Here is a 57,671-nt window from a genome sequence, read left to right as displayed (position 1 = left end):
TACTCTAGCCACCGACACGGAATGCAAGCGATTGCACCAGGAGGGGTCGGATGGCGTCTGAGGCCCGGGTCCAACTCGAGAACGTGATCCTGCCCTTCTGGCTGCGCCACGGCGTCGACGAGCGGCGGGGCGGCTTCCACACCTGCTTCGACAACCGCGGCCGTCGGCTCGTCTCCACCGACAAGTTCACCTGGTCGCAGGGGCGGTTCGTGTGGCTGCTCGCGCGAGCGGCCCGGCTGGCCACGGACGGACTGCTGGACGTCGACGCCGACCGCCTGGTGGCACTGGCCGAACGCGGTGCCCGGTTCCTCGCCGACCACGTGGTCCGACCCGACGGCACGTGCCACTTCGTGGTCACCGAGGACGGCACCCCCACCCCCGGTCCGGCCGGCGAGACGCACAGCGTCTACGCGGACTGCTTCGTGGTGATGGGACTGGCCGAACTGGCCCGCACGACCGGGTCGACGGCGTGGCTGGAGGTCGCCGATCCGCTGCTGTCCCGGGCGACCGCGGACATCCGGGCGAACCGCGCGGCGACGCCGCCGTACGCCGTCCCCGACGGGCATGTCGCCTTCGGCCCCCGGATGATCCTGCTCAACACCCGCCTGGAGCACGCGCGGGCCCTGCTCCACCTCGACCGGATGACCTCGGGCACGCTGGCCGACCTCGCCGCCGACCGCGACGCCATGCTCCGCCACCGCACGCCCGACGGCACCTTCCGGGAGATGATTCCCGACCTGCCCGACGACACCTCCCTCGTCGCCCGGCACCGGGTCCCTGGGCACGCCCTCGAAGGCGTCTGGGTCGCCCTGGAGGCGGGTGACCTTCTCGGCCAGAGGGACGAGGTCACCGACGCCGAGCTGCTGACCAGCATCGAGGCCCTCTGCGCATCGGCCTGGGACAGCCGGCACGGGGGGCTCTTCCGCTACGTCGACGCCGAGGGCGCCACGGAGCCGCGCGGCACCGGGGGTGACACGCCCTACGAGAGGCTGGTCCGTTCGACCTGGAGCACGAAGCTGTGGTGGGTGCACACCGAGGCGGCGTACACCACGGCGCTGGCCGCACGCCGCTACGGTGACCGCGACGCCGGGCGGTGGGCGGAGCTGATCTGGGACTACACCCTCAGGACGTTCCCCGGCCGGGACGAGGGCGAGGAGTGGGTCCAGATCCGCGACCGCGGCGGACGCCCGCTGGACCAGGTCGTGGCGTTGCCGGTCAAGGACCCCTTCCACATCGCCCGGAACCTCATGCAACTGGTCGAACTCGGTGCCGAGGTGCCCGTTGACAGCCACCGCTGACACCGACATCACCGTCCGCGACGCCCGGGTCCGCTTCCGGGAGATCGCCCTGGACCAGCCGTTCATGATCAGCGGCCGCGCCATCACCTGGTTCACCCTCGCCCTGGTCGACGTGGTCGCCACGAACCGCCGCGGCGAGGCCGCGACCGGCCGGGGCGCCTCGGTGCTCTCCGTCCCGTGGTCATGGCCGACATCGCGGCTGGACGTCAGAGAACGGGACGCCGCCCTGCGCCGCCTCACCGAGCGGTTCGCACACGCCGCGCTGGGCGGTGAGCCGGCCGACCCCGTCGGCACGTGGCTCCGGCTGCACGGGACGGTGGCCGACACCGGTGCCGCCGTCGAGGACGCCCCGATACCCCGGCTGGCGGCGCTGCTGTGCCTCGGCGCGGTCGACAACGCCCTGCACGACGCGTGGGCACGGGCGGCGGGCCGCCCCGCGCACACCATGTACACCAGCGACCACCTCGCCCACGACCTCGGCGCGTGCGTGGATCCGGCGTTGGCCGGCCGGTACCCGGGTGAGTTCCTGACCGCACCGCGCCGGCGGCTGCCGGTCCAGCACGTGGTCGGCACCTCCGACCCGCTGCGGCCCGGCGACGCTGGCGGCGGGCGGTCGCTCGATGAGTGGCTGCGCCGGGACGGCGTACGCCATGTGAAGATCAAGGTGGCGGGTCGCGATCCCGACGCCGACGCGCGGCGGATCGCGGACGTGCATCGGGTGGCATCGGCCCGGACGGCCGACGTGATGCTGTCGGTGGATCCCAACGAGGGCTACCCCGGGCCGGCGGCACTCGGAGCGATGCTGGACGCCCTGGCGGCGACGGCACCCGACGCCTTCCAGGCCGTGGCCTTCGTCGAGCAGCCCTGGCCCCGGGACAGCAGCCCGGATCCGGCCGCCGTGCGGGAGCAGAGCCGGCGCCGGCCCGTACTGATGGACGAGAGCCTGCACGACCCGGCGCAACTTCGCCACGTGCGGAGCGACGGCTGGTCGGGAGTCGTGGTGAAGGCCGGCAAGGGCCAGACGCCCGCTCTGCTCACGTACGCCTTCGCCCGCGCTCGCGGGCTCTTCGTGACGATGCAGGACCTCACGGCGGTGGACGCGGCCCTCGCCCACTCGGCCCGCCTGGCGAGCGTGTTCGACCTCTCCGCCCCGCATCTGGAGTACAACAGCCGCCAGTACGCGCCGACCGGCAACCGCGACCTCGCCGGCCGGCAGCCGGCCCTGGTCACCGTCGACGACGGCGTGATCGTCCTCGACGAACCAGCGCCCGGCATCTACTGACGCCGCACCGACCGCGATCCGAGGAGGACGAAATGACCCGCGTCGCCCTGCTGCCGCCGGACGAGAGACCCAACACCCGTGGCTACGCGGTCGCCATCGGGGCGTGCGCCGGGTTGGACGTCGTCACCCCGCCTCCCGCCGCCATGCCGTCGTTCCGGCAGCCGGCGGACACCGCAGCCCTGGCGCGGTGGCTGCGGAAGATCGCCACGGAGGTCGACCACGTCGTCGTCTCCCTGGAGTTGCTCGTCCACGGCGGGCTGATCCCGTCGCGCAACACCGACGACCGGATCGGGCAGGTGCTGCCCCGCCTCGACGTGCTACGCGAGATCGACGTGCCGGTCACCGCCTTCGGCGTGGTGACCCGACTGCCGTCGTACGACAACGCCGCCCGCTCCCGCCAGGAACCGGCCTACTGGGCCACGCACGGGGCGCGGCTCGGCGCGTTGTCGACCGTCTGGGATGCGCACGACCTGGGCGAGGCAACGGCCGAGGCGGTCGCCGCCGCTCGTGGGCAGGTGCCGGACGCCTACGTGACCGACCTGGTGCGCCGGCGCGCGCGCAACCACGCCGTGCTGCTCGCCGCGCTGGAGATGGCCTCCGACGGGATCCTGGACACCCTCGTGATCTCGTCCGACGACACCGCGCCGCGGGGACTGCCGGCGGCGGAGCGGCGACAGTTGCAGCGCTGGATCGATCGGCTCGGCGTCGACGTCCTCACCTACCCCGGCGCCGACGAGGTGCCCAGCGTGCTCGTGGCGCGCGTGGCTGCTCAGGTCCGGGGAATCGCCCCGAAGATCGCCGTCGACTGCCCGGACGCGGACGGCCTGGACCGGATCGCCCCGTACGAGGACCGACCCGTGCGGCTCGGCCTCGCCAACCAGGTTCGTGCCCTCGGAGCCGTGGAGGTCGCGGACGCCGACGATGCCGACCTGGTGGTCGTCGTGCACCCGCCCGCGCCGGAGCCCGGCGACTGGGTGCTCGACCCACCCGACGCGTCCGCCGACACCGGCTGGACGGCCGTGGCGGACGCGGTCGCGGCCCACGTCGCCGCGGGGCGCCGGGTGGCCGTGGCGGACATCCGCTTCGCCAACGGCAGCGACCCCCAGTTGCTCGCCGGACTCGACGACCGGGGCCTGCTGGGCCGGCTCGTGTCCTACGGCGGCTGGAACACCGCGGGCAACACCATCGGCACCACCCTCGCGGCCGGCGTCACGCCGGCGCTGTCGGACGCCCCTCGGTCGCAGGACGCCCGCGACCGGTTCCTGGCCCGCAAGATCATCGAGGACGGGCACTACCTGCCGGTCGTGCGGCGACGCCTGCAACAGGAGGCGGCGCGGCGGGGACTGACCGACCCACCGCTCGACGAGCTGCCCGACGTGCACGCGCGGATCACGCGGGATCTGCACCGGTGGGCGACCGGCACCCGGACGCTGTCCGGCTGGACCGTGACGAACGCCCGGCTGCCCTGGTCGTACACCTTCACCGTCGACTTCGACCTGACGCCCCCGGGCGGGGCGGCAACCTGAACGGTTGCCGCCCCGCCGGCGGTGCCGCCGCCGTCACATGCCGGCGCACTGCCCCAGGCTGTCGCCGGTGACGCTGTTGGGCTCGCCCCGGTCGGTCGGTTCGCTGTCGTTCCCGGTGCAGGTCAGTGATCCCGCGATCCGGTTGCCCGACAGCACCACCCAGCCGCCGGTGCCGGCCACGCTCACCGCGCCGCGGACCTGGGCCCGGCGGAGCCACACGGCGCGCGCGTGGTCGGCCTCCACCCCGCCCTGCAGCTGTGAATCCTCCACGAGTACGCCCGCGCCGGGGCGTACGACGATGTCGCCGCGGACGTCGGCGTTCCGGACGCAGGTCGTCCCGGCCGCGACCGCGAGGTCGCCGTGGTGCGTTCCGGTGACCGTCCGGTCGCAGGCGGGCGCCACGGGCTCCGGCACCCACCGGTACAGGGTGCTGCCCCGGTTGTAGTAGTAGGTGCCGTTGCGGTCGATGGCCAGGTTCTGCATCCCGCTCTGCAGGACCGTCATCTCCAGGGTCGCGGGGTCGATCTCGAAGAGGCGGCCGGTCGAGGTGCCGACGAGCTTCCCGTGGTGCCAGAAGAGCTCCCGGCCGGTCGCGTAGATCTTGCTGTCGTCCACGCCGAAGTAGGTCTTGCGGAGCACCACCGTGCGGGTGTCCGGGTCGAACTTGAACAGCGCGTTCGCGGTGAAGCCCCACAGGTTGCCGTCGTCGTCGAAGGTGAGGGCCGAGACGTTCTCCTCCCCCGGGACGGGCACGGTCTCGAACACCACCTTCCCGGTCGCCGGGTCGAAGACGAACAGCTTGCCCTCGCTGGTGGTCGGTTCGATGCCGATGCCGCCCCAGATGCCGGTGCCGCCGTAGACGAGGCCGTCCCGGTAGGCCAGGGCGAGCGGGGTCTGGTCCTTGACGACGTCGCGGAACACCCGCAGGTCGCCGGTCGACGGGTTGAACAGGGACAGCGCACCGCCGAGCTGCCCGTAGTCCGGCATCGAGCCGATGGCCACGACGTCACCGGCGCTGGCCCAGCCGAGTGGTCGATCCTGGTGACTGCCCAGCGAGACGACCCGGTCCCGGGCCGTCACCGGGTTCGTCGCCGGATCCCACGGCCGGGTGGTGTCGTAGGTGTAGATCCGCGCACCGGGGTAGGTGCCGAAGACGAGACGGTCGCCGTGGGCGACGAGCCCCTCGGTCTGTCCGACACCGTTGAGCGGCTCGGTCGCGCCACTGTCCACGTCCACCCGGGCGATCCCCGGCGGGGATCCGTACCCGCCGACGTAGATGTCGCCGCGCGGGCCGGTCGCCATCGACCGGATCAGGAACGGCGTCAGCTCCGCGTCGGCGCGCACCGCGGCCGTCCGCCCGGTGGCGGGGTTCCAGGCGTGGAAGATCGACTTGCTGGTCGCGGTCACCACGGACGTGCCGGGGAACCCGTCGGTGCCCAGCTCCATCAGGGCCCAGCCACGGGCCGCGGATCCCTGGAGGTTCATGGAGATCCGGCGCTGCTGCCGGGTGTCGAGGTCGTAGGCGATCACCGCACCCTCGATCGGCACGATCAGCGCCTCGCGCCGGCGAACGCCGCTGTCCTCGGTGCTCACCTCGGGAGACACCGCCAGACCCACGACCTGGGGTACGACGTCCACCCATGCCTGCTCGGTCAGCGAGTAGACGAGCAGGTCGGTCGAGGGCGTCGGCCGGGCGAAGAGCAGCCCGCCGGAGACGGTCACGTCGTAGAGGAAGGTGTCGGCGTCGTGCCCGGGTGGCAGCGGGATCTCCCGGATCTCGCCGGTGTGCGTGTCGAGGCGGGTGAGGCTGGCCCGCAGGGCGCCGCCACCGGCGTACACGTACCGACCGTCGGAGTCGATGCTGCGCACGTAGATGTTGCCCTCGACCTGTACCCCGTAGTCCTGCCACTGCCCCGTGGCGGGGTCGTAGGCGATCACCTTGCCGTCCGGATAGGTGCCCCACACCGGCCGGCCGCGGTCGTCGAGGGTCGCCGACCACAGGTGCGTCTGACCGAACGGCGCGGTGGCGACGAGTTCGAGGGTGAGGTCGTCCGGGTCGAACCGCCACACCTCCCCCTTGGTCTGGGTGCCGATGTAGATGTCGCGGTCGGCGGTCGTGACGAACGACCAGGACATGATCACGTTCGGCATCGTCCGGCTCATCAGGCGCGCACCGGTCACGATGTCCACCGCGCTGAACGTCGAGGGACTGCCGCCGCCGATGACCACCCCGATGTCCCGTCCGGCCGAGTCGGTGGTGTAGCCCGCCCCGGCGTTGGTGATGCCGGCGATCGGCTCACCCAGATCCTGCTCGACACCGGCGGGCGGCTGTGGACCGGGGCCGGTGGCGGCGAACGCGACCGAGTCGACGAGGCCGTCGACGGTACCGACCGAACTGGAGTAGACCAGCGGCTCCGCGCTGACCGCGTCGGCCGGCGCGGTGAACGTCGCCACCTGCCGGTCCCACGCCCCGGGCGCCGGGCGCAGCACCTGGTACGGCTGGGCGACCCTGGCGCCGGCGGAGTCGTAGAAGTAGACCGTCGGTTGCAGCACGCCGCTGGCGAGCTTGAGGTCCATCGAGAACGCGTACTTCACGCCCCCGGTCACCGGCACGCGCGTGGCTCGCAGCCCCGCGCCGGCGGTCGTGCTCGCGTCGCGCACCCGCAGGCTCCGGTCTCCGTCGCTGGCGTCGGTGTCGTCGAGGGAGTAGTACTTCTCGGAGCCGGGCCACACCGGGGCCCAGCCCGTGGGCAGGCCGTCCGGACCCACCTCCTCGAAGCTCGCGTTCGCCAGCAGGTTCCCGCTGGCGCCCGCGGTCACGCCGGTCGTACCGGCGCTCGCGGGTGGCGCCACGAGCGCGACCGGCGCCAGCACCACCGCGCTCAGCATCCACCGGGCCCAGGCCCGCCTCCGTCGGTTGTCGCTCACGACGACTCACCCTTCAGTCCGGCGCACTGCCCTGACACCTGCCCGGTCACCGCGTTGCGGACGCCGTCGTCGGTCGGCGTCCAGCCGTTCTCCGCGCAGGCGAGCGCGCCGTCGATGGTGGTGCCGGACAGCAGCACCCGTCCGCTGGTACGCGTGATCGACACCGCTCCGTCGACGCGGGACCGGGCGATGCTCACCACCCGGGCCTGGTCCGTGGTGACGCCACCGTGCACGTGGGAATCCTCGATCCGGACACTCGCCCCGGCGCCGACCTGGACCGGGCCGTTCACCACCGCGTCGGTGACGCAGGTCTTGCCCGCGGTGACCCGGAGTGGGCCGTCGTGCGTACCGGTGACCGTCGCGGCGCAGGCGCGCGGGTCGTCGGCGGGCTCCCACCGAAACACGTTGGTGTTGTTCGCGACATAGATCGTCTCGTCGCGGTCCATGCCGGCGATGCGGACGTCCTGCGCCAGGACCAGCCCGTGCTCCAGGGTCTGCGGGTCGAACCAGAACAGCTTCCCTCCCGCGTTGCCGTAGAAGCGGGCGTCCGCGGCGCGGTAGAACAGCTCGGTGCGGAAGCCCCACAGGTTGCCGTCGGCGAATCCGGAGTCGAAGGACCGGGTGACGGTACGGGTGCGCGGGTCGAACTCGAAGACGGTGCCGTCCCCGACCAGGCCCCACACCATGCCACCCGGGCCGACGGTGAGCGCCTGGACCACGGCGCCGCCGCCCACCACGGGGGCGCTCCAGACCTTCTCACCGGCCTCGACGTCCCAGACGAACAGTTCGGCCCGCTCCTGCGTCGGGGTGCTCGACAGCCCGCCGTGGATCGAGGTGCCGCCGACGACGAGCCCACCGACCGTGGTCAGCGCGGTCACGCTCTGGTCCGGTACGACGTCGCGGTGGAACTGGTACGCCCCGCTGCCCGGGTCGAAGACCACGAGACCGCCGCCCAGTTCCCCGTAGTCGGGGACGGTGCCGCCGACCACCAGGTCATCGGCCGACACGAGGGTCACCGGCCGGTCCTGCCCGAACTCGGCGCGGCCGAGCGAGAACAGGTGCCGGGGGTTGCTGCCCCAGTCCCAGGCGACGTCACCGCCGACCTCGCCCGCGTAGTACTCCGCGCCGGGGTAGCTGCCCACCACGATCCGGTTGCCGTGGGTGGTGATGCTGTCGGCCTGCTTCGGCCCCGACAACTGCTCGAGCTGGCCCGTCTCCCGGTTGACCCGGGCCATGACGCCGGCGCTCAGGTAGGCGCCGAAGTACGCGTTTCCGTCGGGGCCGGTGCCGACCGAATGGACCGTCGCCGGGGTGCTCTGGATGACGTTCGGCAGGATGTCGCCGGTACGGTTCTGCAGGTTGTACCGCCAGATCGTGCCGTCTCCGCGCATGCCCACCAGGGTCGTGCCCGGGAACTGCGGGGTGCCGAGTCGCATCGGCTCGAACGCACGGGTGGTGCCGAGCGCCGCGGCGAGGGGGCTGCCCTCCCAACCGATGGAGGTCGTCTGCCGGGTGGCGACGTCGTAACCCTGGACCTTGTCACCGGAGGCGTAGAAGAAGCGGCCGTCCACCGCACCACGGGTCATGTGTCCGAAGGCGATCGGCTGCCCGACCGTGTCGGTGCAGCACCAACGCCCGGCGGAGAGGTCGTAGACGAGGTGGTTGCGACCGTCCAGGGTCGGTGAGTACTGCACGAACACCAGGTCGCCGTGGCGGGTGACCCGGTTGATGAAGCTGGCCCTCGTCGCCACCGGCTCCGGCAGCGGGATCTCGGTCTTCCCGCCGGTCGCCGGGTCGAGGCTGAACAGGTGCGGGATTGCGCCCGTGCCGACCCAGAGCTTGCCGTCGACCTCGTCGAAGCCCCAGGCGTAGTCCCCGTCGGTCGTCATACCGCCGTAGTCGCGGAACTCCCCGGTGGCCGGGTCGTAGGAGTAGACCTTGGCGTCCGGGTAGGTGGTGCCGTAGAGGATGCCGTCCCTGATCAGCAGCGTCCGCAGCATCCCCTCACCGACCACCCCCGTGGCGATCCGGGTCACCTGGTCGGTTGCGGGGTCGTACCGCCACAGGGTGCCGTCGTTGGGCGCCCGGACGCTGAGGTAGACCAGCCCGGAGTCGTCCACCACGATGGAACTGGCGACGGTGTAGCCCGGAAAGGTCGTGGTGTGCAGCAGCTCGCCGGTGCGGGCGTCGATGGCGTTGAAGCTCACCGGGGTGCCGTCGCTGAAGCCGTAGACGACGGGGGTGCCGTCGGGGCGTACGTCCATCGCCGCGAGCCGCACGTTGGCCGTGTACATCGAGCCGAGGTCCACGAACTCGGCCATCGGGTCGTGCTGCGCGGCGGCGGCGCTCGTCTCGGGTGCGGGTGACGCGTGTGCGGGACCGGTGAGGGCGGCGAGTACCGCCGTGCCCAGGAGCAGGGCGAGCAACGCCCTGCGGCGGATGCGTGGGCCGGGTCTGGATGAACCTGGCATGGTGTCACCTTTCGGTCGACGCGGGACGGGACGATGGGCGAAACGGACCGGCCCGCTCGCCGAGGCGAGCGGGCCGGGGTGGGCGCTACTGGTGTGTCGTCGCGGGATCGAAGCGGTAGACGTGGGTGGCGTCGGCGAAGTAGATCCGGCCCTGCCCGTCCATCGCCGACTCCCGTACGCCGGACTCGACGAGCACCTCGATCGCCAGCGTCGTCGGGTCGAACCGGAAGAGCCGGCCACCGGCGTTGCCGTAGAAGAGCCCGTCGGCCGGGCGGTGGTACAGCGACGAGACCCGGCCCCAGGTGTTGGTGTTGCGCAGGCCGGTCGCGACCGACCGGAGCACCTTCCGCTGACCCGGGTCGTACGCGAAGACGGTGCCGTCGTCGGCCATCCCCCACAGCAGGCCGTCGGGGCCGAACTCGAGCTCGTGGATGACCGTCGCGCCCGGCACGACCACGTCGCTCCACGCGAGCCGGCGGGCGGCCACGTCCCAGGCGAACAGCCGCGCCTGGTCCTGCGTCGGCGCGCTGGACAGCCCGCCGTGGATCGACGTACCGCCGTAGACGACCCCGTCCCGGTAGGCGAGCGAGACGACGCTCTGGTCGTCGACGACGTCGCGGTGGACCTCGGCGGCTCCGGTGGCGGGGTCGACGAGGGTCAGCGCGCCGCCGAGCTGCCCGTAGTCCGGGACGCTGCCGACCGCGAGCCGCTCCCCCGCCGAGGTCATGGCGAAGATCCGGTCCTGGAAGTGCGGCTCGCCCCGGCCGAGCTCCAGCACCTTGCGCGGATTGGTGCCCCAAACCCAGGGCTGCGCCGGGTCGCCGGTGTGCACGACGGCACCGGGATAGGAACTCACCGCGATCGTCCCGTTGTGGCTGACGATCGCGTCGGCCTGCTTGGGCCCGCGGATCTGCTCGACCTGCTGCGACTCCTGGTCGATCCGGCTCATCACGCCGCTGCTGAGGTAGGCGCCCATGTACACGGTGCCGTCGGGGCCGACGCCCATGCTGTGCGCCCCGGCGGGTGAGCCCAGCACGTCGGCGGGGACGATCCGGGACCGTCTGGTGGCGAGGTTGTAGTGCCAGAGGCGGCCATCGGTGTCGATGCCCACCACGGTCTCGCCGGGGAAGAGCGGTTCGCGCAGGTCCATGACGCTCATCCCGTACGTGCCCACGGCGTCGGTCAGCTGGGCCGGCAGGGTGCTGTCCTCGAATCCGGTCGAGACGCGGCGGCGGGCGGGCACCTGGTAGCCGGTGAGGGTTCCGCCGGCCATCAGGTAGAAGGTGCCGTCGCGCCCCTGGGCGGTGGGCTCCGCGCCGAAGGTGTTGCCGATGACCTGGTCGAGCCACCGCTCGCGCCTCAGGTCGTACACCGCCATGTCGTACGTGCCGCGCGGGGAGAGCCGCACGAAGACCAGGTCGTCGCGGGGCTCGATGCCGATGAACCAGTCGGTGTTCTCGAGCAGGGGCGCGGGCACCGACATCTCGGTGGTCTGACCGGATCGCGGGTCGACCTGGTAGAGGTGGGGCACCGGTCCGGTGCCGGCCCAGACCTTGCCTGCCACGATCCCGACCGAGAAGACGTAGGCGGCGTCGGTGGTGAGGCTGCCGTAGTCGCGGAACCGGCCGGTCGCCGGGTCGAACGACACGAGCTTCGCGCGCGGGTAGGTGCCGAAGTACAGCACGCCGTTCGCGTCGAAGGTGGCCGAGTAGAGGGCCGTCTCCCCGGCGATCCCGCCGAGATGCTCCAGCCGCATGGTGTCGGGGTGGAAGCGGAACACGGCCGCGGGCGTGGGGGCGCGTACGGAGAAGTAGACGGTGCCGTCAGGCGCCAGCTCCACCCACCCGCCGACGGTGTAGCCGTCCAGCGGGATGGCCGTGATCCGCCTGCCGTCGCGGGCGTCGACGACGGTGAAGCTGGCCGGGGTGCCGTTGGAGATCGCGTAGGCCACCGGCGTGCCGTCGGGCAGCGTGCCGAATTCGGCGTTGCGGACGTTCACCGTGTAGAGCGCCGGTCCCAGGTCGGTGACCTGACCGGCGGTCGCCACGACAGCGGGGGGTGCCGCCGGGGCGGCGGTGGTCGTCAGCAGGAGAAGCGGGAGACAGGCGGCGAGGACGACCGAGCCTCGCCGGAGTCCGCTGGGCAGGAGCGATCGCATTAGGGCACCTCTTCTGTTCGTCCGGATTGCGCCTCGCGGTACTGCAATCGATGGCAAGACAGGTGGAAGGGCGTGCCGCTGAGCGCGTGACGCCGCTACTTGAGGCCGCTCATCATCACGCCGCGGACGAAGAACCGCTGCAGGAGGACGAAGACCACGACGGTGGGGACGAAGGTGATGACGGAGGCGGCCATCGTGGTGGCCAGTTCGGTGTCCTGCTCCTGGAGGCTGTTCAGACCCACCGTCAGCACGTAGTTGCCGGGGCTGCGCTGGGACACCAGGGGCCAGAGGAAGTCGTTCCAGTGCCACAGGAAGACGAAGGTGCCGAGCGTGGCCATGATCGGCTTGGTCTGCGGCAGGATGATCGACCAGTAGACCCGGAACTCGCTCGCGCCGTCGATGCGGGCCGCCTCGATCAGCTCGTCGGGGATCTCCTGGATGAACTGCCGCATCAGGAACATGGCCTGGGCGTTGGCGATGGTGGGAACGACCATCCCCCACATCGTGTCGAGGCCACCCATCTCCGACACCATGATGAACAGCGGGATGAGCGTCAGGTGCCCCGGCACCATGAGCATCGCGACGAACAACCAGAAGACGAACTCCCTGCCCAGAAACCGCTTCTTGGCGAACGCGTAGCCCGCCATCGAGGCGAAGAGCAGGACGAGGACCACCGACGCCAGCGAGTAGACCGCCGAGTTGAGGGCCCACTCGTACACCTGGTTGCTGCCGAGAGCGTCGGCGTACGCGTCGAAGGAGATGCTGTCCGGCAGCAACGAGCCCGGCAGTTCCACGCCCTGCTTCGGTTGCAGGGACAGCACGAGCATCGCCCAGAAGGGGAAGAACGTCACCACCGCGCAGAGCGCCAGCGGGACGTGCATCCACAGGGCCCGGCGCCGCCGCCGGTCGGGCCGCCGTACGGGAGTCTGCGGTGTGCTGGCCGTCGGTGGGGCGGGGGCGTGCGCGACCGTGGTGCTCATGCCGACTTCCCCTTGTTCATCAGGCGGTGCTGGATCAGCGAGGTGATGAGGGTGATGACCAGCAGGACGACGCCGGCCGCGCTGGCGTAACCGAAGTCGAAGTAGCCGAAGCCCTGGTCGTAGATCATGTACGTCAGCGAGTAGCTGGCGCGTACCGGCCCGCCACCGGTCATCACGTAGATGGTGTCGAACACCTGGAAGGATCCGATGATCTCCAGGACCAGGACGAAGAAGAGGGCCGGCTTCAGCAGCGGCAGCGTGACGTGCCAGTACCGGCGCCGCCACCCGGCCCCGTCGACGTGGGCGGCCTCGTAGTACTCGTTGGGGATGGCGAGCATTCCGGCGAGCAGGATGAGCATGTTGTAGCCGAAGCCCTTCCACGCGCTCACGACCGCCAGCGCGGGAATGACCATGGCCTCGCTCTGCAACCAGCCCACGTCCGGGATGCCGACGAGGTTGAGCAGCCAGTTGAGCGGACCGTCGACCTCGAAGATCCACACCCAGATGATTCCGGACATGACCGTGCTGGTGACGACCGGGAGGAAGAAGATGGAGCGGTAGATGCTCATCCCGCGCAGGGTCCGGTCACACAGCGTCGCCATCGCCAGAGACACACCCAGGCTCAGCGGGATGGTGAGCAGGGTGTAGTAGGCGGTGACCTTCAGCGAGTTCCAGAACAGCGAATCGCCGAACAGCCGGGTGAAGTTCTCCGTCCCCACGAAGGTGAAGGTGCCGGCGATCCCGTAGTCGCCCAGGCTGAGGAACATGCCCATGACCGCGGGGATGATCCGGAACACCAGGAAGAAGAGGACGTACGGCAGGATGAACAGGTAGCCGGCGAAGGCGGCCCGCGAGCGCCACCAGGGCCTTCTCGCGCGTCGTGCCCCCGACTGCGGCACTGGCTGGACTGTCCCTACGGCCTGCTCGCTCACCACACCTCCTTCGCCGGTGGTCGCAGGCGTGCCGGGCACGGCCACGCCTGCGACCGTCGAATGTGAATCAGCGGCGCTCGAGGAGCGCGTTGACGTCCTTCTCCGCCGCGGCGAGCGCGTCCCCGGGTGCGGTCTTGCCGAGCAGCACGGCCTGCAGGTGCGGCTTGATCAGGTTCATGATCTCGCGCGCCTTCGGGTGGATGACGCCCGACCGGATGACGTCCAGGTGCTTCTCGCCCTCGGCCATCCCCGGGTTGTCCGCGTACAGCCCCGTGACGGACTTCCTCGGCGCGTAGTAGCCGTTCTTCTGGTCGAAGGACCGCATGTGTTCCGGGCTGGTCAAGAAGTCGATCCACGCCTTCGACGCGGCCTTGGCGTCGCTGCCGGCCAGCACCGACAGCCCACCCACCGAGCCGGCGGCGACCTGCACCTTGTCGGTGAGCGGCTGGCTGACCACCAACTCCTCCGGCTTGAACAGCTTCGCCAGGCTGGCGGTCGTGTTGTTGGGCGAGTATGCCTGCTTGCCCTGCCCCAGCGCGCTCTGCTCCAGCGTCTCGGCCGTGGTCAGGCTCTGCTGCGAGGTCCACCCGTTGTCGACCAGCTTCTTGACGAACTCCAGGGCCCGCAGCCCCTCGGGGCTGTTGAACGCCGCCTTCTTGCCGTCGGCGGTCAGGACCTCACCGCCGGCCTGCCACAGGTAGGGGTAGAAGCTGTGGTTGAGGGTCAGGGTCTGGGCGGCCACGTAGTCGGTCGGGACGTATCCGGCCGCCTTCACCTTCGGCGCCATCTGCTCGATGTCCGCCCAGGTCTCCGGGCACTTCTCCACCCCGGACGCGGCGAGCACCTGCTTGTTGCACACGCCGATCAGCGCCTGCATCAGCAGCGGCACGCCGTAGAGCTTCCCGTCCCACGACATCGCGTCGAGCGCCGCCGGCGTGAAGTCGTCCCGGTCGTCCGCGATGACGTCCTCGACGGGCTCCAGCACGCCCTCGACGGCGAACTTGGGGATGAAGTCGGGGTTGAAGTAGACGACGTCGGGGCCCTGCTTGCCGGCGATCGCCGTGACGAGGGTTTCCTCGCGGTTGGTGAACGGTTGCACCACGACGTCGACGTCGACCTTCGGGTACTTCTGCTTGAACTGCTCGACCACCGGATCCCAGTAGCTGTCCTTGCCGCTGTCCCCGATGGGGTAGGTCCAGAAGGTCACCGAACCCTCGACGGCACCCGGGTCCGTCGGCATCGCGCTGTCCCCGCCGTTGCAGCCGGCGACGGCCAGCGTCACCGTCAGCACCATGGCGCCCAATCGGAGCCTGGAAGTACCGCTCATGCCGCCCCCTCCTTCTGAAACAGCCTGCCCCCGCCTGCTTCTCTTCGTGCAATCGGTTGCAGAGAACCTAGCGTCGGCACCGCCACCGGTCAAGGGCATCGATAGGCCGAACCGTTCCCGGCGAGCGGGGTCGTCGGTGCAGGTTGGCCGGTCGCCGACCGACGGGCGGTCGGCCGCCCCGCCGGGGTTCGCACCCGGCCCTCACCGCGACGCGCCCGCCGGCCCGGTCACGCCAGCAGGTCGTAGGACGCCACGCTCACCTCGTGTTCGAGCGGTGCGCCGGCCACGAACCGGCACAGCTCGTCGACCACGATCCGACCCTGCGTCCGTCGCGCCTCGACCGTGCCGCCCGCGACGTGCGGCGTGACGACGACGTTCGGCAGACCCAGGAACGCGCTCGTCGACGGCAGCGGCTCGGTGTCGAACACGTCCAACCCGGCCGAGAGCCGGCCGGGCACCAGCTCCGCGAGCAGGGCCTCCTCGTCGACGACCCAGGAGCGGGCCGTGTTGACCACGATCGCGCCGTCCGGCAGCGCGGCGAGTTCGCCGCGACCGACCAGGTGCCGGGTCTCCGGGGTGGACGGCGCGTGCACGGCGACCACTTCGCTGCACCGGAACAGCTCCGCCAACCCGACCAGCTCCACCCCGTGCCCCGCGGCCACCGTCGGGTCGGCGTACGGGTCGTACGCGCGCAGCGCCGACGCGCCCAACGCCCGCACCATCCGCGCGTACTCCCGCCCGGTGCGACCGAAACCGACGATTCCGACGTTGCGCGCCGCCAGCGCCCGGCCCAGTACCGGCTGCCGTGCCGCCGCCCAGTCACGTCCCGTCCACAGGGCACGGTCGTGCCGGTGCAGGTTCCGCAGCAGGGCGAGGGTCAGGGTGAGCGCCATCTCGGCGACGGCGGGCGCCATGGCCGCCGCGCCGGCCTGGCAGACCCGCAGCCCGGACCGGAGGACCGCGGCCGGGAACAGCCGACGGATCGAACCGGCCGAGTGCAGGGCGAGTCGCAGCCGCTCGCCCCTCAGTCGAGCCGGGTCGAACGGCGTCGTGCTCCACGACGTGACGACGACGTCGAACCGGTCGGCGGCGGCCGGCGGCAGCACCGTCCCCCGGTCGCCGTCGCCGAACTCGACGACCGCGTGGTCGTGGAGTCGATCCTGGGACTCCGGCGCGAACAGCAGGTCGTACTCGTCCGGGGCGACGACGACGCAGAGGGTCGGCTTGGTCATGGCGGGCTGGTCTCCTCGGGGGTGTCGACAGCGGCCAGGCGCCCGCGCAACCACGCGTAGCAGGCGTCCAGGACGTGGTCGGGGTGGGCGTGTCCGGTGTTGTGGTAGAGGGTCTCCAGGCCGGGTGGTCCGGGCCACCGTCGGGCGGCCCGCTCGACCAGACGGTGGTTGTGCCATCCGTCCGAGGCGCCGCCGCCGGCGAGCAGGAACGGTCGGGGCGCGACCAGGGCGAGCAGGTCGTCGTGGTCGCGGTCGGGCGGCACCGCGCCGTCGAGGTACCAGGGATCGGCCCAGTTCGAGTACGCCAGGCCCAGGCCCGGTTCGTGCGCGACTCCCGCGGCGATCCGCGTGTCCAGCGCGGTCAGGTGCAGCGCCAGCTTCCCGCCGAGCGAGTGGCCGAAGGCACCGATCCACCGGGGCTCGACCCACGGTACGCAGGCGAGGGCGTCCACCGCGAGGAACAGATCGGCGAGGCTGCGGCCCAGACCGGTGATCGCCAACGAGTCCGCGTGCGACGCGGCGCTCGATCCGTACCGTTCGCGCAGCGAGGCCGTTTCCGTCGCCGGATCGAGCACGTACTCGAACCACCACGGCACGGCGAGGACCGCGAAGCCGCGCGCGACGAGGTGCCGGGCGTAGGCCTGGGATCCCCGCTGAGCGGCACTGCGGCCGGCGGTGCGGGCGCACGGCTCACCGAACAGGGTGGCCACCTCGTAGAACGGCACGACCACGGCCGGGCGGACGTCCTCACCCGCCGGCCGGACCAGCTCCGCCCGCATCGTCGTCCCGTACGAGGTCAGGTCGACGGGACAGCGCAGCGTCCCGTCAGCGGCCCGCCGCGCCGATCCGATCTCCCACGACCCGTCCGGATCGCGGACCGCGCCCAGCCACCGCCGCCACCAGTTCCGGCCCTGCTCCGGCTCGGGATGCTCGTCAGCGGCGCCATCCGGGTTCACCGGGCCAGGGTAAGGCTACGCCCAGCTCGACTGCAATCGATTGCTCACCCGAAGTCCCACGGTCCCAACGCCTGGCATGTCGAACGGGTGCGGCTCAGGTGGCAACACGTCCCTTCAGGTCGGGCCACCCGACGGCCGGGAAGACCCTTGACGTGCAACCGATTGCAGGCGAGGCTTGGGGCAGTCGGGTGTCGACGTCGAAGAGGGGCAGTCTGGTGAGACGGATCGGAATCATCGGCACCGAGAATTCACACGTCGACCACTTCATCCGCTTCCTGAACACCGAGCAACGACACCCCGGCAACCGGGTGGTCGCCCTGGCCGGTGGCCCGACCGACCGCAACGCGGCGTTGTCCGAGACCGGCGGCATCGAACTCGTCGTCGACGAGCCGAGCGACCTGATCGGACGGGTCGACGCGGCGATCGTCAGCAGCCGCGACGGACGCCACCACCGGAAACAGGCCGAGCCACTGCTGGACGCCGGGCTGCCGGTGCTGGTCGACAAGCCCCTGGCCGCATCGGTCGACGACGCCCAGGCGATCCTCGCGGCCGCCGCGCGCGGCCACGCGCCGCTGGTGTCCTGCTCGGCCCTGCGGTTCGTCCCCGAGGTCGCCCGGCTCACCGACCCACAGGAACGGATCGGTCGGCTGCGCCAGCTCGCCGTCATCGGCCCGGCCGACCCCGACAGCGAGTGGGCTGGCCTGTTCTTCTACGGCATCCATCAGGTCGAACTGGCCCTGCAACTGCTCGGCGACCCGCACGTCGAGCCGGAGTCGGCATCGGTCGACCTGGTCCGCGAAGGCGACACCACGGTGGCCCTCACCCGGATCGACGACGTCGTGGTGACCTTCACCTTCGTCACGCCCACCGACGACCGCGTCCCGTTCCAGGTGGTGGCCACCGGGACGCGCGGCGTACTGACCGAGTCCCCGACGATCGGCCCCGACTACAACGCCCCCGCGCTCGCCCGGTTCGTCGACGCCTGCGACCAGGGGCGGTCACCGGTCGACCCACGCACCCTGCTCTCCCCGATCGTGGTCATGGCGGCGATCACCGACGCGCTGACCAGCCGGTCCTAGGAAAGGACGGAACATGCCCCCACCCCACGGTCCGCTCCGCGTCGGCGTCATCGGGGTCGGCGTCATCGGCAGGGCCCACGTCCAGCGCCTGGCCAGCGGCGCCGCCGACGCGACGCTGGTCGCGGTCGCCGACGAGAGCACCGGACACGCCGACGCCGTCGCGGCCGAGTTCGGAGTCGACGCCACCCGGTCGGTGCCGGAACTGCTCGCCCGCCCGGACGTCGACGCCGTGGTCGTGGCGATCCCGAGCGGCCTGCACGCGGCCGTCACGGTCGCCGCGCTCGAAGCCGGCAAGCACGTGCTGCTGGAGAAGCCGATCGACGTGACGGTCGAGGCCGCGGATCAGATCCTCGACGCGGAGAAGCGGTCGGGCCGGACCCTGAGCGTCGTGAGCCAACGCCGGTTCGCCGAGGCGAACCAGTTCGTGTTCCGCGCCGTCCGCGACGGTCACCTGGGGCGGATCACGTCCGCCACCTTCGAGGTCGCGCTCTGGCGCGGCCAGGAGTACTACGACGCCGGCGACTGGCGTGGCACCTGGGCCCTCGACGGCGGTGGCGCCCTGATGAACCAGGGAGTGCACCTGGTGGACCTGGCGCTGTGGCTGCTCGGCGAGGTCGACGAGGTCTTCGCCTACACCGACCTGCTCGCCCACGAACGCATCGAGGTCGAGGACACCGTCGCCGTCACCGCCCGGCTGCGCAGCGGCGCGCTGCTGACCTTCCTGGCGACCACCGCCGCCTACGACAGCGTCCCGATCCGGTACACGGTCTTCGGTGACGGCGGCTCGGTGGTGGTGGAGGCGGAACAGCTCACCCACTACACCTCGAGGCACGGCGGGCAACCACCCAGGCCGGACGGCGTACCGACCGACCAGCAACTGGCCCAGCTCACCGACTTCGTCACCGCGGCCCGCACCGGTGGCCCGCCCCTGGTCACCGCCGCCCAGGCGCGGGCGGCCGTGGCCTTCATCGAGGCGGTCTACCAGTCGGGTCGGGCCGGGAAACCGGTACGCATCCACTGACAGAAGGAGCGAAACGTGGACCCGCACCCCGCACTGACCGCCGTCATCGCCCGGCAGACACCGCTGACCTGGACGTTCATCGGCGACAGCGTGACCGCTGGGACCTGGCACACCTACGGCGCCCGGTCGTACCCCGAACTGTTCACCGAACGCCTGCGAGAGCTGGGTCGGACCGCGGACGCGTTCGTCAACACCGCCGTGAGCGGCTACACCGTGACCGACCTCGACGAGCGTCTCGAGCGGCTCGCCCTGCGCTTCCGACCGGACGTCGTGGTGGTGGGCATCGGGCTGAACGACACGAAGCACGGTGAGGCCGGCTTGGCCACGTTCTCGTCCACCTACCGGTCGGTCGTCGAGCGGCTCCGCACCGGGGCGGACAGCCTGGTCGTGGTCCAGACACCGAACGACACCCTGCCGACGGCTCCCGAGCACGTCGTCGAGCACCTCCCCCGCTACGTCGACGCGATCCGGGCCGTCGCCACCGACACCGCGGCGCCCCTGGTCGACCACTACGCCGTGTGGACCGACACCGACCGCCCGGCGCCCGAGCACTGGTACGCCATGGGGTGCCACCCCGGCCAGCACGGTCACCGGGCCATGGCCCGCACTCTGCTCGGCGCCTTCGGGGCCTGGGATCCCACGAGCCGCTCCGGTCGCCTCACGATTCCCTGACCCACGGACGAAGGCAGCAGCAGCGTGCCGGGCAGACCCACTCGATCCCAGACGCGGAATGGAAGGTGCCGATGACCACGACGGTTCAGGCCAGGACGACCGACCCGCTGACACTCTTCCGTACCGGCACGGTGATTCCCGCGCACCCCCTGGCGCTGGACGCCCACCTCAAACTCGACGAGCGCCGCCAACGCGCCCTCACCCGCTACTACCTGGAGGCCGGCGCCGGCGGCGTCGCCGTCGCCGTGCACACCACCCAGTTCGCCATCCACGAGCCCCGCCACGGCCTGCTCCGGCCCGTCCTCGAACTGGCCGCCACCACCGCCGCCGAGTACGAGACCCCCGACACCATCCTCGTCGCCGGCGCCTGCGGGCCGACCCGGCACGCCGTCGCCGAGGCGGAGCTGGCCGCCGAACTCGGCTACCACGCGATCCTGCTCGCCCCGTACGGCGCCGGCGACCTCACCGAGGACGAGCTGGTCCAGCGGGCGGCGGCGGTGGGCGAGGTGCTGCCGGTGATCGGGTTCTACCTGCAACCGGCCGTCGGCGGCCGGGTTCTGTCCCGGTCGTTCTGGACCAGCCTGGCGGACCTGCCGTCGGTCATCGGCATCAAGGTCGCCCCGTTCGACCGGTACGCGTCGCTCGACGTCATCCTCGGCGTGGCCGCGTCGGGGCGCAGCACCGACATCGCCCTCTACACCGGCAACGACGACCACATCGTCGGCGACCTGCTCTCGCGCTACCCCGTCGACGGCTCCCGGGAAATCGAGTTCGTCGGTGGGCTGCTCGGGCAGTGGTCGGTGTGGACCCAGCGCGCGGTGCACCTGCACCGGACCGCCCGGCTGGCGAAGGCCGGCGACCCGGACGCCCTACGCGAGGCGTTCGCCACCGAACTCGCCCTCACCGACGCCAACGCCGCCATCTTCGACGTCGCCGGCAGGTTCCACGGCTGCCTCTCCGGCATCCACGAGGTGCTGCGCCGGCAGGGGCTGCTCGCCGGGCTGTGGTGCCTGGACGAGCGCGAATCACTCAGCCCGGGTCAGCTCGCGGAGATCGACCGGGTGTGGCGGGCGTACCCGCAGCTGCGCGACGACGACCTCGTCGCCGAGCACCTCGACCGCTGGCTGTCGTGACCGCCACGGCGGAGTCGGGGCCACGACTGTCGCTGGGCGGCCTCGCCGCTGCGCCGCGGGGTCACGGTGGCTGGATCGGGCCGGCGGTGGATCCGCGCGCGGTGCGGGTCGGCATGGTGCACCTCGGTATCGGTGCCTTCCACCGGGCACACCAGGCGGCCTTCACCGAACTGGCCGCGGCCGCCGCCGGCTGCGACGACTGGGGAATCACCGCGGTGACGCAACGCTCCGCGGCCGTACGCGACCAGTTGACGGCGCAGGACGGCCTCTACTCGGTGCTGGAGCGCGGGCCGGCAGCCGCGCCCCTGCGGGTGGTCGGCAGCGTCCGGGAGATCCTCGCCGGGCCGCATGATCCGGCGGCGGTCGTCGACCGGCTCGCCGATCCCGCGGTCCGGCTGGTCACCCTCACGGTCACCGAGAAGGGCTACCGGCGAGGCGGCGACGGCCGGTTGGACCTGACGGATCCGGAGGTCGCCGCCGACCTGCGGGGCCGCCCGCCCCGCACCGCCGTCGGTCAACTCGTCCGCGGGCTGCGACGACGGCGGGCACTCGACGCCGGTCCGGTCACGATCCTGTCCTGCGACAACCTGGTCGGCAACGGCAAGGTCCTGCGCCGCCTGGTGCACGACTTCCTGGCCGCGCTGCCGTCGGCCGAGGGCGACGTGCTCGCCGACTGGATCGCCGGGTCGGCACGTTTTCCGTCCTGCGTGGTCGACCGGATCGTCCCGGCCACCACCCCCCGGGACCGTGCCGAGGCCGCGGCGATCCTGGGCCTGCGCGACGAGGGCCTCGTGGTCGCCGAGCCCTTCCGGCAGTGGGTGATCGAGGACGACTTCGCGGCCGACCGACCGGCCTGGGAACTGGCCGGAGCGGTGCTCACCGATGACGTCGCCGCCTGGGAGGCCGTCAAGCTGCGCATGCTCAACGGCACCCACTCCCTGCTCGCCTACCTGGGCGCGCTGCGCGGACACGAGACGATCGCGCAGGCGCTCGCCGACGACGACCTCGCCGTGGCCGCCGACGCGCTGATGGCCGAGGACGTCGCGCCCACGCTGTGCGTCCCGCGGGGACTGGATCTGGACCGGTACCGACGCGAGGTCCTCACCCGCTTCGCCAACCCGGCGCTGCGGCACCGCACCGCCCAGGTGGCCATGGACGGATCCCAGAAGCTGCCGGTCCGGCTGGTGGACACCGTCCGGGACCGCCTCGCCGCCGGTGTGGTGCCCCGCCATGCCGCGCTGGCGATCGCCGCGTGGATGACGTACGTCGCCGACGCCTGCGACAGGGCGGTGCCGTTGGCGGACCCGTTGGCCGACCGGCTGCGCGCCGCGGTGGCGGCCGGCCGTACCGACCCGCACCGCCTGGTCGGCTCCTTCCTGGACGTCCGGGAGATCTTCGGGGCTGACCTTCGGGACCACGACGGTCTGCGGGCCGCCCTGGTCGACCACGTCGCCCGCCTGCGGTGCGACGCCACCGCTCCGGCATAGCGTTCGGCGACCGTGGCGCCCCTGGCGAGACCAAGATCAGCCAACTGCTTGACACCGCCCGCCCGCTGTACGAGTCTCCAACCACAGCTCACCACGGGAATCGGTCGACCCGCCACCGGGAAACAACAGGGGGTTGCCGTGCGCGCACCTACCGTCTGGGGCCTCCGCTGACATGCTCGAGAGCATCGGGATCGGCCCTCACGAGGAGCAGATCTACGCGGAACTCGTCGCCGGGCCGGCCACGGACGAACGCGAGTTGGTCGACCGGACCGGGCTGCCCGAACCGGATGTCGAACAGGCCCTCGCCCAGTTGGAGCGCAGGGGTCTGGTGGTGGTGCATCCCGAGCAGCAGCACCGCCTGCACGCCGCGCCGCCGGACATCACCCTCAAACTGATGGCGCTGCAACGCCTGGACGACCTCCACAAGGCGCAACTGGCCATCGCACAGCTGTCGCAGCGGTATCAGCAGAGCGGCGTACCGGGTGGCTGGACCGAACCGATCGAGGTGGTCGAGGGCGCGACGGCGATCGCCGAACGCTACGGTCAGTTGCAGCGGAACGCCCGCCGGGAGATCCAGTCTCTGGTGGCGGCACCCGTCATCGCAGTGCCGCCCACCGCCAACTCCGGCGAACAGGACGCGCTGCGTGCCGGTGTGCGCTACCGGGTCGTCTACGAACGGACGACGCTGGAGGGGGACGGTCAACCAACCCCGCTGCTGCTCGAAGAGTGGGCGGCGCTGGGTGAGGAGATGCGGGTGGCGATCGAGGTGCCGTTCAAGGGAAGCATCTTCGACGGAAGGATCGTGCTGGTCGTCCTTCGCCACCTCCCGCCCGGCGAGGCGGCGAAGGCAGTGGTCGTCCACACCCCCGCACTGGTCGATGCCCTCTGCTGGGTCTTCCGCAGGGTCTGGGAGTCCGCCGTGCCGGTGCCCACCGCGCTGGCCACGCCCGCGGACGGCCCGCTGGCCCCCGACGACCGACGGCTGCTCTCGTTGCTCCTGGCCGGATACACCGACCAGGCGATCGCCACACAGGTGGGCGTGAGCATGCGAACCATCCAGCGGCGGGTTCAGCGGCTACTGGTACTCGCCGGGGTACAGACCCGGATCCAGCTCGGCTGGCAGGCGGCCCGCCGTCGCTGGATCTGACGCGGAGCGGGTGCCGGCGGCGGCGTCCCAGACCGCCGGCCCGCTCCGCGTCGCATTCCCGCCAATGCATAAAACCGCCAGTTCAGAGGGCTGATCGACACGTCGTGCCGATGGCAGGATCCCCTCCATCCACTGCCCTCACAGCACAAGGATGCCAATGCCACGTCACACAACCGCGTACCCGTACCGGCACCGGCGGACCGCGGCGGCCCTCGCCGCCATCGTCGCGGCCGGCGGCCTGTCGATCCTTGCCGCGCCAGCCCAGGCGCAGCCGCCGACCGGTACGGGCGACAAGCTCGGCAGCCACGACCGGGCCCTCATCGCGCAGTACGCCCGCCAACGGCACATGCGGAGCACCCCGGCCGGCGCCGACCGGCCGGCCCCCGACTTCGTCACCCTGATGATCGCCGTACGGGACGGCCGGACCGAACAGACCGAGCGGGAGCTGGTCGCGCTCGGCGCCGACGTCACGAGGACGGAGTCCCGGGTCGGCTACCTCAAGGCCAACGTGTCGTTCGACGACGTCGAGAAGGTCGTCGCCCTCGACGACGTCGTCAGGGTGGACGTCGACGAGCTGCTCAAGCTGGACGAAACCCGGCCGGACCTGGGGGTCACCGACGCGACGGTCGCCGCCGCCGAACCCGGGGCCAAGCCACCGGCGCCGTCCGCGACGACCCCGGCCGACAATGCCTACCTGCCGACCAACGAGACGAAGTCGGTCGACTTCAAGGCCATGCATCCCACGTACGACGGTCGCGGCGTGACCATCGGGATCATGGACACCGGGATCGATCCGACGCATCCGGCCCTCGCGACCACCACGACCGGTGAACGCAAGCTCGTCGACACGGTCGTCGCCACCTCTCAGACCAACTTCATCGACCTGCTGTTCGACCAGACCTGGTACAGCATGCTGCCGACGAACAGGGTCTCCGGCCCGACGTTCACCGATCGCGTGCTCAGGCAGACGTGGACCGGTCCCGCCGACGACGACCTGCACATCTCGGTCAAGAAGATCTCGATCTCCAGTCTGTCCGGCAGCTACCTGGGCGTGCTCTACCGGGAGTCCGACCAGGCGGTGTGGGTCGACACCGACCAGGACCGCGACTTCACCGACGAGGAGCTGATGCGGCCGTTCAAGGCCGACCGCCAGGTCGGCTACCTGGGCACCGACGACCCGGCTACCAAGGTCAACGAGCGGGTTCCCTTCACCGTCGACATCGAGCTGGACATCTCGTCCAACGGGGGCGACGCGGTGAACATCAACACGCTCAACGAGGGCCACGGCACCCACGTCGCCGGCATCGCCGCCGCCAACGGCATGTTCGGCGGCGCCATGGACGGTCAGGCTCCCGGCGCCACGTTGGTGTCCATGCGGGCGTGCCACTCCCTCGGCTGCTCCAGCGCCGCCCTCACCGATGGCATGATCGAGCTGGCCACGATCCACGGCGTGGATGTCATCAACATGTCCATCGGCGCCAGTCCGGCCCTCAACGACGGCCAGAGCGCGCAGGCCCTGCTCTACAACCGGCTGATCGACGAGACCGGTGTGCAGATGTTCATCTCGGCCGGGAACTCGGGTGCGGGCGCCAACACCGTCGGCGACCCGACCGGCGCCGACAAGGTGGTCAGCGTCGGCGCGTCGGTCTCGCGGGACACCTGGTGGGTCAACTACGGCTCGAAGGTCGCGGTCGACCACGACATCATGCCGTTCTCCTCGCGGGGTCCGCGCGAGGACGGCGGCTTCAAGCCCGACATCACCGCTCCCGGCTCCGCCGTCGCTCCGACACCGGACTGGATCCCCAGCGCGTCGGTCGCCGAGACCGGCTACACCCTGCCACCGGGCTACTCGATGATGAACGGCACCTCGATGGCGTCCCCGCAGGCCGCCGGTGCCGCCGCGCTGCTGCTTTCCGCCGCCCGGCAGTCGGGGGTCGGCGTGACCTCGGCCGAGCTTCGCAACGCGATCTACTCCTCGGCCGACTTCCACCGGAACGTGGACGTCATCGCACAGGGCCGCGGCCAGATGAACGTCAAGGAGGCCTGGAGGTACCTGCGGAAGGACGACAGGGGTGTCGCCAGCGACGACGTGACTGTCTCCGCCCCGGTCTGCACCGTGCTGTCCGGCCAGTTGCGGACGCCACACCGCGGCAGCGGCCTGTTCAACGACTGCGCGCCGGGCAGCGGCGGCCAGCGCGTCGGCGAGTCCCGCGACTACGCGGTCACCCTGACCCGGACCAGTGGCCCTGCGGGCCCGGTGGAGTACCAGCTGCGGCTCGTCGGCGACGACGGCACCTTCGCCACGCCGAAGACCGTCGTCCTGACGAAGGACGTCCCCGCCACGATCCAGGTGACCGCTACTCCGCGCACCCAGGGCACCCACGGCGCCATGCTGGTCGTCGACAGCGCCCGGACCAAGGCCGTCGAGCAGCACGCCATGCTCGTGATCGAGGCCGCCGCGCCGCTCACGGTCGGTACGACCTGGTCGGCCGACGGAACGGTGTCCCGTAACGGCACCGTCCACTACTCGGTGGCGGTTCCCGCCGGCACCAAGTCCATGACGGTCGACCTGTCCCGCCTCGCCGAGGGCAGCCAGACCCGCTGGTGGGCGTTCAGCCCGCAGGGAGTCAACGGCGAGAAGTCGGCCGCCGGCACGATCTACTGCTACGCCAACTACTTCGACGGCAACGGATGCGACCCGCTGCGCCGCACCTACGTCAACCCCGAGCCCGGGGTGTGGGAGTTCGTGGTCGAATCCCGGCGCACCAGCCCGCTGGGCAGCAACCCGTTCCACCTGGAGGCGTCCATCGTCCAGTGACGACGGTGGACCGGACCGACCGGCTGGAGCCTGGCTCCAGCCGGTCGGCTTCCTCATCGGCTGGCCGGCGACCGATCAGGCGAGATCGCCATGCGTGGTTGTCGTCAGTCGGCGCGGATCTGCCGCAGCGCGGCCTCGATGGCTGCCTGCTGCGCGGCGGCGGAGTACGTGTCCGGGTCGACGGCCGCCAGGGCGTTGAGCCCTTCCACGAGCGCGACCAGGGCCTTGGCGCTTTCCATGCTCTGGTCCTCGCTCCAGTCGGGGCGGCAGTCGGCCAGAAGGTGCTGGATCCGGCGCAGGAACGCGCGGTTGTGGGCCTGGTGCAACCTGGCGAGTTCGGGGTCGGCGAGCGCGGCGGCCAGGAAGCCCACCCACACCCGGGCCTCCTCGCGTTTGTCGTCGCTGCCGGATGCCGCCTGCATCAGCACGGCACGCAGCGCGTCCAGGGGTTCGAAGCCGGATGCCTGGGCCGCGTCGGCGCGGGCCGCGGTGCGTTCGTGCAACAGGGTGCGGGCGTGGACGAGCAGGGCCTGCTTGTCGGGGAACGTGTGCAGCACCAGCCCCGTGCTGCATCCGGCCCGCTCGGCCACCGCCCGAAGGGTCAACCCTGCCAGCCCGTGTTCGGCGAGCACGGACCAGGTGGCGGTCGACAACCGTTCCTGGTGACCCTGGAGATCACGCCGTCTGGCCATCCCGCTCCTTCACCGTCGCCCGCCGATAGCGTAGCATCCGTTACCGGAACACTTGTTACGGATCGTGGAGGGTGTGGGTGTGCGCGTCACGGTGAAGTCGGAGTCATGGGACGGCGTCGACGGGGCGCGGCTGCGCGCCGCGCAACGCGCCGAGCTGGATGCCCGGTACGGCAACGACGACCACGAGCCGGGGGTCCCACCCACCGCTCACGACGTGGGCGTGTTCCTCGTCGCCCGCGACGCGCACGGCGCGGCGGTGGGATGCGGCGGGTTGCGACTGCTGGGCCCGGACTCGGCGGAGATCAAGCGGATGTACGTCGAGCCGGCGGTCCGCGGCACGGGGGTGGCGGTGGCGATCCTGCGCGCCCTGGAGCACGAGGCGCGCCGCCGTGGCATGACGAAGCTGCTGCTGGAGACCGGCACAGCCCAGCCGGACGCGATGCGCTTCTACGAGCGGGAGGGCTACCACCGCATCGACAACTTCGGCCCGTACGCAGGTGAGCCGCTGTCGGTCTGCTACGCCCGCGAGCTTCGGTGACCACCGCGACAGTCAGCCGTTCGCTGCCGGCGCGAGGGTGGCAGGCCGCGAGCCGGGTGCTGCGTCCGACCGACCCGTCGCGCGGGCGTCGACGGTGTCGACCATGGGCTCGGCGCGCCCCGCTCGTCGTCACCGCCACCGCGGTCGAGCACGGGACGGTGGGATGGGTCATCACGATTCTTCGAGAAATGACACCTGGCACTCGCTCCAGTCGGGCGAGCCGTGCTGCCAACCAGTTGGCCGTCTTCCGACCTGAAGCGGGATGATCGGCCCCCCGTCGGCGAGAGCCGCGTACAGGCCGGGCTGTCCGGTGAGCAGGTGGCACTCGTTGTCGACGGCGGCGAGCAGAGCGCTCGCGGCGTCGAAGCGCCCCAGCATGAGGTGAGTCATGGCGCACGCCCGCCAGTTGAGGGGGTCGACCGTCAGCACCGCGGCGGCCGGGTGGTTGACGACCATGTCGAGACGGTCCGCGTCGGCCAGCCGAAACGCCTCGGCAAGGCACGCCACCGGCAGCCCGAACATGCACCCCTCGTCGGCCACCTCGGCGATCACCTCGCCCACGTCGATCGATTCCTCGGCGAACGCGAGGATCGCCGAGGCGTCGAGGATCACCCGGATCGGGAGGTCGTTCAGACGGCGCGTACGAGAAATTCGGTCTGCCGGCACCTCAGCGCCCCACTCCAAGCGATCCTGTCGTAGTTGGTGTCGACACCGGATTGATCCCTCCTGGGGTGCAGGCGAGCGGAAGGCGGACAGGCACGGCGGTGCGTGGGAGGGGTCAGCGGCCGACAGCTCCGCGTCGGGTGAGCGGTAACGGCGTCCTGTCCGCTCCTGGGCTGCGCCACATCGGGTAGGCGGTGCTCCCGTCGGGGAGCGTGAAGGGCTCATGGGCGACATAGCCGTGCCGGGTGTAGAGGTCACGCTCGTTGAGGGTGGTCGCCTCGGTGTAGGCGGGCAGCGAGGCGTGGTCCATCCGGGCGTGGCTCGTGGTGAGCAGGGCGCCGGCGCGGTTGGCGCCTCGCCGGCCCGGCGTGGCAGCGAAGAACGCCAGGTGGTTGTGGGGGCCGGTGGGCCGGTGGGCGGCCAGGACGCCGTCGAGGCAGAGGAAACGATCGAGGTGGTCGCCGCAGGCGACGGCGAGCCGCTCGCCGTATCCGGTCGGTGGCGGGATCCGGCCGTACCGGTGGAACCAGACCGCGGCGGCGGAGTGGTCGTCGAGGAGGTATGCCTCGCCGAAGAGGAGCGCGTGCTCGGTCCAGATCCGGGTGACGGCGCGGAGCACGTCGTGTCGACGGCGCTCGTCGGGTACGAGCCATGCCCCGACGGCGCTGGTGGCGAGGGCATCGGCGACGAGGTGGACGACCTCGCCGATGTCGCACCACCGGGCACGTCCGAGCGGCAGGGTTTCCTTCACAGCTTCTCCTCTTCGCAGGTACGGCTGCTCGACAGACGGAGTAGCCGCGGGGCAATGGACTTGGTCGATCAGGCCGACAACGGCGCCGGGAGTCCAGGCGGCTCGATCGGGACGGGAGGCGCCGCGTCGAGGCAGGGCAGCGCTCCCGGCCTGGACGCGAGCCCACGGCCCTCGTCGTGCGGGCACGGCATCTGGTCGTTCGCCCGCCCCGAGTCCGGTGGCCACAGCGGCGACCCGTCAGCGGACCGTCCAGGCGATCGTGGTGATGCCGGCGCCGCCAGCGGTACGGATCGTCGTCGCGACAGCGACCACCACTGCCCGAAGGGTTGCCGACATGGCGAGCCGCTCCCCGTACGCCGTCCCTTGAGGTTTGTTGCGCCTCCGATGACTTCCGCTGGTGACGGCGACGATGCGTCCAGGGCCGGGCGGGAGGGCTCAGGCGGGTCGGGTATCGGGCTGGCGCGGCCGGTCCGCGAGTTCCTCGCAGCTGGTCGCGCACCAGCCCTGGGACTCCAGGTCCGGGGTCCACGAACCCAGCGAGGTGTCGACGGCGGCGCCGGTCCACCCGCCGGCGGAGCTAATGCCGGCCGAGTTGCCGGACGCGGCCGGCGTGACACCGGGAGTGTGGGCCGGCGGGGACTGCCGCATCGGGTGGTTCGCCTCGGTTGCGCCGGCGCCCGGCGCACCGGCGGACGTCGACTCCCCCGACGTCGCGGGTGACGTGGTTGCCATGCTGGCCGGGATGCTTGGCATGACGCCGCGATTCATCGGCGGCACGGGCAGCGGGCCCTCGTCGGTGACGGGCGCCGTGACGGCCGGCATGTCTTCGGCCGGCGCAGGCCCGACGTCCGCCGGATCGCCGGCCGGAGGCGGGGGCGCAGCGGGTGGGCCGATGATCGGCCGGGTCAGCTCGAGCACCGGCGCCAGGTCGGGTGCCAGGGCCTCGACGACCGGCTCGACCACCGGACGAACGACCGCGCCGACCGGCTCGACCACCGGACGAACGACCGCGCCGACCGGCTCGACCACCGGACGAACGACCGCGCCGACCGGCTCGACCACCGGACGAAGGACCGCGCCGACCGGCTCCAGCAGGCCGGCCTCGGCGGCCTCCCGCACGACGGGCGGGGCATCGCCCACGACCCGACGCGTCACCGGTTCGGCCACCTCGGCGACTGAGTCCACTCCGTCGGACGGGATCGCGTCCACCGCCCGGCGCATTGGTGCCCGCACCTTCGCGAGCCGCACACCACTGGGTACCCGTACGGAGATCCCCACCTCCGGGTGTGCCGGCGGCGCGATCCTGCCGGTCTGCGACGTCGTGCCCGGCCTCCATCTCGCCCATCGCGGCTTCCCCGGCCCCGCCGGGCCGACGCCCACACCGGCGACGGCCGGGGATCCACGGTCGGCGGACGACGCAGCAGCGCAGGACAGCGATCCGTTTACGACGGCCCCGGCGCCGTCCAGCAGGTCGCCCAACGTACACAGGCGAGGCGGTCCGACAGCGTAGGCAGGCTCTTCCGCTGCCGCCTCGGCCACGCCCCAGGCTCCGAGGACGCCACCGACCACCAGCGCCCCACGCAGCATCGTCCGGGCGAATCGGCCGCGAACTCGCACCACACGCACCTCCGGGGACTGCTCTTCCCGACGACGCCGATTGTGCCAACAGTGAACGCATCGACACGCTCCGACACGCGAACGAACGGCACCCGCCTTCGAGGCGACGTCCCCGGCCCGGCCGAGCGGGCCTGCTCGCGGCGGCGAATCCATTGGGGCGTCGAACCCCACCAGCGGTACGGCGAGCCCGAACAGGGCCCGACCCCTCCGACTGCGCCCAACCGGTGAAGAGAGGCGCGGGCTCCGGCCGTCCTACACCGGCTGGCGCCCGCGCCTCTCAATCCCCTCGCCGCGTGACACATACGTGTCAAACAACCCGCCAGGAGTCTGCCATAGGGATGACGCCGCCGCCACCGAACAGTCAATCCCAGGTAATCCGAACGGATGAGGTCGGACCTCGTTGGACGACGTCCGGCGCGAGCACGTCCAGCAGCCCTGCACGTCGCCACCGCACACGGTCGCCAGGAAACCCTCCACGACGGCCTCCTGCCCGGCCCGGCTCACCCGCACCCGCGGCCGGTCGCGCGGCCACTGCTCCCGGGCGCGGTGTGCGAACTGCCGCACCGCCGCCGGCGTCCTGCCGACCGCCTCCGCGATCTCGTCGTACGGCGTCTCGACACCTCGCGCAGCACGAACACCGCCCGCACGGTGGGGCACAGGGTCTCCCGCACGGTCAGCATCGCAGGCGTCAGCGCCCTCAGATCACCCGCTCGTTCCCCCCGTCCACGGTGATCTGCGCGCCCGTGGTGGCCGCGAACGTCTCCCCGCAGAGCGTGGCGGCCAGGTCGCCGACCCGGGCGCTGGTGATCTCCGTACGGAGCAGGTTCCGGCGCGTGTACTCCGCCACGGTCAGCCCGTAGCGCCGGGCCCGAGCCTCCAGCAACTCCGCGTTCCACAGCCCGGTGTCGAAGACCGCGTCGGGGTGCAGCACGTTCACCCGGATGCCGTCGGTGGCCCACTCCAGCGCCGCCACCCGGGCCACCTGCGTCACCGCCGCCTTCGATGCGGAGTAGGCGACGGCGCCGGGCCCGGGGGCCAGGGCGTTGCGCGAGGCGACCACGACGACCCGCCCGCCCCGGGGCGCGAGCGCCAGCAGCGGGTGGGTCCGGGAGAACAGGTACGCGACCGACTCCGCGTTCACCGCCATCGTGCGCTGCCAGTCGGCCGGGTCCAGCCCGGCGATCTCCCGGCTGGCCGGGAAGATCCCGGCGGCCGCGACGACGATGTCGACCCCGCCGAACCGGTCCACCGCCGTGTCGAGGGCGGCGTCGACGGCCGCGGAGTCGGTGACGTCGACGGTCAGGCCGAGCCGGGCCGGGCCGTCCGACGCGGCCACCGACGGGTCCCGGTCCAGGGCCACCACGCAGGCCCCCCGGGCCTGGAGCGCCTCGGCGCAGGCCCGGCCGATGCCCGAGGCGGCCCCGGTCACCACGGCCACCTCGCCGGCGAACTCCGGCACCGGGCCGCCCCGCCGCAGCTTCGCCTGCTCCAGCTCCCAGTACTCGATGTCGAAGATGTCCTGCGCCGACAGGGCCCGGTAGCCGCCGACCGACTCGGCCGCCTCGATCACGTCGACGGTGTGCCGGTAGATGTCCCGGGCCATCATGGCCTCGGTCGCCCGGCGGCCGGCGGTGAGCATCCCCAGCTCCGGATCGAGGATCACCCGGGGCGCGGGGTCGAGCGTGGTCAACGCCGTCCGGGCCCGGGAGCGGTTCTGCTCGACGTACCGGCGGTAGTCGTCGGCGTACCCGGCCACGTCGGTGCCGACCAGCGGGATCCGCTTGGTGCGCAGCACGTGGTCCGGGGTGACCGGGCCACGGGTGGCGACCGCCGCCAGGTCGGGCCGGTCGAGGAACGCCCGCACGGCCGGGTCCTCGTAGCGGCTGAGCAGCATCGGGGCGCCCGCCGCGGCGGAGACCTCGTGACGCAGCCGGGCCACGCGCAGCCGGTCGACCGGACGGGGCTTGGCCGGTGCGACCCGGGGGCGCGGTAGGGCCATCCTCTCTTCCGCCAGGGTGACCAGCTCGATGTGCCGGCGGTACGCCTCCTCGGCGTCCGCGCCGAAGGTGAACAGCCCGTGGTTGAGCAGGACCACGCCGACCGTGCCGGCGTGGGCGCGCGCCGGGTACAGCTCCGCGCAGAGCCGGGCCAGGTCGAAACCGGGCATGACGTACGGGACCACGACGACGCGGTCGCCGTAGACCTCCTCGACCAGCCGGTCACCCTTCGGCTGGTTGGTCAGGGCGAGCAGCGCGTCGGCGTGGCTGTGCAGCACGGCCGGGTACGGCAGCAGCGCGTGCAGCAGCGTCTCGACGCTCGGGTCCGGCGCGGTGGCGTCGAGGCGGGCGCAGCGCAGCTCGTTCATCATGTCGCTGTCGGCGAGCCGCTCCAGCCGCAGCAGCGCCCGCAGCCGGTCCAGCCGCAGCGCGGTGAAGCCGGACGCGTCCATGGTCGCCAGGTCGGAGCCGCTGCCCTTGACGTGGAGCACCTCCACCGGCTCCCCGGTGAGGTCGGTGACCGTCGTCTTGACCGAGGTGTTCCCCCCGCCGTGCAGCACCAGGTCGGTGTCGGCGCCGAGCAGCCGGGACGCGTACACGAGTCGCGCGATCGGGTCAGAGGCGTCCGGGGCGTCGGCGGCGGACCAGCGGTCGAGCATGGGGGCGGCTCCTCGCGGGAGGGGTCGGGGTTGGTCAGGCCCGGTCGGTGGGGTCGTCGGGGCGGCCGCCGGCGGTCGGCAGGATGACCCGACGCTCGGTGACGATGGCGGTGACCAGGTCCGCCGGGGTCACGTCGAAGGCGTAGTTGAGCGTACCGGTGCCCTTCGGGGCCAGGTCCGCTGCACCGAGAGCGGTGATCTCCTCGGGGGCGCGTACCTCGATGTGGACGTCCCGGCCGGTCGGGGTGTTCAGGTCGACGGTCGACTCCGGGGCGGCGACCACCATCGGCACCCCGGCGCGGGCCGCCGCCAGGGCCAGCGGGTAGGTGCCCACCTTGTTGATCACGTCACCGTTGGCGGTGATCCGGTCCGCGCCGACCACGACCGCGTCGACCAGGCCCTGGGCCAGCACCGACGCGGCGGCCGAGTCCACCACCAGGGTGTGCGGCGCGCCGATCTGGGCCAGCTCCCACACGGTCAGCCGCGCGCCCTGCAGCAGCGGGCGGGTCTCCGAGGCGTACACGTGGGCCAGCGCCCCGTGCTCCTGGAGGGAACGGACCACGCCCAGCGCGGTGCCCCACTCGACGGTGGCCAGGGCCCCGGCGTTGCAGTGGGTCTGCACCGCCACCTGCGGCCCCACCGTCTCGACCAGCCAGCGGGCACCCCGCTCGCTGAGCGCACGACAGCAGCGGACGTCCTCCTCCAGCACCGTCAGGGCCTCGGCGAGGGCGGCCTCCGCGCCCTCGGCCTCGAGCCGGACGCGTACCCGGTCGACGCCCCAGGCGAGGTTCACGGCAGTGGGTCGGGCGGCCCGGATCGCGTCGACGGCCCGTCGCAGCTCCGCCGGGTCGTCCGGATACAGCCGGGCGGCGAGGGCCACGCCGAGCGCCCCGGCGACACCGATCGCGGGTGCGCCCCGGATCGCCAACGACCGGATCGCCGCGATCAACTCCTCGACGGTCCCGATCTCCAGGAACTTGACCTCGTGCGGCAGCCGGGTCTGGTCGATCGCGATGATCAGGCCGTCCCGCCAGTCGATGGTCCGCATCCACACCCCTCACTGTCCGGAGCCCATAACCTACGGTGGCCACCCGCTCCCCCGCTACCTGCCTGCTGGTCCGTGACCACGCCGTGGGGTCACATCCGTTCGAGGGTTCGGATGCCGAGCAGGTGCAGCCCTTGCCGCAGTGTCCGGGCGGTCAGGTCGGCCAACAGCAGCCGGCTCTGCCGCAGCTCGTCCGGGGCGCGCAACACCGGGCAGCGTTCGTAGAACGCACTGAACGTGGTCGCGAGCCGGTGCAGGTGGCTGGCGAGGTGGTGGAACTCCAGGCTCCGCTCCACCTTCCCGACGACCCCGGCGAAGCCGAGCAGCTCGATCGCCAACGCCCGCTCCGGCGGCTCGGCCAGCACGACCGGCGCGCCGGGCCGTGGGACCGCCCCGGCCCGCCGGAACACCGACCGGATGCGGGAGTACGCGTACTGGAGGTAGGGCGCGGTGTTGCCGTCGAGCGACAGCATCCGCTCCCAGTCCAGGACGTAGTCCCGCCTGCGGTCGGTGGACAGGTCGGCGTACTTGATCGCGCCGATGCCGACGGCCCGGCCGATCTCGGCGGCGGCCGCGGCGTCCAGGTCGGGGTTCTTGGCCCGGGCCAGGTCGGTGGCGCGGGCCACCGCCTCTTCGAGCAGGCCGACCAACTTCACCGACCCGCCCGTCCGGCTGCGCAGCATCCGCCCGTCGGCGCCGAGGATCGAGCCGAAGCCGAGATGCTCGGCCCGGGCGGGCGGGCGCAGCCAACCGGCCGCCCCGGCGACGGCGAAGACCATCGCGAAGTGCTGCTGCTGGGGCAGCCCGACCACGTACAACAACCGGGTCGCCGCCAGCTCCCCGGTGCGCTGCCGCAGCGCGGCCAGGTCGGTGGCCGGGTAGCCGTAGCCGCCGTCGCTCTTGCGCACGATCAGTGGCAGTGGCTCACCGCTTCGGCCGGTGAACCCGGATGGGAAGGCGCAGTCCGCCCCGCCACTGGGCACCAGCAGCCCCAGCCGGTCCAGGTCGTCGACGACGTCGGCGAGCAGCTCGTTGTACGCGCTCTCGCCCCGGAAGTCGCCCCCGGTCAGCGTCACGTCGAGCAGGTCGTACACGGACAGGAAGTACCGCTCCGACTGCTCCACCAGCAGCCGCCACAGGCGCCGGGTCGACTCGTCACCGCCCTGCAACGCGACCACCCGCCGCCGGGACCGTTCGCGGAACGCCTCGTCGGCGTCGAACTTCGCCCGGGCCGCCTTGTAGAACGAGTCCAGGTCACCCACCGAAAACCCGTGCGCCGCCTCGGCCTCGCCGAGGTCGGTCAGGTGCTCGATCAGCATCCCGAACGGCGTGCCCCAGTCGCCCAGGTGGTTGACCCGCACCACGCGGTGCCCGAGCCAGTCCAGCAGCCGTACCGCCGCGTCGCCGATGACGGTGGAGCGCAGGTGCCCGACGTGCATCTCCTTGGCCACGTTCGGCGCCGAGTAGTCGACCACCACGGTCTCCGGCGCCGCCGCCGGCGGCACGCCGAGCCGGTCGTCGCCGGCCAGCCGGGAAACCAGGTCGGCCAGCGTCCGGTCGGCCACGGTCAGGTTGAGGAATCCCGGCCCGGATACCTCCGCCGACGCGCAGACGTCGTCGAGCGCCGCGTGCTCCAGCACCTCGGCGGCGAGGTCGCGGGGCGAGCGGCCGAGCCGCCGGGCCAGCGCCAACGCCGCGTCGGACTGGAAGTCCGCGCGCGGCGAACGCCGCACCGTCGGGTCGACCGGGGTGCCGGCCACGGTCGCGAACGCCGGTGCCAGCCGGTCGGAGAGCAGCCTTTCAAGATCCATGGGTACGCCGATCTCGTTCGGACCCGCGCTGTCACGCGGGCCGTTGGACGGGGAGATGCGGGCAGACCGAGGACGATCGGCGCTGGCCGGCGGCTCGATCCGCCGGTCACCGGGAACAGGTCAGCGCGGGCGGGCGACGGATCGCCGGCGTCGCTCCGCACCGACCTGGACGTCATACGACGTTCCGGTGCACTGAGCGGTCGCGCTGGTCATGCACGGCAGCGTAGCGGGCCGGCCGGGTCGGGGACACCCCGATTCCGCCAGGTTCGGCGGTCGTACGAATGGGCTCGTGCTGCGCTCCGACGGCGTGTTCTCCGGCGAGCCAGCCAAGGCCGGCCGGAACAGCCCCGGGTACCGGCTGGCATCGTGACCAGCACGTTGCCGGAACGCGGTGGACAGGGCGTTCGATAGCAGCGCGTCGAAATGCTCTGGCCAGCGTCACGAGCCTGTCGTACCGTGCCTCAACCAGTAGGAAGGGGCGCCGCCGTGACGGAGACGATGACGCTGTGGCGGCCGACCGGCCCGCAGGAGCTCGACCTCGTCCGCGCCTCCGGTTGGACGGCGTGGCCGCCGCGGCTGCCCGACCAGCCGATCTTCTACCCCGTCCTCAACGAGCAGTACGCCATCACCATCGCCAGGGACTGGAACGTTCCCGCCTCCGGCGTCGGCTACGTCACCCGGTTCCAGGTCGACCGCGCGTTCGCCTCCCGCTACCCCGTCCGGCAGGTCGGCGGACGCGACATCCTCGAGCTGTGGGTACCGGCCGAGGAACTCGACGAGTTCAACCGGCACCTCGTCGGTCTGATCGAGGTGGTGCACGAGTTCCGGCCGGCTGAGCAGACGGGGTGACCTGCGGTGGATTCCGCTGAGCGACTGGTACGGCTCCGGCGGTTGCTGGCCGGGCTGCCGGGGCCGTACGGCAACGGACACCTCTGGACCCTCGTCCGATCCACCGACACCGAAGATCCGTTCCCGGCGGTGTTCGCGTTCCTGACCGAGGTTGCCGTCATCGACTCCGGCAGCCCGTACGGCAAGGCGCCACAGGATGCCGCGGAGCTGTCGGCACGTCATGGACGCCCTCGTCATCGCCGCTGGCGGTGGCGTCCTGGTCGCGGTGCTGGCCGCGGACGAGGACTGAGACGTTGCCCCGGGGCTCGTCCCTTCGCGTCCTGTTTCCCGGGAGCAGGGCACCCACCGCCCACCGGGGTCGGCTCGGGCTGGGCCGGCCGATAGCGTCGCGGTGATGCGTACCCCGTCCGGACCAGCCGCCCTGACCACGGCCGAACGCGCGATCGATGCCCGCTTCCGCGCGGTCCTGGCCCGGCTGCCCGAGCGTGGGCCGATCTGCTGGCTGGCCGAGTTCGCGGTCTTCGGGCTCAAACAGGCCTGGGCGTGCGTGTTCGGTGCGGCGATGCTGGCGGTCATCCTCGCGGCGCGCCTCTGGTACCCGGCGGACGCGGCACTCGCCCGCAACGACGTCCTGACCCTCGCCGCGGTCGCCATCCAGATCGCGATGGTGGCGGGACGCCTGGAGACCCTGCGCGAGCTGCGGGTGGTGGTGCTGTTCCACCTCGTCGGCACGGCCATGGAGCTGTTCAAGACCCACATCGGCTCGTGGTCCTACGCGCCCGACGGGGTCCTGCGACTCGGCGGGGTGCCCCTGTTCAGCGGCTTCATGTACGCCGCTGTCGGCTCGTACATGGTCCGGGTCAACCGGCTGTTCGACCTGCGTTTCGCGCGCTACCCGAGACGCTGGGCGACGGCTGTCGTGGCCGCCGCGATCTATGCCAACTTCTTCAGCAACCACTACGTCCGGGACGTGCGGTGGGTGCTCGTCGCCGTCGTCGCGCTGGTGTTCGGGCGCTGTGTCATGCAGTTCCGCGTGTTCCGGTTCCGCTTGCGCATGCCGCTCCTGCTGGCCTTCCTCCTCGTCGCCCTCTTCATCTGGCTCGCGGAGAACATCGCCACCTGGTCGCAGGCCTGGCTCTACCCGAGCCAGGTGAGCGGTTGGCACCCGGTCTCGCCGGAGAAGCTCGCGTCGTGGTTCCTCCTCATGATCATCTCGGTCGTGCTGGTCACCTGGATCTCGCCCCCGCAGCCGCCCGACAACCCACAACGGCGGCCCCTCCCGGCGGCGCCGTGCGGCCGGTGTTCGACGGCACCGGCGTCACGGTCGTCGGCACCACCCACGACAGCACCGTCGCCTGGTTCCTGACCTTCCCGACGGCAAGGTGGTCGACGGGGCGGCGTGACCCGGACGGCCGTCGGGCCCGGCGGGCGCCTCCAGAGCGGTTGGCCGGTCGACGACCGCCGTCGTCGACCGGCCAACCTCGGTGGTTGTGCTCGGCCCGCCTACCGGAGCCTCATGGACTCAGCGTGCGGATGGCAGCTGCCAGGCCCGGGTGATCGTCTGTTCGATCCGGTTGTCGTCGGCGTCCCACGCCTCGACCCGCAGTGCCACGAAACCGTTGGTCTCCGCCGGGTCGCGGTTGTCGAGGACCACCTCGAACCGGCCGTCGCCGAGGCCCCGGACCGGGCGCTGCTGCCAGGTCTCGCCGTCGTCGTACGAAATCGACACCTTGGCTCCGCCGATCGCCGGACCGTCGGCACCGACCTGGTGGCCGACGGTGAGCCCGACGGTCGACGGCCCCTGCCGACCACTCGGCGGTGCGGTCGTGTTGAGCAGGTCCACCGGGACGTCGTAGTCGACCTGTAGCAGCGGCAGCACCACCGGGCCCGAGGTGGAACCCTTCGACCGGAGGGTCCAGGCGGTGCGGGTCTCGGTGGAGGTGGTCCACCAGGCCGCCTTGCGGGCCACGTCCAACTCGATCCGGTGCTCGGCCGCCTTCGGGCTGACCGTGATGGAGCCCCGGGGGCGCGGGCCTTCGCCGATCAGCCTGCCGTTCTCGTAGATGCGGACGGCGGCGGTGTCGACTGTGGTGTCCGCCGTGCCGTAGTGCTCGTCGGAGTCAAGCCACTCGACCATCGACAGCGTGAGCAGGTCCCCGTTGCGTGTCGTCGGCACTCCCGGCTCGTGCTGGGTGCCGGCGTTGAACCCGGGCCGGGCCACCTGCCGGAACCAGCTCTGGTCGCGCCGCTCGCCCGGCTTGTAACAGGTGGTCGGCTCCATCAGCCCCCCGAGGTACGAGAGTGCCCCGTACATCCACTGCCCGTAGCAGGTGTCCTCGGCCACCAGGTATTCGACACGCTCCCGAGGCGCCGCGTGCAGGGCCACCACCTGGCTCGACGAGAGCGACCACGGCCGGTAGAAGTGCCGCAGCTCGAGCATCGTGTGCGCGGCGACGTCACTGTGGTAGCGGCTGTTCACCCTGGCCAACCGGGCCGGATCGGCCACGAAGGTGGGGTCGGCGGGCACCCGCTCGTGGAACGGCACGACCAGGTCGTACAGGATCGAGTTCTGCGGCCCGGCCACGAGCCGCTGCCGGGTGTAGAGCTCGAACTCGCCGCGGGTGACCGACTCGGTCGGCACCGCGGACAGCGGCGAGGGGGATCCGTGGAAGTTGTGGGCGAACGGCCAGCCCGATGTGCTCTGACGCCACCACCCCAGGGTCGCGATGCCGGTCGGCGTGGCCGGCTCCGGGGTCACGATCCTGACCGGGGCGGCCCGCCGCGCGTCGAACACCAGCGTCGTGTCGCCGTTGATCTCGATCTCGGGGTCGCCGACCCAGGTTTGTTCCGGCCGCGAGCCCTGCTGCTCGTTCTGCGTGTAGATGAGGCCGGCCACCGAGTAGACGCCCGCCGGCACCCGCAGCGTGACCACGCCGTCGTCGAACCGGTTGCTGATCTCCATGAACCGGCCGGGGTCTACCACGTCCAGTACGTCGATCATGCCGAGCGCGCTGGCGGGCCGGCCGGCGCGGTCGATGCCCTTCACCCGCAGTTCGTAGCGCACCTCCTCCTTGTAGTACCCGACCGGGATGCGGTTGACCGCCGTGCCGTTCTGGCTGGCCGTCAGGTAGCCGCCGTAGATCCCGGCCTCGCCGACCCGGACGTCCACGGTGACCGTGGCCTTGGCGGTGGCACCGGGCTCGATCGTCAGCGAGGCCGGCGAGACGGCGAGCATGTCGGCGCCCGCGGTGGTTCCGGCCCGGTTCTCGACGTCGAGCGCCAGGTCGACGGTGACGGTCTTCGTGCTGCGGTTGGTGTAGCTGACCGTGGTGCTCGCCGGGGCGGTCTTGTCCTGCGGGTAGGTGAAGAAGCCGAGATCCAGCGGCGACCGGTCGGGGAGCACCGGCGAGTTGAGGGCGTTGCGCACGTCCAGTCGCCCACCGCCCTGCTTGTAGACCTCGAGGTCGCCGTTCGGCACCGCCGTGCTCGCCAACGCCGCCTTGACCTCGGCGGGAGACATGCCCGGGTTCTTCTGCAGGAACAGCGCCGCCGCACCGGCGACGTGCGGGGTCGCCATGGAGGTGCCCGAGGCGGCCGTGTAGTGGTCGTCCACCGGGCTGCCCATGGCGGTCCCGGAGGCACGGCCGGCGACGATGCCGACGCCGGGGGCGGTGAGATCCGGCTTGATCCCATAGTTGACCAGCCGCGGCCCGTGCCCGGAGAAGTACGCGAGTTCGTCGGCCTTGTCGACCGCGCCCACGGTCAGCGCCGCGTCGGCCGCGCCGGGCGCGTCGACCGAGCCCTCGCCGTTCTGTCCGGAGTTGCCGGCGGCGATCACGAACAGGGTCCCGTGCTGCTCGGTGAGGGCGTTGACCGTCTGGCTGAGCGGGTCGGAGCCGTCGCTGAAGCCGCCGCCGAGGCTCATGTTCACCACGTCCGCACCCTGGGTGGCGGCCCACTGCATGCCAAGCATGATCGCCGAGAACGGGCAACCCTCCTGGACGCAGACCTTTCCGCTGAGCAGCTGCGCCTTCGGCGCCACGCCGGTGTACCTGCCGCCGGAGGCCGCTCCGGTGCCGGCGATCGTCGACGCCACGTGGGTGCCGTGCCCGTGCCAGTCGCGCGGGTCGCCGCTGTCGGTGAAGTCCTGCGCGGCCAGCACCCTGCCCTTCAGATCCGGGTGGTCGGCGTCGACACCGGTGTCCAGTACGGCCACGGTGACCCCGGTGCCGTCGTAGCCGGCGGCCCACGCCTCGGGCGCGCCGATCTGCCGTACGCTGTCGCTGAGCGTCACCTTGGCCATGCCGTCGAGCCACACCTTGTCGACGCCGGCCAGCATTCCGGTGCGGGCCAGCTTCATGTCTCCGGCCGCACCCGAGGGCTGCGCGGAGCGCCACCAGCGCCCGCTGCGGTCGATGGTGGCGGCGACCGCGTTGATGCTCGACAGATGCGCCGTGGCCTTCGCACCCGCTGGCGCGGAGAGGGTGCGGGGAGCCTTGGTTTCGTAGCTGACGATCACCGGCACCGACTCGCGGTAGTCGTACTCGGCCAGCTTGGTGACGTTGAACAGCTCCCGGTCCAACACCTCGGGGACCAGCGGCGCGGCGTCGGACGGGATGATGTAGGTGTCGTCGCCGTACGTGAGCGTCTCGAACGAGACGTCGCCGTCGCGGTCGGCCTCCTGGATGGTGAAGGCGGTCCGCCCGTCAGGTCCGGCCTGCACGGCGACCCGGTCGCCGGTGACGAGGGTGACGGTCTCCGTGGCGGACGGGTTGGCGACGGGTGTCAGCCCGGATGGTTGGTCAGGGCCTGCCGACGCGGCGGTGGGCACCGCCCCGGCTAGCGCGAGCGCCAGCGCACCGGCCAGTGCTGGTCTGCGGAGATGCACGCTTCCTCCAGACGGATCTGAAAACTTTCTCGTAAACCTGCTGTCGGCGCGTGCCAAGGTCAATGATTTGTGATGGTCGATAGTTACCATCGTCGAGAAGTGACCAGGGGAGGTCCGGGCCATGCGCGGCAACGAACGGATGCTGGGCGAGGTGGGTGTCGGCGACAGCGCCGAGAAGGTCTACCGGTCGCTGCTGGCCAACCCCGGGGCGAGCGTGACCGAACTGCGGGCGTTGACCGGTTTCGGCCAGCGACGGCTGCGCGGCGCGCTGTCCGAGCTGGAGAGCAAAGCGATGGTCACCCGGCGCAGCGGCTCCCCGGCCCGCTACCAGTCGGTGCCCCCGGACGTCGTGGTCGAGGTCCTGGTCCGCTCCCGGGAGGAGGCGCTGCATCAGGTACGCCTCGACGCGAAGCGGCTCGCGGCGCTGCACCGCGTGCCGGCCGAGCAGGAACGGGTCACCGAGCTGATCGAGGTCGTGACCAGTCGTGAGGCGTACGCCGAACGCTGGAAGCAGCTGCAGCTGAGCGCGCGCCGCAGCCTGGACGTCTTCGTCCTGCCGCCGTTCGCGCAGCAGCGGCCCGACGATTCTGAGCCGCTGCAGGAGCGGCTGCTCGCCCGAGGCGTGCCATCCCGCGCGATCTACGACGAGGAGGCGCTGAAGCAACCCGGCGTGCTCGAGCACGCCCAGAGAATGGTTGCGCTCGGGGAGGAGGCGCGGGTCGTGAAGGGGCTGCCGATGAAGCTGTCCATGTCCGACCGCCGCACCGCGCTGGTGCCGTTCGTCCAGTCGGACCCGATCAAGGCCGTCGACGCCGGCCTGGTGGTGCACGAGTGCGCCCTGCTCGACGCGCTCGTCGCACTCTGGGACATCTACTGGGAGCGCGGCGTGCAACTGCGGTTCAACGGCCAGGACCCGTCCGCCAGGTCCCGGACGGCCGACGAGGACACGGTGTTGACCCTGATGGCCAGCGGCATGAAGGACGAGGCGATCGCCGCCCGACTGGGGGTGTCGGCGCAGACGGTGCGCCGCAGGATCGCCGAGATCCAGCGGCGCCTCGGCGTGAGCACGCGGTTCCAGGCCGGCGTCGCGCTGGGCCGGCAGGGCTGGCCGGTGAGGTAGCAGCCGGACCAGCAGGCCCGGACCGGCAGGAACGGCGTCGACCGGGTGGTGTCATGGTGCGGAGGGTTTCGACGTGCCGGCTCCGCGAGGAGAGGCGTCGAGGATCTGGGCGAGAGCGAACGTGACGTCGTGGAGGCGGTCGTGTCCGACCACGGCGCCCCAGCGGGCCTCCAGGTCGGCGAAGAATCTCGTGGCGGCCTCGGCGGCCCGGGTGCCGCGGTCGGCGTAGACGACGACGCGGCCGCGGCCGTCGGTGGGGTCAGGGACCCGCCGCACGTAGTCGCGTTGTTCCAGGTAACCCACAAGCTCGCTCATCGCCTGCGGGGTCATCCCGGCTCGCCTGGCCAGGGTGGTGGGCCGGGTGCCGTCACAGTCGATGAACCGGAACACGTTGAGGTAGTGGGTGGGCCGCAGGTCGCCGTGTCCGGTCTCGACGAGGTGGTGGTGGAGCTGGTCGAGGATCAGGTTGAACGCCTGACCGATGAGCTGCGGCAGGAACGGCTTGCCACTTGTAGATTCTTCGGGCACCTTATAACCTCACCTTCTAAGGTTGCTTGATTACTTGAGCCTAGCCGAACGGAGCATGGGATGCCCTGGCGCATCCCATGCCTCACCGAACCGGAAGGGGCGTGGCCGTGAGATGGCGTAGGACCGCGAGGGTGGTCGCCGGAACGACCCTCGCCCTGCTTGGCCTGTTATGGATGCTGCAGGGGACCGACCTGATCCGGATAAGGCCGATCCTGTGCGTCGCTGACTGTCAACCCGTCACGGGCGGGTCACCCGGCTGGTTGGCCGCCGGCGTGGTCGCCTTCGTTGTCGGCCTCGCGGTGGCGGGTTTCCTGCCACGCCGACGCCAACGGTGATCGTCCACCGTCCACGTTGCACACGCGGAGACATCCAGACCACTTCAGCCTTTCATCCCCGACGTCAGTCATCGCATCACACCCTGGAGACCCCATGCCCGGGCAAGCCGGCCCAGCCACATCCGAGTGGGACGATCAACAAACCGTACGGCGAGCGGTTGCCGCCCACCTGCCCGACATTCATGTCACGTCGGTGGTCCCGCTCGGGACAGGCCTGGACAACATTTCGTACGAGGTGAACGACAACCTCGTGGTCCGGATCTCCAAAGACTCCGACTCTGCCGAGCGCACCGCCCGCGCGACCCGTGAATGTCAACTGCTACGGGTCGTCGCACCCGCATCACCCGTACCGGTGCCCCAACCATTGCTCGCGGCGGCCGAAACCGGTGTCCTGGCGTACGCCAAACTGCGCGGCCGCCCACTCCTGTCGATTCGTGAGGCATCGCGCTCGGCGCTGATCCCGTCAGTCGCGACCGCCCTGGGTGAGCTTCTCCGCGCTCTTCACGCCATCCCCGCCGACCGCGTGGCCGGGCTGGTCGACATCGACGACACGCCGCTGACCGAGTGGCACCGCGACGCCGAGGAGTTCTACTCAGTTGTCGCCGGGCACGTCCCACTCCGGCATCGGCCGGCCGTCGACGCCTTCTTCCAGGCCGCCCCGCCGCCAGAACCGCACACCTCGGTGTTCACCCACAATGATCTCGGCATCGAACATGTCCTCGTCGATCCCGACAACGGTGAGGTCACCGGCATCATCGACTGGAGTGACGCCGCCATCGCCGACCCTGCCTACGACTTCGGCCTGATCTGTCGCGACCTTGGCCCACACGCGCTCGACCTCGCCCTAGCCAGGTACGACGCACCCGGGCCCGACCGTCCGGGCCTGCACGACCGGGCGGTCTTCTACGCCCGATGCACCCTGTTCGAGGACGTCCTGTACGGAGTCGACACCGGGCAGAACGCGTACGTGAGCAAGAGCCTGGAGGCGATGACATGGCTGTTCCCCTGATCAGCGCCGCGGCATCGAGCCCCTCTGCGGATCGATGGAGGTCACCAATGATGATTTCGACGCTGCACGATCATCGCGGGGGTTCGGCTCGGCCCGGCCGGGACGGGCCGTCAGGGTGACGACGTCCCCGGCGACCAACGTCAACGATGCTGACCGATGGTTGACACCGACTCCGGGATCTCGTCCACCAACTCGAGGGAGACCCGGTCTACTGGTTGTGCAGCGTCGCCCTTACCCACTCGCCGGCCTCGATCCCGGCCTGCGCGTGGATCGTGCCGTCGGGCGCCCATACCGCCGAGCCGCCTGCCGCCTGGTCGAAGCCCCCGCCGGTCGACCCGGCGAAACTCGCCGTGACGACCCACACCTTGCGGTCGGCGGTGATGCGCTGAGCCCGCTCGACCGGCACGTGGGCGTCCCGGGCGTGGTCGAGGACAGCGGCGACGTAGACGTCCATGCCCAGCGCCGCGGTGGCCGCGTCGTGCTCCGGGAACCGGGTGTCGCGGCAGATCGCCAGGCCCAGCCGCCAGCCGTCCACGTCGAGTACCGCCGGTCCGTCGCCGGGGCTGAACCGCTCCTCGGACTGGTGCACATGCACCTTCCGGTATGCCACGTGCGCGCCGGTCCCGTCGACGGCGAGCATCGCGATGTGTTCACGACCCGCCTCGCCCTGGACCGGGGCGCCCACCAACGCCGTCGACCCCGCTTCGGCGCAGGCCTCGACGATCAGCGCCAGCCGCGGGTCGTCGGCGGCGACAGCGGGGGCGTCCAGCTCGTATCCGGTCAGCGACAGCTCGGGGAAGACCACCACCCGCGCCCGCGCGGACCGGACCACGTCGGCGTGCCCGGCCGCGTTCGCGACGATGTCGTACGGGATGGTCCGCGGTTGTGCAACGGCGATGACCAACGGCTGACGTCGCACAGCACTCCTCCGACCACGAATCCTGTCACGCCTGTATCCGGTTGCCACACGGGCCGCGACGGGGTACAGCCGAGTTCAGGGCCGGATCCGTCCCGGCGGCGGGCTCGGCAGACAATTCATTTCGCCCACCCTTCGCGGAACGGCATCTCGATGACGTCGTCAGGGTCGCGGAAGCCGTTTTGCTAGCGGCACGTCAGGTGCCACCAGGTCATTTCGCTCGAGCTCTTCAAGCAGCGATGCCGCTTGTTCCAATTGCCCTTCATGGAACACCGGAATACCGTGGCGCTGCAGTTCCTCCGCGGCTACGCCACGCCCGGGCACGGTACGACCGGCGAAGGACCCGTCGTAGACCTTGCTGCTTCCACACGTCGGGCTCCCGTCGACCAGGACAGCGAGCGCGACGTTGGCCTCGACGGCTCGGTGCAGCGCCCGACGCGCCGCCAGCCGAAACAGGTCGGTCACGTCTCGACCATCCACCTCCCGGACGTGCGCGGCGCCGTCGAGGACACCGGCTGCGGTGCCGCCCACAATTTCTGCTGCTGGACGTGGAACCGGGAATCCGACCGCGAGCTCAGGGCAGAAGTGCACCAATCGACCCTCGGCCGCCCACTTCTCCCAAATCGGCGAGCAAACGGGCACGGAAGTCTCATTGAATCGGATCGGACGACCCGCCAGACATCCACTCACCAACACCTTCAGCATGCGTACGACCGTATCGAATCCAGGTCGACCCCAACAAAATAGGATGGGCCGGACGTTCCCCGGCCCATCCTCTCGGCTGTCACTGTCGGGTTACCCGACCCGACCTCAGCCCCTGGCAGCCAGGCCAGCGCCGGGTTGCACGTGCAGAGAAGGATGCAACCGACGGTCGCCGCACCGGCCACCACCGTGCTGCCGACCGCCTCGATGTCCGGGTCCCAGCGCTCCGCCGCTCGGGCCGGCGTCTCACCAGCACCGCGAACGTTCATGCTCAGGGCGCCAGCGTCGCGAACACCACGATGTTGTCCTTGTACGACTTCGTTGCCTTGTCGTAGTCGCCACCGCAGGTGATCACGCGGAGCTGCGCCTTGCCGGTGTGGCCGTAGACCAGGTTCAGCGGGAGCTTCTTCTTCGGGTAACGGGCCACCCCGTCGACGACAAAGCGGGCCTTCTTGCCGTCTTTGCGGGGCACCTCGATGGTGTCTCCGGGTTTCAGCGCGCCGAGGCGGAAGAAGACCGCCCGACCCGTGGCGCGTGAGTCGACGTGCCCCACCACCACCGCGGTCCCGACCTCGCCGGGGCTTGGTCCCAGCTTGTACCACCCGGTCGTCTTGGGCTGGTCCAGCGGTGGGACCGCGATCTGCTGGTTCCGGTCCAGCCCGAGCGGAACCGTCGGCGCGTCGACGCCGATCCGCGGGATCCTGATGCGGATGGGCTGCGACCGCGGCATCCCGGCCACCTTCGGTGCGGGAGTCGGGCGGGTCGCGGTGGACCCGAGATCGGCTTCGAGGCGGCCACGAGCACTGTGCGCCTCGCCGTGCGTCGTCCCGGTGGCCGGCGACGCGTTGGCTTCGCTCGGCGTCGGCCCTGGTGTGGCGGGTTCGTCCACCAGCGGTGAGAGCAGGGACTGCGGAGCGGCGGCGGGGTCGGGCTGCGGCGGCCCGACCGGATCAGGAGCCGTGGCCGCGAACGTGATCAGTCCTGCTCCGGTAAGCGTGATGAGGACGACCAGGACGAGGCCAGCGGCCCGCCACGGGAAACCGTGGCGGGCGCTCCTGGCCGCTTTAGGCGACGGTGCCATTGGCGGACCGCCGACGCAGCAGTGCGATGCCACCGAGCACGCCGAAGCCCATCATGCCGGCACCGGCCGCCGTCAGAGCACCGGTGTTGGTGTCGGAGAGCGCGCCACCGTCACCGGCCGCGACGCCGGCCGTCCTCGGCAACACCCAGGCTCCGTCCGGACCCGCGTACGCGCCGCTGTTGCCGGCAGGCTGGCCCACCGGCGAACCAGCTTTGCCGATACCGGCCTCGACCATCCCGAGGAGGTCGGCGAGCAGATCGGTCTCGACATCCACCTCCACGTCGAGGTCGCGGATGCAGACGACGATGTTGTTCGGCTGGGTTCTGTTGTCGTTCGCCGCTGACTGCGCTGCGGACAAATTGAAGGTGACGATGCTGTTCGTGATGGTGTTGTCCTTGATGATCTGGGTGATGTTCTGCTCGTTGATCTGCTTGTTGGTAGCGCAGGTAACCCCGTTGCCCTTCTTGTCGTGCAGGCTGAAGGTCTTCGGCTTCTCGTCTGACTTCTTCTTCGCCTGCCCCTGGTTCGAGGCCGTGGGCGCCTTGGGACCGTCGTCGGTCGCGGCGAGCGCGGTGGCGGGCGCAGCGAGCAGCAGGGCGGCGCTGCCCAGCACCACTCCGCCGGCGAGCTTGGTCAAAAACCTCATCGACATGTTCCTCATTCCCTTCTGGTCGGCTCAGGAGGACGAGCCATGACGAACGTTAGGCCGATTCATGTGAAACAAGAGGACTTTTCCGGGTTTCGCAACATGTAGCCCTCGGGGTGCTATAAGTAGTTGATTCACATCTCCTGGGGTGTAAGGACCATTCTGTCCGCCTGGTCCGGTAGCGGCCAGATGCTGCCGGGTCGCGCTGCCGCCCGCGCGGCTCGCGGTGCCACCTACGCCGCCGGTGGCGGATCCACCGGGCCTGCTGATCGCGGCGACCGAGGAACCGCTTCCGCGCCCCGGCCGGCTGCCCGGCGACGCGATGGTGCTCGTCGAGGACCACCTGGCACATGCGGCCTGGCGGGCGTCCGGACACGTGGTGCAGCCCGAGTGGGCGCGCTGGATCAAGCCGTCAGCCGGCCGGTGCGTCCATCCGCCCTGCCCCGGTCGTCACGGTAGGGCTGTCCCCACCCCCACCAGGAGGCTCACGGGATCGACCCGCCCCGTCGCGCTCCATACCGTTCGAGACATGAAATCCAGGGAAGACGTCACCGGCATCGCGGCGCACGTCGCGGTGTGGAGTGCCCGTCACCGCACGCTCGCCATACTCGGCTGGCTGGTCTTCGTCGTCGGTGCGACCGTCCTGAGCGGACAGATCGGCATCGTCAAGGCGACCGACAGCGACTTCGGCCTCGGCGAGTCCGGCCACGCCGACCGTATCGTCGAACAGGCCGGCTTCCCCCCGGAGCACGCCGGGGAGATGGTCGTCGTCAGCTCGCGCACATCGACGGTGGACGGTCCGGAGGGGCGGGCCGCCATCGCCGAGGTCACCGCCGCCGTGCAGGCCACCGGCGTCACCGACGCGATGAACCCGCCGGTGATCTCCGAGGACGGGAGGTCGGCGCTGCTCACCTTCGCCATGCACGGCGACCCGGAGACCGCCAAGGACCGAGTCGGGCCGGTCCTCGACGCCGTCGCCGCGGTCCAGCGGGCGCACCCGCAGCTGTACATCGCGCAGGCCGGCGACGCCAGCAGCGACAAACTCGTCGGCGACGACCTCGACGCCGGCCTGACCAGGCTGTCGATGCTCTCCATCCCGGTCACCCTCGGCATCCTGTTCGTCGCCTTCGGCGCCGTCGCCGCCGCGTTGCTGCCGGTCGGGCTCGCCATCACCGCCGTCGTCGCCGCGATCGGCCTGCTCGGCTTCACCAGCCACCTGGCGCCGACGGTCGACACCACCATGCACGTCATGCTGCTCGTCGGGCTGGCCGTCGGCGTCGACTACTGCCTGTTCTACATCCGCCGGGAGCGCGACGAACGCCGGAACGGCTCGGATCCGCAGCGCGCGCTGCTCATCGCCGCGCAGACCTCCGGCCGGTCGGTCTGGATCTCCGGGCTGACCGTCATCGTCGCCATGGCCGGCATGTTCCTCACCCGTGACACCACCTTCGTCAGCTTCGCCGTCGGCACCATCCTCGTCACCGCGACCGCGGTGCTCGGCTCGCTGACGGTCCTGCCGGCGCTGCTGTCCGCGCTCGGCGACCGCGTCGATTCGGGCCGGATCCCCGTCCTGTACCGCACCCGTTCCGATGGCCGGGTGTGGGGCACGATTCTGCGGCTCGTCCTACGCCGCCCGCTGGTCTCGGCAGTGCTCGCCGCCGCGGCACTCGGCGCGCTCGCCACACCCGCGCTGGACCTGCGTACGAAGGGGGAAGGCGTCGAGGACCTGTCTCCGAGCGCGCCGATCGCGCAGGCGTTCGTGGCGATCCAGACGGCGTTCCCAGGCGGCGCCGCCCCGGCCGAGGTCGTGGTCAAGGCCCCGCACGTCACGGGTCCGGCCTGGAACGGCGCGATGGCGGCGTTCAAGGAGCAGGCGTTGGCGACCGGCCGGTTGCACGAGCCGATCACGGTCGAGGTCAACCCCGCCGGTACGGTCGCCGTCGTCAGCGTCGGGCTGTCCGGCTCCGGCGGGGACCGCACCTCCGAGGAGGCCCTGGCGACCCTGCGCGACACCGTGCTGCCGGCGACGCTCGGCCGGCTGCCCGACGCCTGGGTCGGCGTCACCGGCGCCACCGCCGCCTCCCAGGATTTCAACGACCAGCTCGCGAAGTCCCTGCCGCTGGTCTTCGGGTTCGTTCTCGGCCTGGCCTTCCTGCTCCTGCTGGTGTCGTTCCGGTCCGTCGTCGTGGCCGTCACCGGCGTGCTGCTCAACCTGCTGTCCGTCGCCGCGGCCTACGGCATGCTGGTCTACGTCTTCCAGTACGGCCACTTCGAGTCGCTGCTCGACTTCCGCGCCACCGACGGCATCACCAACTGGATGCCGCTGTTCCTGTTCGTCATCCTGTTCGGGCTGTCGATGGACTACCACGTCTTCGTCGTCAGCCGGATCCGGGAGGGCCACGACCGAGGACTACCGACCCGGCTGGCGGTCACCGAGGGGATCACCCGCACGGCCGGGGTCATCACCAGCGCCGCCACGGTGATGGTGGCCGTGTTCGCGCTCTTCGCCACGCTGCCCATGGCCGCTCCCAAGCAGCTCGGCGTCGGGCTCGCCGCAGCCGTGCTGCTCGACGCGACGATCGTCCGCGCGGTACTGCTGCCGGCGGTCATGGCCCTGCTCGGCGAGAAGAACTGGTGGCTGCCCCGGTGGCTGGAATGGCTCCCGCGCGTGTCGCACGACCTACCGGCGGCCCCGCAGCAGGAACGCACGCTGGCGACGACCGGGGCGTGACCCCGCCCGCCGTACCCGGCCCTACCCGTCCTCGGGTAGGGCCGGTTACGACACCCGGTCGGCCGCCGCGGGGTCAGGCCGCTTCCAGCTCCCGCTTCAACCGGCGCAGGGTCTCCCGCATGCCGTTCCGGTTCACGGTCGGGCGGTCGCCCGACGCCCTCCCGGTGAAGATCCGGCCGAGAACCTGGGCCGCTCGGTTGCGCCGGTCCTGCCAGTACTCGGTCACCTGGGTGCCGCCGTCGGTCTCGCTGAACCGGTAGCCCCAGCGCGCCACCGGCTGGCCGAAGGTGGTGACGTCGAAGGCGAACTCGCTGCCCGGCGTCGCGGTGACGACCCGGCAGGTGGTGAACCACAGCAACGGGCCGCGACGGTTCCAGCCGACGAACCGTCGCGGCTGCCCGCTGTCGCGCCGGGTGACCCAGACCGCGACGCACTCCGGGCTCCACCTGGCCATCCGCCGCACGTCGGCAACGGCCGCGTAGACCGTCCCCGCCGGGGCCGCGACGGTGATCTGTTCGGCGACTTCCGGGCCGTGCCCGGCTGCCTGCGCGGTCATGCCGCAACCATAGACGTCATTCGTTCCTCCACGGGAGGTGGTCGGGCAGGTCACTGCTGACCCGCCCCGGGAAGGCCGGAGCGCGCCGCTGCCGGAAGGAGTCGAAGCCCTCCTTCGCGTCCGCGCTGGTCAGAGCCTCTGCGGAGAGTCGGGAGTCCAGCCGGTGCGCCGGGTACGGCGAGTCCAGCGCGCTGGTCCGGTACAGCATCTGCCGGATGACCGCCACGGAGACCGGCGCGGTGGTGGTGATGATGGTCCGCGCGAGCTGGTACGCCTTGTCGAGCAGGTGCTCCGGCTCGTGGACGCTGTGCACCAGGCCGGCCGAGAGCGCCTCGGCGGCGTCGAACGCCCGCCCGCTGATCATCCAGTCGAGCGCACGGCCCATCCCGACCAGCCGCGGGAGGAACCAGGTGGACGCGCCTTCGGCGTAGATGCCGCGCCGGCTGAAGACGTACCCGAAGCGCGCGTCGGTGGCGGCGAGCCGGTAGTCGGCCGGCAGGATGATGGTGGCACCCGCGCCGACGGCCGCGCCCCGGATCGCGGCGATGACCGGCTTGTTCATCGCGAAGATCCGCATCGAGCACCGCCCCGCCGGCTCCGCCCACTCGGCCTCGGGGTCGTCCGGGGTGTCGAACTCCGTCACGGACATGTCCAACCCGGCGCAGAAGTGCTCACCCGTACCGGTGAGGACGACGACCCGGACGTCGTCGTCGCGGTCGGCGCGGTCGAACGCGTGCGCGAGTTCGTCGGCCATCCGCAGGGTGTAGCCGTTGCGCTCCTCGGGACGGTTGAGCGAGACCGTGGCGATCCGGTCCGAAACGGAATAAATGATCTCGCTGTACGTGTCCACGCCGGCACCCTAGAGCAAGGTCAACGCTGGCGGCAATGCTCGACGGGTCGGCTGTTCGGCCACCGACGACGGTCCTGAGTAGACCATTGATCGGTTGGTGCCGTTCGGGCAGACTTCCGCCGTGTCCTCCAGTGTCTTCGATATCTACCGCCGCCATCTCGGCGAGGGGCTGGGTCGGGTCGCCGCCATGCTCCACACACCACTGGAGGTCGGCGCCACAGGCACCGTGGTGCACACCGCGGACGGTCGCCAACTGCTGAACTGCGCCGGCTACGGCGTGTTCTTCGTCGGTGCCGGGAATCCGGTCGTGCTCGCGGCGGTGCGCGACCAGCTCGAACGCCAGGCGTTGTCCACCCGGGTGCTGCTGAACGAGCCCGCCGCCCGGGCCGCCGAGGCGTTGACCTCGGTGGCGCCGGAGGGCCTGGTCAAGGTGCACTTCTCCAACTCGGGCGCGGAGGCGGTGGAGACCGCGATCAAGATCGCCCGGGCGAACGGGCGGCACCGGCTGGTCTCCATGCACAGCGGATACCACGGCAAGACGGTCGGCGCGCTGTCGCTCACCGCGCGGTCGCTCTATCAGGACCCGTTCCGCCCGCTGCTGCCCGAGGTCACCCACGTCAGGTTCGGCGACCTGGACGAACTGGCCGCCGTCGTCGACCGTGACGTCTGCGTGGTCGTCGAACCGGTGCAGAGCGAGGGCGGAGTGATCATCCCCCAGCCCGGCTATCTCAAGGCGGTCGAGACGCTGTGCCGCGATCGGGGGGCGATGCTCGTCCTGGACGAGGTGATGACCGGGCTGGGGCGGCTCGGGACCTGGTGGGCGGCGGACCGCGACGGCGTACGGCCGGACGTCCTGCTGGTCGGCAAGGCGCTCAGCGGCGGGCTGGTGCCGGTCGCGGCGACCCTGGCGACCGAGGAGGCGTTCGCCCCGTTCGACAAGGACCCCTACCTGCACACGTCCACGTTCTCCGCGAACCCCCTCGCCATGGCCGCCGTCCGCGCGACGGTCGAGGTGATCAGGGAGGAGAAGCTGGTGGAGCGGGCGGCCGACCTGGGTGCGCGGCTACTTGCGGCGATCACCGAGGCGGTGCGGTCGATCGGGCACCTGGTGGCCGACGTACGCGGCGCCGGGCTGCTCATCGGAGTGGAGTTCCGCTCCGGAATGCACGCCGCGGAGTTCCTGATGGACCTGCTCGACAACGACGTGGTCGTCAACCACTCGATGAACGCGCACCCGGTGCTGCGGCTCACCCCACCCGCCACGATGACCCCCGACGAGGAAGAGCGGCTGGTCGCCTCGTTCGAGCGGGCCTGCGCCGCCCTGGCCGCGCGTTTCCCCGCCACCGGAAGCGACTCCCCCGCATGACGCGACGTACCGTCCTGGTCACCGGGGCCAGCGGCGTCGTGGGCACCGCCGTGCTGGCCGAACTCTCCGGGTACGACGTGGTCGCCGCCGCCTACCGTCGCCTGCCGGGCGGCTCGAACCGGGTGGTCCGGCTGGACCTGCACGCCCCCTCGCTCGGGCTCGACCGCCGCGCCTACCGCGAGCTGTGCGCCGAGGTCGACGCGGTGGTCCACTCGGCCGCCATCGTCAACTTCTCCGCCGACCAGGCGGAGGTGGACCGGCTCAACATCGAGGGCCTCGGCCGGGTCGTCGAGTTCGCCGCCGAGGCGGACGCGACCCTGGTCCACGTCAGCACCGCCTACGTGTCCCGGTACGGCCGGGCCGGCGGCGGCGGCAGGCTGGGCACCGAGAAGGTGGCCGCGCGGACCGACGAGTACGTCACGTCGAAGTACCTCGGCGAACAGACGGTCCGCGACAGCGGCATCGACGCGGTGATCGTCCGGCCGGCGATCGTCATCGGCGACTCCCGTACCGGCGTCATCCGCCAGCACCAGGGAGTGCACCAGCTCGCCGAGTACCTGGTGACCGGCAAGCTGCCGTTCATCCCGGCCCATCCCGGCACGTTCTTCGACCTCGTCCCGCAGGACATGGTCGCGCAGGGAATCCGCGCGGTGCTCGACGCCGACCTGCGCAAGGGCGACTACTGGCTGACCGCCGGACCCGCCGGCATCCCGGTGGAGCGTTACCTCGAACTGGTGACGGAAACCGCCCGCGAGTGCGGCATGGACATACCCGACGGCCGGATCGCGGACCCGTCCATCGTGGATCGGCTGGTCCGGCCGGCGTTCGCGGACGTCCTTCCTCCCGAGGACCTGGCGCGGCTGGACGGCGTGGTGGCCGTCTGCGGGCTGGTCATCATCCCCGAACTGCTGCCGACGTCGTTCGGCACGATTCCCGGCGGACCGGACGCGATGACCCCGGCGCAGGCCGAGGACGCGTGGCGGGTCAGCCTGCGTCACCTGATCCGGGGGTTGCAGTAGTGATCGTCAACCCGAGCTGAGGAGGCCACCCGCGATGGAGTGCTCCGTCATCGTGCACGCTCTGCTGCCCAGGGCAGACGCCAAGGAGTCGTTCGACCGGTTGGCCGACTTCGCCGCGTATCCGGAGTTCACCGACACCGTACGGACGGTCGGGGTGACCCAGGTCAGCCCGACCGAGGTGGAGTCGAAGTGGGAGGTGAACTTCCGCCGGGGCATCCTCGTCTGGACCGAACGCGACCAGATCGACCCGGTCAACCGCCGCATCGACTTCGAGCAGACCAAGGGCGACTTCGCGACGTTCACCGGCTCGTGGCTGGTCGTCGAGGCCGACGAGGGGGTGCGGGTCGAGTTCGACAGCCGATTCGACCTGGGCATCGCCTCCCTGGCGAGCCTGATCGACCCGGTGGCGTGCGCGGCGATGCGCGACTCGATCCGGGACATCCTGCGCGGGCTGTTCGGCTCCGACATCGAGGTCACCGTGGTGGAGGCCGCCCCGCTCGGCTGAGCGACCGCGGGCCGTCCTCCAGCCGCCCGATCGGCTGGAGGACGGACGGCCCGCTTTTCCCTACGGGCCGGGGCGGGCTCCTAGTCGAGCAGGTCGAAGAAGTCGTCCTTCGCCGCGTCGACCTTGTCCGACTCGGTGTCGACCAGCGACAGCAGCTGGTGCAGGGCGTCGGCGAGCCGCTTGCGCGCCACACCGTCCATCGTCAGGTTGGCCAGGCTGGACTCCAGCCGGGTCAACTCCTCCAGCACCCCGAGCGCGGTGGACGCCTGCTCGGGTAGCAGCTCACCGCGTAGGTAGCCGACCAGTTCCCGCACGTTCGGGTAGTCCAACACCAGGGTCGCTGGCAGGGTCAGCCCGGTCGCGGTGGCGAGCCGGTTGCGCAGCTCGACCGCCGTCAGCGAGTCGAAGCCGAGCTCGGGCAGGCTCCGGGTGCCGTCCAGGTCGGCGGCGGAGGCGTGGCCGAGCACCCTGGCGGCCTCGGCGAGCACCATCTCCCGCAGCACCCGGTCCTGTTCGGCGGGAGCGAGCCCGGGCAGGGTCCTGGCGAGGTCCGTGCCTCCCGCCCGGGTGCCGCCGGCCGGGCCGGGCACGCCACCCGTTGCCGCGTCGACCGACGCGGTGGCCCGCGCCCCCAGGCCGGCGACGTCCGCGCCGGCCGGGCGGTCCGTGGCCATCAGGTCGTGCAGCACCGGCGGCACCGACCGCCGGTCGTGCCCGTCGAGCAGGGCGCTGTCCACGTCGACGAGGACCGGCGTCGCCGCGTCCGAGTCGAGCGCCCGTTCCAGCAGGGCCAGTCCGCGCCCCGGCGGTAACGGCGCCAGCCCGATCCCGCGCATGCGACGCAGGCCGGTGTCGCTGACCTGCTCGGCCATCCCGTCCGGCAGCTCCCACAGGCCCCACGCCAGCGACTGCCCCGGCAGCCCCTGCGCGCGCCGCTGCTCGGCGAGGGCGTCGAGGTAGGCGTTGGCGGCGGCGTAACCCGACTGCCCGGGCGAGCCGAGCAGGCCGGCCGCGGAGGAGAAGAGCACGAACGCGGCCAGGTCGCAGTCGCGGGTCTGCTCGTGCAGCTGCCGTGCGCCGTCCACCTTCGGCCGCAGCACTCCGGCCACCCGCTGCGGGGTCTGCGACTCGACGACCCCGTCGTCGAGCACACCGGCCAGGTGCAGCACGGCGGTGAGCGGATGCTCGGCGGGGACGGACCTCAGCAGGTCGGCCAGGGCCGCCGGGTCGGCGACGTCGCAGGCGACGACGCGCACCGACTCCGCGCCGAGCGCGGACAGCTCGCCGACCAGGTCGGCGGCGCCGGGGGCGTCGGGTCCACGCCGGGACGTGAGCAGCAGGTGCCGCACCCTGCGCCGCTCCACCAGGTGCCGTGCCACGAGACGGCCGATGGCGCCGGTCGCGCCCGTGACGAGGACGGTGCCCTGCGGGGCCCACGGCCGTGGTCCGACGCGGGTGACGGCCCCGGGATCAGTGGCGGCCCCGGTCTCCGGGACGAGGCTGTCGGCGGCCGACGGGTGCAGCCGAGGCACCAGCAGTCCACCGGCGCGGACGGCGACCTGCGGTTCTCCGGCGGCGCCGGCCGCGGCGAGCGCCCGCCGCGACGCCGGGTCGTCGTCCAGATCGATCAGCGCGAACCGGCCGGGGTGCTCGGACTGCGCCGACCGCAGCAGCCCCCACGCCGCCGCCTGCGCGAGGTCCCGGGACTGGTCGCCGACGGCCCCCCGGGTCACCACCGCCAGCCGGGCGGCGCCGTACCGCGGTTCGGCCAGCCAGCGGTGTGCCAGGTCGAGCGCGGCGGCGACGGTGGGGTGCGGGTCGTCACCGCCCGGCGGCAGCTCGGTGAAGACGAGGTCGGGAACCTGGTCGCTGGCCGTCAACTCGTCGAGCCAGACCACCGGCTGGTCGGACCGGACCGACGCGGCCGGCACCCAGCGCAGCTCGTACCCGCCCGCCCCGGACGGCCCGAGGGCGAGCCGGTCGGGGGTGATCGGCCGCAGCGCCACGTGCCGGACCGAGGCGACCGGCGCACCGGACGGGTCGGCGAGGACGACGTCGACACCGTCGCCGTCGCGGGTCAGCCGGACCCGCAGCGCCGTGGCGCCTCGGGCGTGCACCTGTAGGCCCGTCCAGGAGAACGGCAGCGCGATCCCGTCGTCCGCGCCGGCGTCGCCGAGCAGGCCGAGGGCGTGCAGCGATGCGTCGAGCAGCGCCGGGTGCAGCAGGAAACCCTCGGTCGCGCCGGCGGCGTCGGCGGGCAGCGTCACGTCGGCGAAGATCTCGTCGCCCCGCTTCCACGCCCGGCCGACGCCCTGGAACACCGGGCCGTAGTCGTAGCCACCGGCGCGCA

At 71.6% G+C, this 57,671-nt stretch carries 43 protein-coding genes; 19 read left to right on the top strand and 24 right to left on the bottom strand.

Annotated features, from left to right (window positions below):
- Positions 1 to 50 precede the first annotated feature (50 nt).
- From ABZ793_RS25790 to ABZ793_RS25780, 3 genes are read left to right on the top strand one after another with little or no spacing between them, the layout of a single operon-like run.
- Positions 51 to 1,298 carry an AGE family epimerase/isomerase gene (locus ABZ793_RS25790; RefSeq protein ID WP_357461794.1) on the top strand — a complete coding sequence of 416 codons (1,248 nt, stop codon included), beginning with the start codon at positions 51 to 53 and terminating at the stop codon, positions 1,296 to 1,298.
- Positions 1,282 to 2,580 (top strand): enolase C-terminal domain-like protein, encoded by a 1,299-nt coding sequence (locus ABZ793_RS25785; protein ID WP_357461793.1) that lies wholly within the window; start codon positions 1,282 to 1,284, stop codon positions 2,578 to 2,580. The genes ABZ793_RS25790 and ABZ793_RS25785 overlap by 17 nt, the downstream gene beginning before the upstream one ends.
- Before the next feature lie 32 nt (positions 2,581 to 2,612).
- Positions 2,613 to 4,106, top strand: coding sequence for a DUF4127 family protein (locus ABZ793_RS25780; protein ID WP_357461792.1), 1,494 nt, complete (start codon positions 2,613 to 2,615; stop codon positions 4,104 to 4,106).
- A gap of 33 nt (positions 4,107 to 4,139) precedes the next feature.
- On the opposite strand, the gene ABZ793_RS25775 is transcribed toward ABZ793_RS25780, so the two are convergent.
- The 8 genes from ABZ793_RS25775 to ABZ793_RS25740 all read right to left on the bottom strand — a co-directional run bounded on the left by ABZ793_RS25775 (position 4,140) and on the right by ABZ793_RS25740 (position 17,090).
- The gene (locus ABZ793_RS25775) at positions 4,140 to 7,034 is read right to left on the bottom strand and encodes a carbohydrate binding domain-containing protein (RefSeq protein ID WP_357461791.1); all 2,895 of its coding nucleotides are present in this window, start codon (positions 7,032 to 7,034) and stop codon (positions 4,140 to 4,142) included.
- Positions 7,031 to 9,505: a hypothetical protein gene (locus ABZ793_RS25770; RefSeq protein WP_357461790.1), complete on the bottom strand. Its 2,475-nt coding sequence runs from the start codon at positions 9,503 to 9,505 to the stop codon at positions 7,031 to 7,033. Before ABZ793_RS25770 ends, ABZ793_RS25775 begins: the two co-directional genes overlap by 4 nt.
- Before the next feature lie 85 nt (positions 9,506 to 9,590).
- Positions 9,591 to 11,663: a hypothetical protein gene (locus ABZ793_RS25765; protein ID WP_357461789.1), complete on the bottom strand. Its 2,073-nt coding sequence runs from the start codon at positions 11,661 to 11,663 to the stop codon at positions 9,591 to 9,593.
- A 95-nt stretch (positions 11,664 to 11,758) separates the two neighbouring features.
- Positions 11,759 to 12,643 carry a carbohydrate ABC transporter permease gene (locus ABZ793_RS25760; protein ID WP_350709894.1) on the bottom strand — a complete coding sequence of 295 codons (885 nt, stop codon included), beginning with the start codon at positions 12,641 to 12,643 and terminating at the stop codon, positions 11,759 to 11,761.
- Positions 12,640 to 13,575, bottom strand: coding sequence for a sugar ABC transporter permease (locus ABZ793_RS25755; protein WP_357461788.1), 936 nt, complete (start codon positions 13,573 to 13,575; stop codon positions 12,640 to 12,642). Before ABZ793_RS25755 ends, ABZ793_RS25760 begins: the two co-directional genes overlap by 4 nt.
- A 67-nt stretch (positions 13,576 to 13,642) precedes the next feature.
- Entirely contained in the window at positions 13,643 to 14,902 is a 1,260-nt protein-coding gene (locus ABZ793_RS25750) for an extracellular solute-binding protein (RefSeq protein WP_357461787.1), read from the bottom strand.
- A gap of 227 nt (positions 14,903 to 15,129) precedes the next feature.
- Positions 15,130 to 16,134: a hydroxyacid dehydrogenase gene (locus tag ABZ793_RS25745; protein ID WP_357461786.1), complete on the bottom strand. Its 1,005-nt coding sequence runs from the start codon at positions 16,132 to 16,134 to the stop codon at positions 15,130 to 15,132.
- The gene (locus tag ABZ793_RS25740) at positions 16,131 to 17,090 is read right to left on the bottom strand and encodes a hypothetical protein (RefSeq protein ID WP_357461785.1); all 960 of its coding nucleotides are present in this window, start codon (positions 17,088 to 17,090) and stop codon (positions 16,131 to 16,133) included. The genes ABZ793_RS25745 and ABZ793_RS25740 overlap by 4 nt, the downstream gene beginning before the upstream one ends.
- Positions 17,091 to 17,305: 215 nt before the next feature.
- Here ABZ793_RS25740 and ABZ793_RS25735 point away from each other — a divergent pair, with 215 nt between their 5' ends.
- The 7 genes from ABZ793_RS25735 to ABZ793_RS25705 all read left to right on the top strand — a co-directional run bounded on the left by ABZ793_RS25735 (position 17,306) and on the right by ABZ793_RS25705 (position 26,447).
- Entirely contained in the window at positions 17,306 to 18,169 is an 864-nt protein-coding gene (locus ABZ793_RS25735; protein ID WP_357461784.1) for a Gfo/Idh/MocA family oxidoreductase, read from the top strand.
- A 13-nt stretch (positions 18,170 to 18,182) separates the two neighbouring features.
- Positions 18,183 to 19,190, top strand: a complete 1,008-nt coding sequence (locus ABZ793_RS25730) for a Gfo/Idh/MocA family oxidoreductase (RefSeq protein WP_357461783.1) — start codon at positions 18,183 to 18,185, stop codon at positions 19,188 to 19,190.
- A gap of 15 nt (positions 19,191 to 19,205) precedes the next feature.
- Positions 19,206 to 19,862 (top strand): SGNH/GDSL hydrolase family protein, encoded by a 657-nt coding sequence (locus tag ABZ793_RS25725; protein WP_357461782.1) that lies wholly within the window; start codon positions 19,206 to 19,208, stop codon positions 19,860 to 19,862.
- Between the two features lie 71 nt (positions 19,863 to 19,933).
- On the top strand, positions 19,934 to 20,995 hold the full coding sequence (locus ABZ793_RS25720) for a dihydrodipicolinate synthase family protein (RefSeq protein WP_357461781.1): 1,062 nt from the start codon (positions 19,934 to 19,936) through the stop codon (positions 20,993 to 20,995).
- Complete coding sequence (locus ABZ793_RS25715) at positions 20,992 to 22,482, top strand: mannitol dehydrogenase family protein (RefSeq protein ID WP_357461780.1); 1,491 nt, start codon at positions 20,992 to 20,994, stop codon at positions 22,480 to 22,482. The genes ABZ793_RS25720 and ABZ793_RS25715 overlap by 4 nt, the downstream gene beginning before the upstream one ends.
- A gap of 172 nt (positions 22,483 to 22,654) precedes the next feature.
- On the top strand, positions 22,655 to 23,629 hold the full coding sequence (locus ABZ793_RS25710) for a helix-turn-helix domain-containing protein (protein WP_357461779.1): 975 nt from the start codon (positions 22,655 to 22,657) through the stop codon (positions 23,627 to 23,629).
- 157 nt (positions 23,630 to 23,786) lie between these two features.
- Positions 23,787 to 26,447, top strand: a complete 2,661-nt coding sequence (locus ABZ793_RS25705; protein ID WP_357461778.1) for a S8 family serine peptidase — start codon at positions 23,787 to 23,789, stop codon at positions 26,445 to 26,447.
- 104 nt (positions 26,448 to 26,551) lie between these two features.
- Here the strand turns inward: ABZ793_RS25705 and ABZ793_RS25700 are convergent, their stop codons facing one another.
- The gene (locus tag ABZ793_RS25700) at positions 26,552 to 27,139 is read right to left on the bottom strand and encodes a TetR family transcriptional regulator C-terminal domain-containing protein (RefSeq protein WP_357461777.1); all 588 of its coding nucleotides are present in this window, start codon (positions 27,137 to 27,139) and stop codon (positions 26,552 to 26,554) included.
- A gap of 79 nt (positions 27,140 to 27,218) precedes the next feature.
- Between ABZ793_RS25700 and ABZ793_RS25695 the strand changes: the two genes are divergently transcribed.
- A complete protein-coding gene (locus tag ABZ793_RS25695) occupies positions 27,219 to 27,677 on the top strand; it encodes a GNAT family N-acetyltransferase (RefSeq protein WP_357461776.1) in 459 nt (152 codons plus the stop codon).
- Between the two features lie 171 nt (positions 27,678 to 27,848).
- Here the strand turns inward: ABZ793_RS25695 and ABZ793_RS25690 are convergent, their stop codons facing one another.
- The 6 genes from ABZ793_RS25690 to argS form a co-directional block, all read right to left on the bottom strand.
- Complete coding sequence (locus tag ABZ793_RS25690) at positions 27,849 to 28,289, bottom strand: hypothetical protein (RefSeq protein ID WP_357461775.1); 441 nt, start codon at positions 28,287 to 28,289, stop codon at positions 27,849 to 27,851.
- 166 nt (positions 28,290 to 28,455) lie between these two features.
- Positions 28,456 to 29,091, bottom strand: coding sequence for a hypothetical protein (locus tag ABZ793_RS25685; RefSeq protein WP_357461774.1), 636 nt, complete (start codon positions 29,089 to 29,091; stop codon positions 28,456 to 28,458).
- A gap of 435 nt (positions 29,092 to 29,526) precedes the next feature.
- The gene (locus ABZ793_RS25680) at positions 29,527 to 30,246 is read right to left on the bottom strand and encodes a hypothetical protein (protein WP_357461773.1); all 720 of its coding nucleotides are present in this window, start codon (positions 30,244 to 30,246) and stop codon (positions 29,527 to 29,529) included.
- A gap of 1,159 nt (positions 30,247 to 31,405) precedes the next feature.
- Positions 31,406 to 33,364, bottom strand: coding sequence for a bifunctional aldolase/short-chain dehydrogenase (locus tag ABZ793_RS25675; RefSeq protein WP_357461772.1), 1,959 nt, complete (start codon positions 33,362 to 33,364; stop codon positions 31,406 to 31,408).
- Between the two features lie 34 nt (positions 33,365 to 33,398).
- Entirely contained in the window at positions 33,399 to 34,412 is a 1,014-nt protein-coding gene (gene mtnA / locus ABZ793_RS25670) for an S-methyl-5-thioribose-1-phosphate isomerase (RefSeq protein WP_357461771.1), read from the bottom strand.
- A gap of 89 nt (positions 34,413 to 34,501) precedes the next feature.
- On the bottom strand, positions 34,502 to 36,220 hold the full coding sequence (argS, locus tag ABZ793_RS25665) for an arginine--tRNA ligase (RefSeq protein WP_357461770.1): 1,719 nt from the start codon (positions 36,218 to 36,220) through the stop codon (positions 34,502 to 34,504).
- 486 nt (positions 36,221 to 36,706) lie between these two features.
- On the opposite strand from argS, the gene ABZ793_RS25660 reads away from it, so the two are divergent.
- Together ABZ793_RS25660 and ABZ793_RS25655 are read left to right on the top strand one after the other, a co-directional pair.
- Complete coding sequence (locus ABZ793_RS25660) at positions 36,707 to 37,069, top strand: ADP-ribosylation/crystallin J1 (protein WP_357461769.1); 363 nt, start codon at positions 36,707 to 36,709, stop codon at positions 37,067 to 37,069.
- Between the two features lie 394 nt (positions 37,070 to 37,463).
- Positions 37,464 to 38,435, top strand: a complete 972-nt coding sequence (locus tag ABZ793_RS25655; protein ID WP_357461768.1) for a DUF817 domain-containing protein — start codon at positions 37,464 to 37,466, stop codon at positions 38,433 to 38,435.
- Between the two features lie 156 nt (positions 38,436 to 38,591).
- Here ABZ793_RS25655 and ABZ793_RS25650 read toward each other — a convergent pair whose 3' ends face one another.
- On the bottom strand, positions 38,592 to 41,957 hold the full coding sequence (locus ABZ793_RS25650) for a S8 family serine peptidase (protein WP_357461767.1): 3,366 nt from the start codon (positions 41,955 to 41,957) through the stop codon (positions 38,592 to 38,594).
- A gap of 121 nt (positions 41,958 to 42,078) precedes the next feature.
- Between ABZ793_RS25650 and ABZ793_RS25645 the strand changes: the two genes are divergently transcribed.
- Complete coding sequence (locus tag ABZ793_RS25645; RefSeq protein ID WP_357461766.1) at positions 42,079 to 43,077, top strand: LuxR C-terminal-related transcriptional regulator; 999 nt, start codon at positions 42,079 to 42,081, stop codon at positions 43,075 to 43,077.
- A 51-nt stretch (positions 43,078 to 43,128) separates the two neighbouring features.
- Here ABZ793_RS25645 and ABZ793_RS25640 read toward each other — a convergent pair whose 3' ends face one another.
- Positions 43,129 to 43,605, bottom strand: coding sequence for a MarR family winged helix-turn-helix transcriptional regulator (locus ABZ793_RS25640; protein ID WP_357461765.1), 477 nt, complete (start codon positions 43,603 to 43,605; stop codon positions 43,129 to 43,131).
- A 429-nt stretch (positions 43,606 to 44,034) separates the two neighbouring features.
- On the opposite strand from ABZ793_RS25640, the gene ABZ793_RS25635 reads away from it, so the two are divergent.
- The gene (locus ABZ793_RS25635; protein WP_357461764.1) at positions 44,035 to 44,949 is read left to right on the top strand and encodes an aminoglycoside phosphotransferase family protein; all 915 of its coding nucleotides are present in this window, start codon (positions 44,035 to 44,037) and stop codon (positions 44,947 to 44,949) included.
- 208 nt (positions 44,950 to 45,157) lie between these two features.
- Here ABZ793_RS25635 and ABZ793_RS25630 read toward each other — a convergent pair whose 3' ends face one another.
- The 4 genes from ABZ793_RS25630 to ABZ793_RS25615 all read right to left on the bottom strand — a co-directional run bounded on the left by ABZ793_RS25630 (position 45,158) and on the right by ABZ793_RS25615 (position 48,285).
- Entirely contained in the window at positions 45,158 to 45,868 is a 711-nt protein-coding gene (locus ABZ793_RS25630; protein WP_357461763.1) for a carbon-nitrogen hydrolase family protein, read from the bottom strand.
- Positions 45,869 to 46,027: 159 nt separating this feature from the next.
- Positions 46,028 to 46,570: a DUF523 domain-containing protein gene (locus ABZ793_RS25625; protein ID WP_357461762.1), complete on the bottom strand. Its 543-nt coding sequence runs from the start codon at positions 46,568 to 46,570 to the stop codon at positions 46,028 to 46,030.
- Between the two features lie 268 nt (positions 46,571 to 46,838).
- On the bottom strand, positions 46,839 to 47,297 hold the full coding sequence (locus ABZ793_RS25620) for a class F sortase (protein WP_357461761.1): 459 nt from the start codon (positions 47,295 to 47,297) through the stop codon (positions 46,839 to 46,841).
- A 334-nt stretch (positions 47,298 to 47,631) separates the two neighbouring features.
- Entirely contained in the window at positions 47,632 to 48,285 is a 654-nt protein-coding gene (locus tag ABZ793_RS25615) for a hypothetical protein (RefSeq protein WP_357461760.1), read from the bottom strand.
- A gap of 538 nt (positions 48,286 to 48,823) precedes the next feature.
- On the opposite strand from ABZ793_RS25615, the gene ABZ793_RS25610 reads away from it, so the two are divergent.
- Positions 48,824 to 51,025, top strand: coding sequence for an MMPL family transporter (locus ABZ793_RS25610; protein WP_357461759.1), 2,202 nt, complete (start codon positions 48,824 to 48,826; stop codon positions 51,023 to 51,025).
- 73 nt (positions 51,026 to 51,098) lie between these two features.
- On the opposite strand, the gene ABZ793_RS25605 is transcribed toward ABZ793_RS25610, so the two are convergent.
- Positions 51,099 to 51,581 carry an SRPBCC family protein gene (locus ABZ793_RS25605; protein WP_357461758.1) on the bottom strand — a complete coding sequence of 161 codons (483 nt, stop codon included), beginning with the start codon at positions 51,579 to 51,581 and terminating at the stop codon, positions 51,099 to 51,101.
- A 16-nt stretch (positions 51,582 to 51,597) separates the two neighbouring features.
- A complete protein-coding gene (locus ABZ793_RS25600; protein WP_357461757.1) occupies positions 51,598 to 52,431 on the bottom strand; it encodes an enoyl-CoA hydratase-related protein in 834 nt (277 codons plus the stop codon).
- Between the two features lie 121 nt (positions 52,432 to 52,552).
- On the opposite strand from ABZ793_RS25600, the gene ABZ793_RS25595 reads away from it, so the two are divergent.
- The 3 genes from ABZ793_RS25595 to ABZ793_RS25585 are packed head-to-tail and all read left to right on the top strand — an operon-like array spanning position 52,553 to position 55,321.
- Positions 52,553 to 53,797 (top strand): aminotransferase class III-fold pyridoxal phosphate-dependent enzyme, encoded by a 1,245-nt coding sequence (locus ABZ793_RS25595; RefSeq protein WP_357461756.1) that lies wholly within the window; start codon positions 52,553 to 52,555, stop codon positions 53,795 to 53,797.
- Positions 53,794 to 54,816, top strand: coding sequence for an SDR family oxidoreductase (locus ABZ793_RS25590; RefSeq protein ID WP_357461755.1), 1,023 nt, complete (start codon positions 53,794 to 53,796; stop codon positions 54,814 to 54,816). The genes ABZ793_RS25595 and ABZ793_RS25590 overlap by 4 nt, the downstream gene beginning before the upstream one ends.
- Positions 54,817 to 54,850: 34 nt before the next feature.
- Positions 54,851 to 55,321, top strand: a complete 471-nt coding sequence (locus ABZ793_RS25585) for an SRPBCC family protein (protein WP_357461754.1) — start codon at positions 54,851 to 54,853, stop codon at positions 55,319 to 55,321.
- Positions 55,322 to 55,401: 80 nt separating this feature from the next.
- Here the strand turns inward: ABZ793_RS25585 and ABZ793_RS25580 are convergent.
- A partial coding sequence (locus tag ABZ793_RS25580; protein WP_357461753.1) for a type I polyketide synthase occupies positions 55,402 to 57,671 on the bottom strand: 2,270 nt, incomplete at its 5' end.

The sequence above is a fragment of the Micromonospora sp. NPDC047465 genome (assembly GCF_040643125.1).
Taxonomy (GTDB): domain Bacteria; phylum Actinomycetota; class Actinomycetes; order Mycobacteriales; family Micromonosporaceae; genus Micromonospora.
Note: the sequence above shows the minus strand (reverse complement) of the source record. Positions and strands in the feature narration are given on the sequence as shown.

Coding starts and splice junctions, on each gene's coding strand:
- ABZ793_RS25790 (WP_357461794.1), top strand. CDS start 51: ATGGCGTCTGAGGCCCGGGTCCAACTCGAGAACGTGATCCTGCCCTTC.
- ABZ793_RS25780 (WP_357461792.1), top strand. CDS start 2,613: ATGACCCGCGTCGCCCTGCTGCCGCCGGACGAGAGACCCAACACCCGT.
- ABZ793_RS25770 (WP_357461790.1), bottom strand. CDS start 9,505: ATGCCAGGTTCATCCAGACCCGGCCCACGCATCCGCCGCAGGGCGTTG.
- ABZ793_RS25765 (WP_357461789.1), bottom strand. CDS start 11,663: ATGCGATCGCTCCTGCCCAGCGGACTCCGGCGAGGCTCGGTCGTCCTC.
- ABZ793_RS25760 (WP_350709894.1), bottom strand. CDS start 12,643: ATGAGCACCACGGTCGCGCACGCCCCCGCCCCACCGACGGCCAGCACA.
- ABZ793_RS25750 (WP_357461787.1), bottom strand. CDS start 14,902: ATGAGCGGTACTTCCAGGCTCCGATTGGGCGCCATGGTGCTGACGGTG.
- ABZ793_RS25745 (WP_357461786.1), bottom strand. CDS start 16,134: ATGACCAAGCCGACCCTCTGCGTCGTCGTCGCCCCGGACGAGTACGAC.
- ABZ793_RS25730 (WP_357461783.1), top strand. CDS start 18,183: ATGCCCCCACCCCACGGTCCGCTCCGCGTCGGCGTCATCGGGGTCGGC.
- ABZ793_RS25720 (WP_357461781.1), top strand. CDS start 19,934: ATGACCACGACGGTTCAGGCCAGGACGACCGACCCGCTGACACTCTTC.
- ABZ793_RS25710 (WP_357461779.1), top strand. CDS start 22,655: ATGCTCGAGAGCATCGGGATCGGCCCTCACGAGGAGCAGATCTACGCG.
- ABZ793_RS25705 (WP_357461778.1), top strand. CDS start 23,787: ATGCCACGTCACACAACCGCGTACCCGTACCGGCACCGGCGGACCGCG.
- ABZ793_RS25700 (WP_357461777.1), bottom strand. CDS start 27,139: ATGGCCAGACGGCGTGATCTCCAGGGTCACCAGGAACGGTTGTCGACC.
- ABZ793_RS25675 (WP_357461772.1), bottom strand. CDS start 33,364: ATGCTCGACCGCTGGTCCGCCGCCGACGCCCCGGACGCCTCTGACCCG.
- mtnA (WP_357461771.1), bottom strand. CDS start 34,412: ATGCGGACCATCGACTGGCGGGACGGCCTGATCATCGCGATCGACCAG.
- argS (WP_357461770.1), bottom strand. CDS start 36,220: ATGGATCTTGAAAGGCTGCTCTCCGACCGGCTGGCACCGGCGTTCGCG.
- ABZ793_RS25655 (WP_357461768.1), top strand. CDS start 37,464: ATGCGTACCCCGTCCGGACCAGCCGCCCTGACCACGGCCGAACGCGCG.
- ABZ793_RS25645 (WP_357461766.1), top strand. CDS start 42,079: ATGCGCGGCAACGAACGGATGCTGGGCGAGGTGGGTGTCGGCGACAGC.
- ABZ793_RS25635 (WP_357461764.1), top strand. CDS start 44,035: ATGCCCGGGCAAGCCGGCCCAGCCACATCCGAGTGGGACGATCAACAA.
- ABZ793_RS25625 (WP_357461762.1), bottom strand. CDS start 46,570: ATGCTGAAGGTGTTGGTGAGTGGATGTCTGGCGGGTCGTCCGATCCGA.
- ABZ793_RS25620 (WP_357461761.1), bottom strand. CDS start 47,297: ATGCCGCGGTCGCAGCCCATCCGCATCAGGATCCCGCGGATCGGCGTC.
- ABZ793_RS25610 (WP_357461759.1), top strand. CDS start 48,824: ATGAAATCCAGGGAAGACGTCACCGGCATCGCGGCGCACGTCGCGGTG.
- ABZ793_RS25605 (WP_357461758.1), bottom strand. CDS start 51,581: ATGACCGCGCAGGCAGCCGGGCACGGCCCGGAAGTCGCCGAACAGATC.
- ABZ793_RS25590 (WP_357461755.1), top strand. CDS start 53,794: ATGACGCGACGTACCGTCCTGGTCACCGGGGCCAGCGGCGTCGTGGGC.
- ABZ793_RS25585 (WP_357461754.1), top strand. CDS start 54,851: ATGGAGTGCTCCGTCATCGTGCACGCTCTGCTGCCCAGGGCAGACGCC.